This window comes from Streptomyces sp. VRA16 Mangrove soil (genome assembly GCF_017377775.1).
Taxonomy (GTDB): Bacteria; Actinomycetota; Actinomycetes; order Streptomycetales; family Streptomycetaceae; genus Streptomyces.
The window spans coordinates 453,349-508,834 of record NZ_JAFVLN010000006.1 but is presented as its reverse complement, the minus strand read 5'-3'; the positions used below and the strand labels follow the sequence as shown (position 1 = coordinate 508,834).

Below are 55,486 nucleotides of genomic sequence, written 5' to 3'. Positions count from 1 at the left end.
GGGGTGCGGACCGCTTCGACGATGTAGGCCTCGGCCATGACGACTGCTCCTCACATAGCGGTTTACGTGTCGCGTACGGCGATGCCGTCCAGGACCATCGACAGGTACTGGCGGGCGATCTCCTCGGGGCTGTGCTGTCCGCCGGGCCGGTACCAGGACGCGGCCACCCACACGGTGTCGCGCACGAACCGGTAGGTGAGGCGGATGTCGAGATCGGCGCGGAAGACCTTGCCCTTGACCCCGCGCTCCAGGGTCGTCAGCCAGGCCTTCTCGAACTTGGTCTGGGACGCCGCGAGGAACTCGAACCGCTCCTGCACGGCGAGGTGCTTGGCCTCCTTCTGGTAGATCGCGACGGCGGCGCGGTGCCGGTCGATCTCCCGGAAGGACTCGGTGACCAGGGCCTCCAGGGTTTCCCGTGGCCCGAGCCGGGCGTCGAGCACGGAGTCGTAGCCCGACCACAACTCGTCGAGGAAGGTCCGCAGGATCTCCTCGAGCATCGATTCCTTGGAGTCGAAGTGGTAGTAGAGGCTGCCGGCGAGCATGCCCGCGTGGTCGGCGATCTTGCGGACGGTGGTGGCGTTGTAGCCCTGGGCGGCGAAGACCTCGGCGGCGGTGTCGAGGAGTTCGCGGCGTCGCTCGGGCGAAGCGGTCACCTGGGGCTTCTTCTTCGTAGGCACGGCACCATTGTGGTCCTAGGCGTGGGCGGTCACGGATGCTGGTTGCTGACGGAGACGGTTTCGCCCGTCATGTACGAGGAGTAGGGCGAGGCCAGGAACACGATCACGTTGGCCACCTCCCACGGCTCCGCGTAGCGGCCGAACGCCTCCTTCTCCGTGAGTTCCGCGAGGAGTTCGGCCGAGGTGACCTTCACCAGGTGGGGGTGCATGGCGAGGCTCGGCGACACCGCGTTGACCCGGGCCCCGTACGCGGCCGCTTCGAGCGCGGCGCATCTGGTCAGTGCCATGACGCCCGCCTTCGCCGCCGCGTAGTGGGCCTGCCCGGCCTGGGCGCGCCAGCCCACCACCGAGGCGTTGTTGACGACGACGCCGCCCCGGCCGGTGTCGCGGAAGGCACGCAGGGCGGCCCGGGTGCAGCGGAACGTGCCGTTCAGCGTCACGTCCAGGACCTTGCTCCACTGCTCGTCGGTCATGTCGACGAGCGCCGAAGTGCCGCCGAGGCCCGCATTGTTGACGAGTATGTCGAGGCCGTCGTGGAGTTCGTGCGCGCGGGCGAAGAGGGCGGTGACCTGCTCCTCGTCGGTCACGTCGCACGGCAGGGACGCCACACGTCCGGCGCCGAACTCCTCGGCCAGCTCCCGCTCGGACTCCTTGAGGCGTCGGGCGTGCGCATCACTGATCAGGACACGGGCGCCCTCCTCCAGGAACCGGCGGGCGGTGGCGCCCCCTATCCCGGCGCCGGCGGCCGCCGTGATCACGGCGGTGCGCCCGGCCAACAGACCGTGACCCGGGACGTAGTGAGGGCGAGTCTCCCCGTGCGAGTGAATCTCCTCGACGCTGCTCATGCGCCTACGCTAACCTACCAAACACTTGTTAGGGAAGGATGATTCCGATGCCCGCAGCGCAAGAGCCCGTCCGGTACGAGACCCGCGGCCCGGTCGCGTACGTGACGATGAACCGGCCGCGGTATCGCAACGCGCAGAACTCGTCGATGACCTACGCCCTCGACGAGGCCTTCTATCGCGCCGCAGACGACTCCGGTGTCAAGGTCGTCGTGCTCGCGGGCGCGGGCGAGCACTTCTCGGCGGGGCACGACATAGGCACCCCGGAGCGGGACGCACACCTGCCGTTCGAGCGGCGGGCCGGGCTGTGGTGGGACCACTCCGACAAACAGGGCGCGGAGTCGCGGTTCGCGCGCGAGTCAGAGGTGTATCTGGGCATGTGCCGGCGCTGGCGCGAGCTGCCGAAGCCGATGATCGCCTCGGTCCACGGGGCGTGCGTCGCGGGCGGGCTGATGCTGGCGTGGGTGTGCGACCTGATCGTGGCGAGCGAGGACGCGTTCTTCGCGGATCCCGTGGTGCGGATGGGGATACCGGGGGTCGAGTACTTCGCGCACCCGTGGGTGATGCCGCCACGGATCGCGAAGGAGTTCCTGTTCACGGGCGACCGGATGAGCGCGCGGCGGGCGTACGAGGTGGGGATGGTGAACCGGGTGACGGCCGACCGGGACGAACTCGCGGCGGTGACCGAGCAGTTGGCGGGGCGGATCGCGGACATGCCGCGGCTCGGGCTGGCGCTCGCCAAGCGGGCGGTGAACCAGGCGGAGGATCTCCAAGGGCTGCACTCCGGGATGGACGCGGTGTTCGGCCTGCACCATCTGGCCCACGCGCACAACGCGGAGACGGCGGCGGACTCCCTGGGCGGCATGGACGTAGGGGCCATGAAGCAGGCGGCGACGCGGAAAGCGGGTGCGTGATGGATCTGGAGTTCACCGAGGACGAGGAGGCGTTCAGGGCGCAGGCCCGGGAGTGGCTCGCGGCGCATGTGCCGGCCGAGCCGCTGCCGTCCCTGGAGACGGAGGAGGGGTTCGCCGCGCACCGGGCGTGGGAGGCGGAGCTGTTCGCGGACCGCTGGTCGGTGGTGTCGTGGCCCGAGGAGTTCGGGGGCCGGGGCGTCGACATCTTCAAGTGGCTGATCTTCGAGGAGGAGTACTACGCGGCGGGGGCGCCGGGCCGTGTCTCGCAGAACGGGATCAATCTGCTCGCGCCCACGCTCTTCGACCACGCGACGGACGAGCAGCGGGCCCGCGTGCTGCCTTCCATGGCGAGCGGTGAGGTGATCTGGGCGCAGGCCTGGTCGGAGCCGGAGGCCGGGTCCGACCTGGCGTCGCTGCGCTCGCGTGCGGTGCGCACGGACGGCGGGTGGCTGCTGCGCGGGCAGAAGACGTGGTCGTCGCGGGCGGCGTTCGCGGACCGGGCGTTCGGCATCTTCCGTACGGATCCTGATGCGCCCAAGCCGCACCAGGGCCTGACGTACCTGATGTTCGACCTGCGCGCACCGGGTGTCACGGTCCGCCCGATCGGCCGGCTCGACGGGAAGCCGGCCTTCGCCGAGCTGTTCCTGGACGACGTGTTCGTGCCGGACGGGGACGTGATCGGTGAGCCGGGCAGCGGCTGGCGCATCGCGATGTCGACCACGGGGAACGAGCGGGGCCTCACGCTGCGCTCCCCCGGCCGTTTCCTTGCCGCCGCCGACCGGCTGCTGGGGCTGTGGCGGGAGCGCGGTGCGGATCCGGCGGTGCGGGACCGGGTGGCGGACGCGCTGATCGGGGCGCGCGCCTACCAGTTGTTCACGTACGCCAACGCGTCGCGTTTCGCGGCGGGCGAGCAGATCGGCGCGGAGTCCAGCCTGAACAAGGTGTTCTGGTCGGAGTACGACATAGCCCTGCACGAGACGGCGCTCGAACTGCTCGGTGCGGACGGCGAGCTGGCGGGCGGCGAGTGGGCGGAGGGGTACGTCTTCTCGCTGGCGGGCCCGATCTACGCGGGGACGAACGAGATCCAGCGCGACATCATCGCCGAGCGGCTGCTCGGCCTGCCGAAGGGACGCCGCTGATGAGGTTCCTCCTGGACGCCGAGCAGGCCGAGTTCGGCCGCACGCTCGACCGGATGCTGGGCGCCGCGGACACGCCGTCGGTGGTGCGGGCCTGGGCGGACGGCGACCCGGGGCCCGGGCGGGCGCTGTGGTCGCGGATCGCGGAGGCCGGTGTGTTCGCGCTGGCCGTGCCCGAGGCGCACGACGGGGTCGGGCTGCTGCCGGTCGAGCTCGTCCTGGCGTACGTGGAGTTGGGGCGGCATGCGGTGCCGGGTCCCGTCGTGGAGACGGCGGCGGTGGCCACCCTGCTCGCGGGGCTGCCGGATGGCGGCGGGGCGGCGAAGGAGTGGCTGCCCAGGATCGCTTCCGGGGACGCCGTGGTGACGCTCGGCGCGGGCCCGGGTGGCTACGTGGCGGACGCGGATGCGGCGGACGCGGTGTTCGTCGTGGACGGGACGCAGGTACGGCGCGCGGCGGGGCGGGGGCCGCTCCTGGAGTCGGCGGATCCGGCGCGGCGGCTGTTCCGGGTCGAGAGGGGTGAGGTGATCGCGTCGGACGCGGGACCGGCCGTGTCCCGGGCGCGGGATCTGGCGGCGCTGCTCACCGCTGCGCAGTCGCTCGGGGTCGGCCTCGAACTGCTGCGCAGAACCGTCGAGTACGTGGGGCAGCGGAAGCAGTTCGGGGTGGAGATCGGTTCGTTCCAGGCGGTCAAGCACCGGGTCGCGGACGCCCTGCTCGGCCTGGAGTTCGCGCGGCCGCTGCTGTTCGGGGCGGCGCTGTCGATGAGCGCGGCCGATGTGGCGGGGGCCAAGGTCGCGGCGGGCGAGGCGGCCCATCGGGCGGCGCGGACCGCACTGCAGTTGCACGGCGCCGTCGGGTACACGCAGGAGCTGGACCTGTCGCTGTGGCTGCGGAAGGCGCGACCGCTGCGGGACGCGTGGGGGACGCCCGCGCAGTGCAGGGAACGCGTCGTGACCGGAGCCGGGATCGGCGCCAGGCCCGCGGCTGGTGGGCGGGGATGACGCTCTCGCTCGACGGCAAGGTCGCCGTCATCACCGGAGCCGGGCGCGGGCAGGGCGCTGCCGAGGCCCGGCTGTTCGCCGGGGCCGGGGCGCGGGTCGTGGTCACGGACGTACGCGAGGAGGAGGGGCGGGAGGTCGCCAAGTCGCTCGGCGAGCAGGCGCTGTTCGTGTCGCACGACGTGACCTCGGGGGACGGTTGGAGAGCGGTCGTGGCCGCCGCGCTCGACACCTTCGGGCGGCTCGACGTCCTGGTGAACAACGCGGCGCTGTGGCGCACCGCTTCCGTCGAGGACGAGACGTACGCGAACTTCGAGACGCTGCTGCGGGTCAATCTGCTCGGCCCGTTCCTCGGGATCCAGGCCGTCGTGCCCGCGCTGAAGGAGGCGGGCGGCGGTTCGGTCGTGAACATCTCGTCGACCGCCGGGCTCATCGGCATCAAGGGGCACGCGGCGTACGGGTCGTCGAAGTTCGGCCTGCGCGGGCTGACCCGTTCGTCGGCGCTCGACCTCGCGCCGTACGGGATCCGGGTGAACTCCGTGCACCCCGGGGCGATCGACACGCCGATGGTGGCGGCGAGCACGGCAGGCCGCGACTGGTCGCATCTGCCGCTCGGCCGGATGGGCAGACCCGAGGAGGTGGGCGAGCTCGTGCTGTTCCTCGCCTCGGACGCGGCGTCGTACATCACGGGGACGGAGTTCACGGTGGACGGGGGTTCGACGACGGGGTGAGCCCGTTGCGGCCGGGCCCCGGGGTCCGAGGCCCGGCGCCCGGGGTCTCAGCCGCGGGTGGCCGCCAGGATGCCGGTGAGCGACGCCCGTGAACCCTCCAGGTTCTCGATGCGCTCCTCGATCTCGCGCAGTTGGTCGAGGAGCATCGGGGTCAGGCACGGCTCCACCTCGGCCTCGCTGCCGCACACGCAGTCGAGGATCTCGCGGATGGCGCGGGTGGGCAGGCCCGCGTCGAGGAACGCCCGGATGCGGCGTACCGTGCGCGGCGCCTCGGCGTCGTACACGCGCTGTCCGCCGGCCGTGCGGCCCGGGGTGAGCAGGCCCTGCTCCTCGTAGTAGCGCAGCAGCCGCACGCTGACGTCGGTTCGCGCCGACAGTTCGCCGATCTTCATCCCGGCCGCGGCCCCCGCCACGCTCCCCGCCGCAGTACCCGGCGCCGCCGTGCCCGCCGCCGTCACCCCAGCCACCGTCACCCCAGCCACCGTCACCCCAGCCACCGTCACCCCAGCCACCGTACTCAATGTGACTCCCCTCACAGGCACTTGAACCTCACATGGGTGTGAGCTCATAGCGTCGCAGCCATGACGAACACAACCTTCGCACTCGGCACAGATCTTCCCGTCTCCCGGATCGGCTACGGCACGATGCGGCTCACCGGCGCCCCCGACGAGCGGTCGGGTTCCGGCGCCCCGATCTGGCAGGCCCCCACGGACCGCGCGGCCGCCGTCGCGCTGCTGCGGCGCGCCGCAGAGCTCGGTGTCACCTTCTTCGACACGGCCGACTCGTATGCGCTCGGCGCGAGCGAGGAGCTGCTCGCCGAGGCGCTGCACCCGTACGCGGACGAGGTCACGGTCGCCACGAAGGTCGGTGTCGTGCGGCCCTCCCCCACCGAGTGGGTGCCGCTCGGTCACCCGGCCTACCTGCGCCAGCAGGCCGAACTCGCGCTGCGCAGGCTCAAGGTGGAGCGCGTCGATCTGCTGCAGTTGCACCGCATCGACCCGGAGTACCCGCTGGAGGACCAGATCGGCGCGCTGCGGCAGCTCCAGGAGGAGGGCAAGGTCCGGCACATCGGTCTGTCGGAGGTGAGCGTCGAGCAGCTGACCGCGGCCGAGGCCGTCGCGCCGATCGCGAGCGTGCAGAACATGTACAACCTGGCGTCGCGCGAACACGAGGCCGTCGTCGAGCACACGGCGGCGCGGGGCATCGCGTTCATCCCGTTCTTCCCGGTCGCGATGGGTGAGCACGCGGGTCAGGACAGTCCCGTCGCGGGCGTGGCACGGGAGCTGGGCGCGACGCCGTCGCAGGTGGCGCTCGCCTGGCAGCTGCACCGCGCGCCGAACATCGTCCCGATCCCGGGCACGTCCTCCCCCGCCCACCTGGAGGAGAACGTCGGTGCGCTGCGGCTCACCCTGACCGAGGAGCAGTTCAAGCGGATCGATCAGTGACCGCGGTGGGAACGGTGACGACGGCGGTGGCGCCGGTGGCGTGCAGCGGCGTCGCGGCGCCGTCGACGAGGACGGCGTCGTACCGCCCCAGCTCCCGGCCCGCCACCCGCGCGCCCTCCACGCCCAGGGCGACGACGAGCGCACGGCCGGGGGCCAGGGTCAGCCGGCCGTGCACGACGGCGACCGACGGGGGTTCGGCGAGGGCGTCGCGGCGCCACATGACGTTGAAGTTGACGACGTTCCCGGCGCCGAGGAGCCGGCAGTCGGTGGGGGCGTCGCCGGGGAAGTCGCGTGGTGCGTAGCGCGTGTCGACGAGGGTGGGCCGGCCCGCGACGGTCAGTTCCATGCCGTCGCCCTCGGCCATGGTGAGGGTGCGGTCGACGCCGGGGAACGCGGAGAACGGCCCGTCGGCCGCGACCTCCGCGAGACTCACCCGCCAGCCGAAGTCCGCCATGTCCGCGCCCTCGGGGTGGCAGAGGATCTCGCGGGTGACACCGCCCCCGTTCTTCCAGGGGACGGCGGCGCGGTCCGCGGCGGGCAGGTCCCGTACGTCGATGTCGATCACGGACGTCGAGCGTACGGGACGGCGCGGTCCGCCCCTGCTCCCGGGCGCTCGGGGCGCGACCGTCGGCACGCGGGCGGTGCGCGGACCGTCCCCTTCCCGGCGTCGGGCAACAACTCGACGCGCGGCGGCACCAGTTCCCGCAGCTTCCGCCGGTCGGCGTGGAGGGCGCGCGGGTCCAGGCCGGCCTCGGGCCGTTCGGCCGCCGCGGCGGCGGCGACCCGCGCGCCGGGCCGAACGGCTGTGCCCTTACTGTGTGCCGCATGAAACGCGCCGGATGTCTGGTCCTCTCCTTCATCGCCGTGGCCCCGACCGCCACGGCGGCGTTCTACTTCCTGTCGCCCGACAGCTCGAACGACGGCTCCCCCGCCCTGCCCAAGGCGTCGGCCGGCACCTCGGCGCACGCCCGCGAGCAGGACAAGTCGACGGCGGAGCGCAAGGCCGACGACAAGATGATCGCGAGCCTCCCGCCGGGACTCTCCGCCCCGGCGAAGAAGGAACTGGCCCAGGAGATCGTCGCGAGCGCCGAGAACTCCACGCTCGACTGGCGCAGCGCGTACGGGTACATAGAGGACATCGGCGACGGCCAGGGATACACGGCCGGCATCATCGGCTTCTGCTCCGGCACCCACGACATGCGCACGCTGGTCGAGCGCTACACGAAGGCCCACCCGGACAACGGCCTGGCCTCCTACCTCCCCGCGCTGCGCGAGGTCGACGGCACGGACTCCCACAAGGGGCTGGGCGCGGATTTCACGGCCGCCTGGAAGAAGGAGGCGACCGTCAAGGCGTTCCGCGACGCCCAGGACAAGGAGCGCGACCGGGTCTACTTCAACCCGGCGGTCCGCCTCGCCAAGCTCGACGGTCTCGGCACGCTCGGCCAGTTCATCTACTACGACGCGATGGTCTTCCACGGCCCCGGCACCGGCCCGCGCAGCTTCTACGGGCTGCGCGACGCGGCGATCGCGGAGGCCGACACCCCGTCACAGGGCGGCAAGGAGAAGGCGTACCTCGACATCTTCCTGGACCTGCGCCGCAAGGCGATGCAGGCCAAGAAGGCGGGCATCGACACCAGCCGCATCGACACGGCGCAGCGCCGCTTCCTCTACGACGGGAACATGTCGCTCAAGACGCCGCTGACGTGGCAGGTGTACGGGGAGTCGTACCGGGTGCCGTAATTCATGACCACCAAGAGCCACAGCCTGCAGCCCGGCGACCATGTGCGGCTGCGCGGCGGCAAGGGCACGGACTCGGACACGAAGAACGTCGTCCACCGCGACAACTGCACCTTCATGTGGAACAACAGCGGCGACACGATCTACCTTTACAAGCCGTCGGGTTCGCACGCGGACACCCACAAGCACACGAAGTCAGGCAACGACGCGGACGGCAACGGGTACATCGGTCTTCACGGCTGATGAAGCGTCAAGAACGGCTGTAGCAACAGGAGTTGGCCCATGTGGCGTGAAATGGCGACGACGTTCCCGGACGCTGTGTCCCGGCCCCCCGCCGCCGAGGAGGCCCTCGCGGCCATCGAGCGCCACCTGGGTCAGCCCGTGCCGGAGGACCTGCGCGCGCTCCTCCTGGAGACCGACGGCATCGAGGACGACTGCGGCACCGAGACCGTCTGGACGGCCGAGCGGATCCTCGCCGAGAACGCGGACTTCCGCGCCGCCCCGGACTTCCGCGAGCTCTACCAGCCCTTCGACTCCCTCATGTTCTTCGGGGACAACGGGGGCGGCGACCAGTTCGCCTTCGTCCGCACCCCGCGCCGGGACGACGTGTTCGTCTGGGACCACGAGACGGACAGCCGCACCTGGGTGGCGCCGTCCCTGAAGAGCTATCTGCGCAGCGCGCTCGGCAGCGAGGGCGACGACTGGTACCGGAGCGCCCCCGCATGACCTCGGGCCCCGGACCTCACCGACCCCGAACGCACCGCGACGCCCGCCCAAGCGTCCGGTCGGGGACATTACAGGGCGAGCGTCGCGCTCAGTTCCGTACGCCGTTGTACGGGACGTCTTTTGACGGGCGTCAGGCCGTTACACGGCCAGCGCGCGGTCCGTCGGGCGGATCGGGGCCGGGAGGTCCGAGGCGCCGGTCAGGAAGCGGTCCACGCCACGGGCGGCCGAGCGGCCCTCCGCGATGGCCCACACGATGAGGGACTGGCCGCGGCCGGCGTCACCGGCGACGAAGACCCCGGGGACGTTCGTCTGGAAGTCGGCGTCGCGGGCGATGTTGCCGCGCTCGTCGAGGTCCAGGGCGAACTGGGAGACCAGGCCGTTCTCCTGGTCGGTGCCCGTGAAGCCCATGGCCAGCGTCACCAGCTGAGCGGGGATCTTGCGCTCCGTGCCCGGCTTCGGCGTCAGCTTGCCGTCGATGAACTCGACCTCGGTGAGGTGCAGCCACTGGACGTTGCCGTCCTCGTCGCCCTCGAAGTGGGTCGTGGAGACGGAGTAGACCCGCTCGCCGCCCTCCTCGTGCGCCGAGGTGACCTTGTACAGCATCGGGAAGGTCGGCCACGGCTGCGCGACCGGGTTCCGGTCGTCGTTCGGACGCGGCATGATCTCCAGCTGCGTGACCGAGGCCGCGCCCTGGCGGTGGGCGGTGCCCACGCAGTCCGCGCCGGTGTCACCGCCGCCGATGACCACGACGTGCTTGCCCTCGGCGGTGATGGGGGGCGCCACGAAGTCGCCCTCCTGCACCTTGTTGGCGAGCGGCAGGTACTCCATGGCGAAGTGGATGCCGTTCAGCTCACGGCCCGGGACCGGCAGGTCACGGGAGACCGTGGCACCGGCGGCGATGACGACGGCGTCGTAGCGCTTGCGCAGCTTCGCGGCGTCGATGTCGCGGCCGATCTCCACACCGGTGCGGAACTTGGTGCCCTCCGCGCGCATCTGCTCGATGCGGCGGTTGATGTGGCGCTTCTCCATCTTGAACTCGGGGATGCCGTAGCGGAGCAGACCGCCGATGCGGTCGGCGCGCTCGTACACCGCGACCGTGTGGCCGGCCCGCGTCAGCTGCTGGGCGGCGGCCAGGCCGGCCGGGCCCGAGCCGATGACGGCGACGGTCTTGCCCGACAGGCGCTCGGGGATCTGCGGGGCGACGTCGCCCCGGTCCCACGCCTGGTCGATGATCGAGACCTCGACGTTCTTGATGGTGACGGCCGGCTGGTTGATGCCGAGCACGCACGCCGACTCACAGGGAGCCGGGCAGAGGCGGCCCGTGAACTCCGGGAAGTTGTTGGTGGCGTGCAGGCGCTCCTGCGCCGCCGACCAGTCCTCGCGGTACGCGTAGTCGTTCCACTCGGGGATCAGGTTCCCCAGCGGGCAGCCGTTGTGGCAGAACGGGATGCCGCAGTCCATGCAGCGGCTCGCCTGCTTGCTGATGATGGGGAGCAGGGAACCGGGAACGTAGACCTCGTTCCAGTCCTGCACACGCTCGCCGACGGGACGCGTCCTGGCGACCTCGCGGCCGTGGTTGAGAAAGCCCTTGGGATCAGCCATTGGTCGCCGCCTCCATCATCTTCTCGGTGATCTCGGTCTCGGAGAGACCGGCTCGCTCGGCGGCGTCCTTGGCGGCGAGCACTGCCTTGTACGTGCTGGGGATGATCTTGCTGAACCGGGCCACCGAAGCGTCCCAGTCGGCAAGGAGCTTCTCGGCGACGGTGGAGCCGGTCTCCTCGGCGTGGCGGCGCACGACGTCGTGCAGCCACTGCTTGTCGGTGTCGTCCAGGGCCTCGACCGCCGCCTGGGAGGCGACGTTCACGTTGTTGAGGTCGAGGTCGATGACGTACGCGACACCGCCCGACATACCGGCCGCGAAGTTGCGGCCCGTCTCGCCGAGGACCACCGCGTGACCACCGGTCATGTACTCGCAGCCGTGGTCGCCCACGCCCTCCGAGACGACCGTGGCACCGGAGTTGCGGACGCAGAAGCGCTCGCCGGTGCGGCCGCGCAGGAACAGCTCGCCGCCCGTCGCGCCGTACGCGATCGTGTTGCCGGCGATCGTCGAGTACTCGGCGAGGTGGTCGGCGCCGCGGTCCGGGCGGACGATGATCCGGCCGCCGGACAGGCCCTTGCCGACGTAGTCGTTGGCGTCGCCTTCGAGGCGCAGCGTGACACCACGCGGGACGAAGGCGCCGAAGGACTGGCCCGCCGAGCCGGTGAAGGTGATGTCGATGGTGTCGTCGGGCAGGCCCGCGCCACCGAACTTCTTCGTCACCTCGTGGCCGAGCATGGTGCCGACCGTGCGGTTGATGTTGCGGATGGCGACCTGGGCGCGCACCGGCTGGGCGTCCGTCTGGTCGTTCGCGGCGAGGGCGTCGGCGGCGAGCTTGATGAGCTCGTTGTCGAGCGCCTTCTCCAGGCCGTGGTCCTGGCTGATCAGCTGGTGGCGGACGGCGCCCTCGGGCAGGTCCGGCACGTGGAACAGCGGCTCCAGGTCCAGGCCCTGCGCCTTCCAGTGGTTCACGGCGCGCTCGGTGTCGAGGAGCTCGGCGTGGCCGACGGCCTCCTCGATGGAGCGGAAGCCCAGCTCGGCGAGGAGCTCGCGGACCTCCTCGGCGATGAACTCGAAGAAGTTGACGACGTACTCGGCCTTGCCGGAGAAGCGGTCGCGCAGGACCGGGTTCTGGGTGGCGATGCCGACCGGGCAGGTGTCCAGGTGGCAGACGCGCATCATGACGCAGCCGGAGACGACGAGCGGTGCGGTCGCGAAACCGAACTCCTCGGCGCCGAGCAGCGCGGCGATGATGACGTCGCGGCCGGTCTTCAGCTGGCCGTCGGTCTGCACGACGATGCGGTCGCGCAGGCCGTTGAGGAGCAGCGTCTGCTGGGTCTCGGCGAGGCCGAGCTCCCAGGGACCGCCGGCGTGCTTCAGCGAGGTGAGCGGCGAGGCGCCCGTACCGCCGTCGTGGCCGGAGATGAGGACGACGTCCGCGTGCGCCTTCGACACACCGGCCGCGACCGTGCCGACGCCGACCTCGGAGACCAGCTTCACGTGGATGCGGGCCTGCGGGTTGGCGTTCTTGAGGTCGTGGATCAGCTGAGCCAGGTCCTCGATGGAGTAGATGTCGTGGTGCGGCGGCGGGGAGATGAGGCCCACGCCCGGCGTCGAGTGACGCGTCTTCGCGACCCACGGGTAGACCTTGTGGCCGGGCAGCTGACCGCCCTCACCGGGCTTGGCGCCCTGGGCCATCTTGATCTGGATGTCGTCGGCGTTGACCAGGTACTCGGAGGTCACACCGAAGCGGCCGGAGGCGACCTGCTTGATGCTGGAGCGGCGCGCCGGGTCGTAGAGGCGGTCCGCGTCCTCGCCGCCCTCACCGGTGTTGGACTTGCCGCCGAGCTGGTTCATCGCGATGGCGAGGGTCTCGTGGGCCTCGCGCGAGATGGAGCCGTACGACATGGCACCGGTCGAGAAGCGCTTGACGATCTCGGAGACCGGCTCGACCTCGTCGATCGGGATGGCCTCACGGCCCGACTTGAAGTTGAACAGGCCGCGCAGCGTCATCAGGCGCTCCGACTGCTCGTTCACCCGGCCCGTGTACTTCTTGAAGATGTCGTAGCGGCGCGAACGGGTCGCGTGCTGGAGGCGGAAGACCGTCTCCGGGTCGAACAGGTGCGGCTCGCCCTCGCGGCGCCACTGGTACTCGCCGCCGATCTCCAGCGCGCGGTGCGCCGGGGCGATGCCGGAGGCCGGGTACGCCTTGGCGTGGCGGGCGGCGACCTCACCGGCGATGACGTCGAGGCCCGCGCCGCCGATCTTGGTGGCGGTGCCGTTGAAGTACTTCTCCACGAAGGCCTCGTCGAGACCGACGGCCTCGAAGACCTGGGCGCCGCGGTAGGAGGCGACGGTGGAGATGCCCATCTTCGACATGACCTTGAGGACGCCCTTGCCGAGGGCGTAGATCAGGTTGCGGATGGCCTGCTCGGGCTCTATGTCCGAGAGGAACGTGCCGGCGCGGACCAGGTCCTCGACCGACTCCATCGCGAGGTACGGGTTGACGGCCGCGGCACCGAAGCCGATGAGCAGCGCGACGTGGTGCACCTCGCGGACGTCACCGGCCTCGACCAGCAGGCCGACCTCGGTGCGCTGCTTGGTGCGGATGAGGTGGTGGTGCACGGCGGCGGTGAGCAGCAGCGACGGGATCGGCGCGTGCTCGGCGTCGGAGTGCCGGTCCGAGAGGACGATCAGGCGGGCGCCGGCCTCGATGGCCGCGTCGGCCTCGGCGCAGATCTCGTCCAGGCGGGCGGCGAGCGCGTCGCCGCCGCCGGAGACCCGGTACAGGCCGGACAGGGTCGCGGCCTTCATGCCCGGCATGTCGCCGTCGGCGTTGATGTGGATGAGCTTGGCCAGCTCGTCGTTGTCGATCACCGGGAACGGCAGGGTGACCGAACGGCAGGACGCGGCGGTCGGCTCCAGGAGGTTGCTGCCCGGGCCGAGCGACGAGCGCAGCGAGGTGACGAGCTCCTCGCGGATGGCGTCCAGCGGCGGGTTCGTGACCTGCGCGAACAGCTGGGTGAAGTAGTCGAAGAGCAGACGCGGGCGCTGCGACAGGGCCGCGATCGGGGTGTCCGTGCCCATCGAGCCGATCGGCTCGGCACCGGCCTTGGCCATCGGCGCGAGGATGATGCGCAGCTCTTCCTCGGTGTAGCCGAAGGTCTGCTGGCGGCGCGTGACGGAGGCGTGCGTGTGCACGATGTGCTCGCGCTCGGGCAGGTCGGAGAGCTCGATCTCGCCGGTCTCCAGCCAGTCCGCGTACGGCTGCTCGGCGGCGAGGGACGCCTTGATCTCGTCGTCCTCGATGATGCGGTGCTCGGCGGTGTCCACGAGGAACATCCGGCCGGGCTGCAGCCGGCCCTTCTTGACGACCTTCGCCGGGTCGATGTCGAGGACGCCGACCTCGGAGCCGAGGACGACGAGGCCCTCGTCGGTCACCCAGTAGCGGCCGGGGCGCAGACCGTTGCGGTCGAGAACGGCGCCGACCTGGGTGCCGTCGGTGAAGGTGACACAGGCCGGGCCGTCCCAGGGCTCCATCATCGTGGAGTGGTACTGGTAGAAGGCGCGCCGGGCCGGGTCCATGGAGTCGTGGTTCTCCCACGCCTCCGGGATCATCATCAGAACGCTGTGCGGAAGCGAACGGCCGCCGAGGTGCAGCAGCTCCAGGACCTCGTCGAAGGAGGCGGAGTCGGAGGCGTCCGGCGTACAGATCGGGAAGATCCGCGCGAGATCCTGGCCTTCTCCCGAGCCGAAGAGCTCCGAGGCCAGCTGCGACTCACGGGCGCGCATCCAGTTGCGGTTGCCCTTGACGGTGTTGATCTCACCGTTGTGCGCGACGAAGCGGTACGGGTGCGCGAGCGGCCACGACGGGAACGTGTTCGTGGAGAAGCGCGAGTGGACGAGCGCGATCGCGGACGCGAAGCGGCGGTCGGACAGGTCCGGGAAGAAGGGCTCCAGCTGGCCGGTGGTCAGCATGCCCTTGTAGACGATCGTGCGGGCGGAGAGCGACGGGAAGTAGACGCCCGCCTCGCGCTCGGCGCGCTTGCGCAGCACGAAGGCCTTGCGGTCGAGGGCGATGTCCGTGCTGGAGCCGTCCGCGACGAAGATCTGGCGGAACGCCGGCATCGTCGAGCGCGCGGTGGCGCCGAGCAGCTGCGGGGCGACGGGAACCTCGCGCCAGCCGAGGACGGTCAGGCCCTCTTCGGCGGCGATCGTCTCGATCTGCGAGACCGCGGCTTCCGGGGACTCGGTGTCCGTCTCCGGCAGGAAGGCGATACCAACGGCGTACGCACCGGCCTCGGGCAGGTCGAAGTCGACCACCTCGCGCAGGAAGGCGTCCGGAACCTGGGACAGGATGCCCGCGCCGTCACCCGAGTCGGGCTCGGAGCCGGTGGCACCGCGGTGTTCCAGGTTGCGCAGAACGGTGAGCGCCTGCTCGACCAGCGTGTGGCTCGCCTCACCGGTGAGGGTGGCCACGAAGCCGACACCACAGGCGTCGTGCTCGTTGCGCGGGTCGTACATGCCCTGAGCAGCAGGGCGAGCATCCATGTGCGACCAGTTCTGGCCGGCGGAATGCTGGGACGGCTGGCGCGGCGTACGCATCGGCTCTCCCGTCGTCGTCGTGGCATTTGCAAGTGCCGAGGGACGACGTTGGCCCTCTGCGAAGTTCATGCTGCTGCAAAATTTCGTGCAGGTTACATGATGGAGCGATTCCCGAGAAGTGGATACTTCGTTCCAACATGCGGACACCGCGGGTCGCGGCGGGAGAGGCCTCGCCGGGCAGATCGATGACCGGCGGCCGGGGTGGTGCGGGTGTGCGGCGCGGGCCTCATTGCCCACAGCGCTTACGGCTCATGCCCCGTGGTCAAGTAATCGAAACCGTCCAGTAACGACTACTTATGCAAGGCCCTGTATAGCCATCATCCGGCGGCGACCGGCGGCCGTCAACCTACCGCCGTACCGAAAAGAGTGCCCAGGAGATAGGTCACACCCGCCGCCGCTCCGCCCAGGGCCAACTGCCGCAATCCGCTGAACCACCACGAGCGCGCCGTCACCCTGGCCACGAGCGCCCCGCAGGCGAAGAGTCCGACGAGCGCCAGCACCACGGCCGGCCACAGCGCGCTCGCGCCGAGCAGGTACGGCAGCACGGGGATGAGCGCGCCCAGCGCGAAGGCGCCGAAGGACGAGACGGCGGCCACCGTCGGCGAGGGCAGGTCGCCCGGGTCGATGCCGAGCTCCTCGCGGGCGTGGATCTCCAGGGCCTGCTCGGGGTCCTCGGAGAGCTGCCGGGCGACCTCGTGGGCGAGCTTCGGCTCGACGCCGCGGGAGATGTAGAGCTCGGCGAGCTCACGCTGCTCGTCGGCCGGGTGCTTCCTCAACTCGCGCCGCTCGACGTCGAGTTCGGCCTCGACCAGCTCGCGCTGGGAGGCGACGGAGGTGTACTCGCCGGCCGCCATGGAGAAGGCGCCGGCGGCCAGGCCCGACAGTCCGGTGATGATGATCGTCTGCTGCGACACGGCGCCGCCCGCGACACCGGCCATCAGCGCGAAGTTGGAGACGAGACCGTCCATGGCGCCGAACACCGCGGGACGCAGCCAGCCGCCGTTCACGTCGCGGTGGGTGTGGTTGTCCCGGTGCGCGTCGTGAAGTGTCGCCTCGGTCTCGATGATGGCCATGCCCGTGATCCCCGTTCCCCTCGGATGCTTTCTCCGCATCCGAAAGTACGCACGAACGACGGGCCCCGCTAGCAAGGAAGGCCGTACTTACCTGCGGTTTTGCACCCTGCGCAACGGTCGCGGCACCCCCTGAACTGGATCTTCCCCAGATCACCCGTGAGATGGATCACGTGATCGGTGCGTTGACGGTCCGGGAAACATGACCGCAACATCTGTAAACGTTTCCAGCTACGGGAAACGTTTACAGGGGCCGGAAGTTCTCGGACGTATGGGGGTAAAGAGATGGGCACGGGTACCAGCACGGGCCAGCCGACGATCGTCTCCATCGCGGAGCGCGCCGGGGTCTCCATCGCCTCCGTCTCGCGCGTCCTGAACGGCGTGGGGGCCCGCCGCGACACCGTCGTCAAGGTCGAGCGCGCCGCCGCCGAGCTGGGCTACGTGCCCAACGCGGTGGCCCGCTCCCTCAAGGGCGGCCGCACCCGCCAGCTCACCTTCGCGATGCCCGACATCGGCAACCCGGTGTACGTGGCGATGGTCCGCGCCATCCAGTCCGTCGCCAAGGCCGCCGGGTACCGCCTCCTGCTGCACTCCACGGACGCCGTCGTCGACGACGAGCTCGCGGTGCTGCGCAGCCTCGGCGACCGCACCAGCGACGGCCTCATCATCTGCCCCATCCGCATCACGGACGCCCACATCGAGGCGCTGCGCACGGCGGCGGGCCCGGTCGTGGTCATAGGTTCGCTGCCCGACGGGGTGCCGGTGGACAGTGTGCGGGCCGACTCCGTCGCGGGCGCCGCCCTCGCCGTGCGCCATCTGCACGAGACGGGCCGCCGCCGCATCGCCTTCGTCAACGGCCCGGCGGACACGGTCCCCGGTGCCAACCGCGACGAGGGCTACCGCGCCGCCCTGGCCGACTGCGGCCTCGTATACGACCCCGCGCTCGTCGTGCACACGGACTTCGGCATCGAGTCGGGCGCCGATGCCACCGAGGGCCTCCTCGAGCGGGCCCGCCCCGACGCCGTCTTCTGCGCCAACGACCAGCTCGCGCTCGGCGCCGCCCGCGCCCTGCACGCCCGGGGCCTGCGGATACCCGAGGACGTCGCCGTCGCCGGGATGGACGACAGCATGCTCGCGCAGGCCGGCTGGCCCCCGCTGACCAGCGTCGACCTGGGCTCCACCGCCCGCGGCAGGGAAGCCGCCGAACTCCTCCTCAAGCGCCTGTCCGCACCCGTCGGCCCCGCCGGCCCCGCCGACCCCGCGAACGCCGCCGAAGCCGCCGAGAACTCCACCCCCCGCACCACCACCGCCCCGCCCCGCCTCGTCGTCCGTGCCTCCACCGGCCGGGCGGCGCCCGACAGTTGAGAGTCACGAGGTTCGTGCCATGAGTCTCACCGCCTCCCGGGACAGTGCCGTCCCGGGCAGCCGCGGCACACCGCCGCCCCGCACCCCGGCCCAGCGCAAGCGCGCGCTCGGCCTGGACCGGGGCGCGTGGTTCCTGCTGCTTCCCGCGCTGATCCCGATCCTGATACTCAGCGTGGGCCCGCTCCTGTACGGCGTCTCGCTCGCCTTCACGGACTCCCAGGCGGGCCGCACCACCGCCACGCAGTTCGTCGGCCTGGACAACTTCCTGGACCTGCGCCACGACTCGCTGTTCTGGGAGTCGTTCCGCATCGGCCTGGTCTGGGCGGTGTGCGTGACGGCGCTGCAGTTCGTGCTCGGCCTCGGCCTGGCCCTGCTGCTCAACCAGAACCTGCGCTTCCGCTGGCTGGCCCGGACCCTCGCCCTGGTCCCGTGGGCGATGCCCGAGGTGGTCGTCGGCATCATGTGGCGGCTCGTGTACCACTCGGACGCGGGCGTCCTGAACAAGACGCTGACCCAGCTCGGCCTGATCCACGAGAACATCGACTGGCTCTCGGACCTGTCCTACGCGCTCCCGGCCGTCATCGTGGTCGGCGTCTGGGCGGGCATGCCGCAGACGACGGTGGTGCTCCTCGCCGGTCTGCAGAACGTGCCGCACGAGCTGCGCGAGGCCGCGCAGCTGGACGGCGCGGGCCTGTGGCGCCGCTTCACCGCGGTGACCTGGCCCGCGCTGCGGCCGGTGGTCCTGTCCATCACCGCGCTCAACTTCATCTGGAACTTCAATTCCTTCGGCCTGGTGTACGTCCTGACGCAGGGCGGCCCCGGCGGTCAGACCCGCCTGCCGATGCTCTTCGCGTACGAAGAGGCCTTCAAGTACGGCCAGTTCGGCTACGCGGCGGCGATGGGCCTGGTCATGGTCGCGGTGATCGCGGTGCTCCTGACGGTGTTCCTGCGCAAGAAGCTGAAGGAAGACGTGGAGGACACGGCATGAGCACTCCCTTCCCGCGCGCGGCAGGCCGAGCCGGTCAGTACGTGGCCCTGCTCTGCTACATGGTCTTCCTCGCCTTCCCCTTCCTCTGGCTGCTCTCCACGTCCTTCAAGTCCCCGCAGGAGCTGGGCTCGATCGACCCGACGTGGATCCCGCAGCACCCGAGCCTCGACAACTACCGTGCCGCCTTCGACGCGCAGCCGCTGCTCCACTCGGCGCTCAACAGCCTGATCGTCGCGGTCTGCGCCTCGGTGGTCTCGGTCGCGATCGCGGTCCCGGCGGCGTACGTGATGGTCAGGTACCGGACGCGGGTGAGCCAGGCGGGCACGGTCTGGATCCTGGTCAGCCAGATGTTCCCGTTCGTCCTGGTGATCATCCCGCTGTTCCTGGTGCTGAAGAACCTGCACCTGATCGACAGCCTCTTCGGCCTGATCCTCGTGTACGTCGTGTGGAACCTGCCCTTCTCGCTCTGGATGCTCCAGGGGTACGTGAAGTCGGTGCCGACCTCGCTGGAGGAGGCGGCGGCCATGGACGGCGCGAGCCGCGGGCGCACGCTCGTCAGCGTGGTCCTGCCGCTGCTCGCCCCCGGTCTGGTGGCCACGCTGATGTTCAGCTTCGTGACGGCCTGGAACGAGTTCTTCTTCGCCCTCGTGCTCCTCAAGTCCCCGGAGAACCAGACGATGTCGGTCATCCTCACCCGCTTCCTGGGCGCCGAGGGCGTCGCGGACCTCGGCCCGTTGGCCGCCGCGTCGGTCCTGGCCACCATCCCCAGCCTCGTCTTCTTCGCGCTGCTCCAGCGGCGGCTCGTGGGCGGCATGCTCAGCGGGGCGGTGAAGGGCTGATGCGCAGGCGCACCTTCCTCGCCGCCGCCCTCGCGGGCCTGTCGGCCACGGCCGTCGCGGGCTGCGGCGGCCCGGACTCCGACGCCGCGGGCGGCCGGATCACCCTCGAATTCCTCAGTCTGGCCTGGCAGAAGGAGTCGGTCGACGCCAACAAGGCGCTCGTCGCGCAGTGGAACGACACCCACGACGACGTCAAGGTCACGTATGTCCAGGGCAGTTGGGACAACATCCACGACCAGCTCCTCACCTCCTTCGAGGGCGGCGAGGCGCCGGACATCTTCCACGACGACGCCTCGGACCTCACCGACTTCGCGAACGGCGGCTACCTGGCGGACCTGACCCCGTACCTCCCGCGGTCGCTGCGCACGGACATCCCGAAGGCGTCCTGGGAGACGACGACGTACGACGGGAAGATCTACGGCGTCCCGTTCCTCCAGGAGCCGCGCGTCCTCATCGCGAACTCGAAGCTCCTCGACGAGTCCGGCGTGCGGGTCCCGACGGCCCAACACCCCTGGACCTGGGACGAGTTCGAGGAGATCTGCAAGAAGCTGACGCACGGCGGGAACAGGTACGGCGTGGCCTGGTCGATGAAGGAGCCGGTCAGCCAGTCCGTGAACCTGTCGCTCTCCACGGACGGCAAGATCTTCTACAAGGACGCGGACGGCAGGAACGAGATCCGGTACGACGCCGCCGACTCGGCGATCGCCCGGCTGATCAACCGCCAGGTCGACCAGGACCGCACCGCGCCCAAGTCCGGCCTGGGCATGTCGGGTTCGGACACGCTGCCCGGCTTCTTCGCGGGCCGCTACGCGATGCTGCCGCTCAACTTCTCGTACCGCCAGCAGGTCCAGCAGCAGGCCCCGAAGGGCTTCGCGTGGGAGGTCCTGCCGCTGCCGTCCGGGGCCGGGGGCCTGGCCCAGGGCACGGCGCCGCAGACCCTCTCGGTCTCCGAGGACAGCCGGCACAAGAAGGAGGCGACGGAGTTCATCGCCTTCCTCACCCAGGCCCGGCACCAGGTCCGGCTGGCCCGCGGCGACTGGCTGTTGCCCACCAGCACCGAGGCGCTCAAGGACCCGTCGCTCACCACGGCGAAGTACGGCTGGCGGACGGGAGCCGACATAGCCGCGTCGCTGCGCCCCTCCCCCGTCCTCGGGGTGCGCGGCTACGCGGAGTGGAAGGACAAGATCGCCACCCCCGCCTACCAGGAGTACTACAACGGCGGAATCGGCATCGACGAGCTCCGCAAGCGCCTGGCGACCGACGGCAACCGCATCCTCGACCGCTACCAGCGCTGACCCCCGAGGGCCCGCCCGCCCTCTCGCACAACCCCAGAAATGAGCACGAACACCATGAGCGTCAGCGTCGACCCGGAACCATCGGCCCGCAGGCTGCGCACGGTCCCGCAGCCCCCTCCCCCGGCCGCGATCTCGCCGCGCGACCGGGCCCGCGGCGCGCTCCTCGGGCTCGCCGTCGGGGACGCGCTCGGCGCGCCCGCCGAGAACATGAAGCCGTCCCAGATCCGTGAACGCTGGGGCCGTATCGAGGGGTTCGTGTCGGAGAACCCGGCCGGCACGGACGACACCGAGTACGCGATCTTCTCCGGCCTGCTGCTCGCCGAGCACGGCACGGGCCTGACGGTCGGGCACGTCGAGCGGGCCTGGCACACCTGGATCGCGGACCGCGACGAGGGCCCGTTCAAGGGGGCGGGCTTCAGCGAGCGCGGCACCCTGGAGAACCTGCGCCGGGGCCTCGCCGCACCCATCTCCGCCCAGCACCGGCACGCGTGGAGCGACGGCCTCGCCATGCGGGCCGCGCCCTTCGGGGTGTACGCGGCCGGGCGCCCCGCCGAAGCGGCCCGGCTGGTCTCGATCGACGGCACGGTGTCGCACGACGGCGAGGGCATCCACGGCGGCCGGGCGGTGGCGGCGGGCGTGGCCGCGGCGATGGTCAGCCACAACCCCGACGCCGTGGTCCAAGCGGCCCTTTCGGTCGTCCCCGAGGACTCCTGGACGGCGCGCTCCCTGCACCGCGCGGTGACGGCGGCGCGCCGGGCCCGCCGCGATCCCGACGGCACCCAGCTCTCCATGGAGCGCGCGGTCCGCAAGGCGGTCGTCATCGGCGGCTACCCCTGGACGGACCTGGCCCCGGAGGCGGTCGGCCTGGCGTTCGGCGCGTTCGCGGTGGCCCGCGGCGACTTCCGCGAGTCGGTCCTGACGGCGGTCAACATGGGCCGCGACGCGGACACGACGGCGGCCGTGGCCGGCGCCCTGGCAGGCGCCCTGCGCGGTGAGTCCGCGATCCCGGAGCCCTGGGCGACGGCGATCGGCCCGGTACGAGGCAGCTGCCTGCCGTCGATGACGGGCCGTCACATCCTGGACGTGGCGGACCAGTTGACGCCACGAGGGGAGGCGGCGTGAGCGCCCCCGAAGGGGCGCGGGGCAGCGTCGATCAGCGGCTCCGCCGTGGAGCGCGACCAGCCACACCCCACCCGCACCGGACAACGAACCCCGAAGGGGCTCCGGGGGCGAAGCCCCCGGGGACGGGAAGGGGCGGCGGGGGTGACCCCCACCCCGCGCACCCCCAGCCACCCGCAGACGAGAAAGGCCACCCCCCGATGACAACAGCCCGCATCGAGGGCCTGCTCCTCGGCATCGCCGCCGGAGACGCGGCCGGCTGGCCGTCGGGCCGCCACCGCGCGGCCCGCCTCCCCGACTGGACCCGCCGTCTCACCCGCGAACTCGACACGTTCGCCGAGCAGAACGCGACCACCACCCTCCCCGTCCCGATCGCCCTGAACCAGCCCCCGGAACCCCTGCGCCTCGGCCCCTCCGACGACGCCGAGTGGGCCGCGTTCACCGCCCACGCCGTCCTGGCGGCCCACGAGGAAGGGCTCGGCGACCTCCCGCCCGACCACCGCGTACGCTCCGCCCTCGCCCTCGCCTGGAACACCCTGGCGGACGAGATCGCGGCGGCGGCCGCGCGCGCCGACGAGATCGAGTCGGCGCAGATCCCGCTGCGCGCCCGTATCTCGGTGCGCGCGGGCCTCGGCAACCTCGCGGCGGGGCTGCGCCCGCCCGCCACCGGGCACGACAACCCGCACTACTTCGACGACGCGGCCTGCGTCCGTGCCGCGGTCCTGGCCGTGGTCCACCCGGGCGAGCCCGAACGGGCCGCGGATCTCGCCGAGTTCGACGCCCGCTACACCCAGGACGGCGACGGTGTGCACGGCGCCCGCGCGATGGCGGCGGCCGTGGCCGCGGCGCTCGGCGGCGCCCCGGTCGACGCCTGCGTGGACGCGGCGCTCGCCCAGCTCCCCGAGGGCACCGAGATCCATCGCAACGCGCACAGGGCGGTGGAGCTCGGCCGCGCCACGGCCGCCGCCCGCCCGGGCCTGCCCGGCAACGCGTTCGCGCTCGTCCCCGTCCTGGAGCACGAGATCGTCGACCACGTCTACAGCTACGGCATCGCGGCGGCGGAGACGGTCCCGGTCGCCCTGGCCGTGGCGACGGCAGCAGCAGGCGCGGTCACCGAGGCGGTCCCCACTGCCGCCTGTCTCTCCCGCGTCGCGGACTCCGCGCCCGCCCTGGCCGGCGCCCTCACCGGCGCGCTCGGCGGCGCCGACGCCCTCCCCGACACCTGGCGCGACGCCTGCCGCACACTCGCGGGCTGCGCCCTGCCCAGCCTCGCCGGCACCGACCTCATCGCCCTCGCCGGGCGACTCGCCCACGCCTCCCCGCACTCGCCCGCCCCGGAAGGAACCTCAGCATGACCACCGTTTCCCTGGAAGACCGCACCACCGGCGCCCTGGTCGGCGCGGCCGTGGGCGACGCGCTCGGCGGCCCCGTCGAGGGCTGGACCCCGGAGGCCATCGCGGAGCGGCACAACGGCCGGGTGCGCGGCATCGTCGAGCCGTTCTACAAGGACGACTGGAAGACGGCCCGCCCGATCGCCCCGTACCACAAGGGCGACGGACACGTCACCGACGACACCCTGATGACGCACGCGCTGGTCCGCGTGTACGAGAAGGTCCGCGACCACCTCGACGCGTACGCGGTCGCCGACCACCTGGTCCCCGACCTCATCACAACTCCCCGCTGGATCCCGGAACTCGAGGCGGAGGCCCTGCCCCTCCAGCGCATCTTCCTCGCCGAGAAGTGGATCGTCGCGCGCATCCACTACGGGCACGTGGACCCCCGCGAGGCGGGCGTCGGCAACATCGTGAACTGCGGCGCCGCGATGTACATGGCCCCGGTCGGCGCGGTCAACGCCGGCGACCCCCGCTCCGCGTACAACGAGGCCCTCGACGTGGCGGGCGCCCACCAGAGCTCGTACGGCCGCGAGGCGGCGGGCGTGTTCGCGGCAGCCGTAGCGGCCGCGTACAAGCCGGACGCGACGCCCGAGTCGGTCGTCGAGGACGTCCTGAAGCTCGCGAAGGACGGCACGAAGTCGGCGATCGAAGCGGTCTGCGACGTGGCCGCCCGATACGACGACTTCGAGGACGCCCTCAAGCCGCTGCGCGAGGCGGTCGCCCCCTTCGACACGGTCGGCCCCGAGTACCGCAAGCCGTCCCTCGGCGCCCGCCGCCCCTCCCGGCTGCACGCCATCGAGGAACTCCCCGTCGCACTCGGCATGCTGCTCGTCGGCCGCGGCGACTTCCGGCACACCGTGCTCGGCTCGGTCAACTACGGCCGCGACTGCGACTCGATCGCCACGATGAGCGGCGCGATCGTCGGCGCGCTGTACGGGGAGCAGGCCGTGCCCAAGGAGTGGAGCTCGGAGATCGCGCGGGCCAGCAAGCTGGACCTGCACACCCCGGCGGCGTCCCTCGCGCAGGTCACGCGCGAGGTGCACGGCCGCGACCTGGAGCGCCGCCGCGCCCACGAGGCGGCGTTCGCGACGATCGCGGGTCTGTGATGCTGCGTCTGACCTGGGTACAGCCCGAGGACCTGATCGGCCACGAACTGCGGCAGGCCGCACAGGACGGCCGCGACGCCTCCGCGATCCAGGCGCGCTGGGTCGCGGCGGGCGGCCATCTGGCCCCGGACCGCGCGGGCGCGTCCGCCACCCCGGCGACGCCCGACCTCCGGGGGCTGGCCGAGGAGTTGCTGGACGAGCTCGCGGCCCAGCCGTCCCCGCTCTCCGCCGCGGAACCGGCGACGTACCGGGCCGTCGGGACCGCCGCGGCATCCCCGCACGGGGCCCCGGCGTCCGACCTGCCCCGGCTGCACGCGGCCTGGCTCGGCCGGGCGATCGGCTGTCTGCTCGGCAAGCCGGTGGAGAAGCTCCCGCTGACCGGCATCAGGGCCATCGCCCGCTCCACCGGCAACTGGCCCCTGACGACGTGGTTCACGGAGCGGGGCCTGGACCCGGAGATCGCGAGCGCGTACCCGTGGAACCGCCGCTCCCGGCCCACCTCGCTCGCCGAGAACATCGACGGGATGCCGGAGGACGACGACCTCAACTACCCGCTGCTCGGACTGCTGCTGCTCCAGCGGTACGGCCACGACTTCAGCACGCAGGACGTGGCCCGGCTGTGGCTGGACGAACTCCCGGCCGGGCGCACCTTCACCGCCGAGCGCGTCGCCTACCGCAATCTCCTCGCGGGCCTGGAGCCGCCGCTCACGGCGACGTACCGCAATCCGTTCCGTGAGTGGATCGGCGCTCAGATCAGGGCGGACATCTTCGGCTGGACGAACCCCGGCGACCCGGCCCGCGCGGCCGAACTCGCTCACAGGGACGCCGCGTTGACGCACACCGCCAACGGTGTCTACGGCGAGATGTTCGTCGCGGCGGCGATCGCCCACGCGGCGGGCCCCGTCCCCACCACGATCCACGCGACCCTGCGCGCCGCCCTCGCCCACGTCCCGCCGGACTCCCGCTACGCGCGGGCGGTACGGCTCGGCATCGAGACGGCGGCCGCCGAGCCCACCGGGACCCCCGAGGGATTCGAGCAGGTGGTGGACGTGCTGCACCACCACTACCGCGACCACCACTGGGTGCACGTGCTGCCCAACGCCGCACTGCTCGCCGCCGCCCTCACCCACGCCGACGGCGACTTCGCGGGCTCCATCTGCCGTGCGGTGAGCGGCGGCTGGGACACCGACTCCAACGGCGCGACGGCCGGTTCGATCGCGGGCCTGCTGGCCGGGCACCCGGACGCGCTGCCCGCGTCCTGGTCCGCCCCGCTGAAGAACCGCCTCGCCACCACGGTCGGCGGCTTCGACGGCATCGGCTTCGACGAACTGGCCCGGCTCACTCTGGAGGCCCGCGCATGACCACCGACACCCCGTCGCAGGGCCCGCTGAGCGGACTCCGCGTCCTCGACCTCGCGACCCTCTTCGCCGGCCCGATCTGCGCGACGATGCTCGGCGACTTCGGCGCCGAGGTCATCAAGATCGAGCACCCGCGCAAGCCGGACCCGTCCCGCGGCCACGGCCCGTCGAAGGACGGCGTCGGCCTGTGGTGGAAGACACTGGGCCGCAACAAGAAGAACCTCACCCTCGACCTGTCCTCCCCCGGCGGCCGCGAGATCCTCCTCAAGCTCGCCGCCGAGTCGGACGTGATCATCGAGAACTTCCGCCCGGGCACCCTGGAGAAGTGGCACCTCGGCTGGGACGAGCTGAGCGCCGCCAACCCGCGCCTGGTCCTGGCCCGCGTCACCGGCTTCGGCCAGTTCGGCCCGTACGCGCGCCGCCCCGGATTCGGCACGCTCGCCGAGGCGATGAGCGGCTTCGCGGCGATCACCGGCCAGCCGGACGGACCGCCGACCCTGCCCCCGTTCGGCCTCGCCGACTCCATCGCCGCGCTCGCCACCTCGTACGCGGTCATGGCCGCCCTGCGCGGCCGGGACACCACGGGCCACGGCCAGGTCATCGACATGGCGATCATCGAGCCGATGCTGGCGATCCTCGGCCCGCAGGCCACCTGGTACGACCAGCTCGGCTACGTCCAGCCGCGCACCGGCAACCGCTCGACGAACAACGCGCCGCGCAACACCTACCGCACCAGCGACGGCACGTGGGTCGCGGTCTCCACGTCCGCACAGTCGATCGCCGAGCGCGTGATGCACCTCGTGGGGCGCCCGGAGTTCATCGACGAGGAGTGGTTCGCGACCGGTTCGGGGCGCGCCGCGCACGCCGACGAGCTCGACGCGGCGGTCGGCGGCTGGATCGCGGGCCACACCCGCGACGAGGTGGTCACCGCCTTCGAGAAGGCGGAGGCGGCCATCGCCCCGATCTACGACATCCGCGACGTCATGGCCGACGAGCAGTACCGGGCCCTCGGCTCGGTCACCGAACTGCCCGACCCCGACCTCGGCACGGTGAAGATGCAGAACGTGCTCTTCCGGCTCTCCGAGACCCCGGGCGGCATCAGGTGGACGGGCCGTGCGCACGGCGCGGACACCGACGAGATCCTGACCGGCCTCGGCCTCTCGGAGGCGGAGGTCACGTCCCTGCGGGAAGCTGGTGCAGTATGACCGGTGTGTACCTTACGTGGCTGTACGTTCCCGGAGACCGTCCCGACGTGGTCGCCAAGGCGCTGGGCTCCGGCGCCGATGTGGTCCTGGTCGACCTGGAGGACGCGGTCGCTCCCGACCGCAAGGCGTACGCGCTCGACGCCACCGCCGAGCTGCTCGCCGACCGGCACGACGTGCCGGTGCACGTCCGCGTCAACGCGCTGGACGGCCCGCTCGCCGAGCGCGAGGTGCGCCGCCTCGCCCCGCTCCCCGGTCTGGACGCGCTGCGGCTGCCGAAGGTGAACGGCCCGGCGGACCTGGACCGCGTCGCCGACTGGGCGGTCGAAGTCCCGCCCCTGTACGCCCTCCTGGAGTCGGCCATCGGCGTCGAGCATGCCTACGGCATCGCCTCCCACCCGGCGGTGCGGGGCATCGCGCTCGGCGAGGCCGACCTCCGCGCCGACCTCGGTGTCAGTGACGCGGCGGGCCTGGCCTGGGTGCGCGGCCGGGCGGTCGTCGCCGCCCGCGCGGCCCGGCTGCCGCCGCCGCCCCAGTCCGTCTACCCGGACATCCGGGACACGCAGGGCCTGGCCCGCTCCTGCGCCGAGGGCCGCGCGCTCGGCTTCCTGGGCCGCACGGCGATCCATCCGCGCCAGCTCCCGGTCATCGCGGAGGCGTTCCGGCCGACGGACGCGGAGGTGGCGGCGGCCCGCGACATCGTCACGGCGGCGGCCACCGAGGCGGGGGCGCTGGCGCTCGCGGACGGCCGGTTCGTGGACGCCGCGGTGGTGGCCGCGGCCCGGCGGACGCTCGCCCTCGCGGGGGCCGCCCCCGCATAGGGGCCCGGGCCCGACGCCAGAGGGCGCCGAACCGTCAGCGGTTCGGCGCCCTCTTCGGCGTACGGGCGAAGGACGTCAGCCCTTCTTGCCCCCGGCCTTCTCCTTCTCGGAGTCGGCCTCGGACACGGAGTCCTCGGCGGGCTCGCTCTTCTTCAGGTCCACCGAATCCTTGTCGCCGGAGTCCTTGTCGCCGGAGTCCTTGCCGTCGGAGTCCTTGCCGTCGGAGTCCTTGCCGTCGGAGTCCTTGTCCTCGGTCTCCTTGCCTTCGGCGTCCTTCGCCGTGCCGTCCGCACCGTCGGCGGACTCCTCGGCGGCGCCGGGCTCGACGATCTCCTCACGGCCCGGCCGCGCCTTCGCCGACACCACGATGTAGACCACGGCGAGCAGGAAGACGAGGATCGCCGTCCAGTCGTTCAGGCGCAGGCCCAGGATGTGGTGGGCGTCGTCGACGCGCATCCACTCGATCCAGAACCGGCCCACGCAGTACGAGGCGACGTACAGCGCGAACGCCCGCCCGTGGCCCAGCTTGAACCTGCGGTCGGCCCAGATCACGAGCAGCGCGACGCCGATGCACCACAGCGACTCGTACAGGAACGTCGGGTGGTAGGTGCCCGGCACCCGGCCGTCCGTGTCGGAGGTGATCTTCAGTGCCCACGGCACATCGGTCGGCTTTCCGTAGAGCTCCTGGTTGAACCAGTTGCCCCAGCGGCCGCAGGCCTGGGCGAGCGCGATACCGGGTGCGATGGCGTCGGCGTACGCGGGCAGCGGGATGCCGCGGCGACGGCAGCCGATCCAGGCACCGACCGCGCCGAGCGCGATCGCGCCCCAGATACCGAGGCCGCCCTCCCAGATCTTGAAGGCGTCCACCCAGTCACGGCCCTCGCTGAAGTACAGCTCGTAGTCCGTGATGACGTGGTAGAGCCGCCCGCCGACCAGGCCGAACGGCACCGCCCAGACAGCGATGTCGGCGACCGTGCCGGCCCGCCCGCCGCGGGCGATCCAGCGCCTGTTGCCGAGCCAGACGGCCACGAAGACGCCGATGATGATGCAGAACGCGTAGCCGCGCAGCGGGATCGGTCCGAGGTAGACGACCCCGCGCGACGGGCTGGGAATGTAGGCAAGTTCCATGGCAGGACCGACGCTACCGTGCCGGGCCGCACCGCTGTCGGGCAGCCCGGCTACGGCTCCATAACGGCCTTACTTGGCCGCGGCCTCCACCTGCTGCTTCAGCTTGTCCGGCGTCAGCGTGTTCAGATCGAGGGTCGTGCCGTCGAGGATCACCGTCGGCGTGCCGGAGAGCTTGTCGTCCTGGAACTTCTTGTAGCTCTTCTGCACCCAGCTGTCGTGCTTGCCGTCGTTCACACAGGACTTGAAGGTGTCCGTGACCAGGCCGTCGACCGTGCCCGCCAGCTCGATCAGCTTGCTGTTCTTCGCGAACGCGTCGTCGGACTCCTCCGGCTGGTTCTCGTACAGCACGTCGTGGTAATCACGGAACTTCCCGGCGTCCTGGGCGCACGCCGCCGCGTTCCCCGCGCGCAGGGAGCCCGTGCCGCCCATGTTCGAGTCGATCAGCGTGACCAGGTGGTACTGGATCTTCAGCGTGCCGGCGTCGACCAGCTCGTGCAGCGTCGAGCGGTAGTTGGTCTCGAAGGACTGGCACGCCGGGCAGCGGAAGTCCTCCCAGATCGTGAGCGTCGGCTTGGCGGTGTCCTTGCCGACAGGGATGGCGAGCTTGTCGTCGCCGACCGCCCCCTGCGGTGCGACGACCGGGCCCGACGACGTGTCACTGGAGCTGTCGCCGCCCGAATTCGCCGCGACGACTCCGATGACGGCGGCCAGACCCAGCACACAGACCACCGCCGCGCCCACGATCAACGTGCGACGCCGCTTCTCCGCGGCCTTCTGCTTCTCGCGCTCCGCGGCCAGTCGCTCGCGGGCGGCGCGCTTTCCCTCACGGTTCTTCTCACTCACACCGGCGCCAACGAAGCGGGAAGGCACCAGCGTGCCTCCCCGCCCCGAATTACACCCATAAGGGTTAAGTAACTCTGTGTTACCCCTGGCGCTTCACTCCGGCGGCGAGCTCACCGGCGAGGGCGCGTACGCCGTCGAGTCCGGCCGCCTCGTCCTCGGCGTCCAGCATCCGCTTCACGAACGCCGAACCGACGATGACACCGTCGGCGAAGGAGGCGACCTCCTTGGCCTGGACGGCGTTGGAGACGCCGAGGCCCACGCAGACCGGCAGGTCGGTGGTGGCCTTGGTGCGCTCGACGAGCTCCTTGGCCTCGTTGCCGACGGACTCGCGGGTGCCGGTGACGCCCATCAGGGACGCGGCGTAGACGAAGCCCGAACCGGCCGCCGTGATGGTGGCCAGGCGCTCGTCCTTGCTGCTCGGCGCGACGACGAAGATGGTCGCGAGACCGTTCTTCTCGGCGTGCGCCCTCCACTCGGCGGACTCCTGCACGGGCAGGTCGGGCAGGATGCAGCCCGCGCCGCCGGCCTCGGCGAGCTCGGTGGTGAACCGCTCGACGCCGTAGATGTAGATCGGGTTCCAGTACGTCATGACGAGCACCGGCTTGCCGGTGGCCTCGAACGCCTCGCGCACGGTGCGCATGACGTCCTTGATCTTCAGGCCGCCGCGCAGCGCGATGTCGTCGGCGGTCTGGATGACCGGGCCGTCGAGGACCGGGTCGGAGTGCGGCAGGCCGACCTCGACCACGTCGGCGCCGCCGTCGAAGACGGCCTTGATCGCCTCGATGCCGCCGTCGACGGTCGGGAAGCCGGCCGGCAGGTAGGCGATGAGCGCGGCGCGGCCCTCGGCCTTGGCGCCGGCGAGAGTGTCGGACAGCAGTTGCAGATTCCCGCTCACTTGGAGTCCCCCTCGCTGGAAGCGTCGTACAGGCCGAAGTAACGGGCCGCCGTGTCCATGTCCTTGTCGCCACGGCCGGACAGGTTGACGATGATCAGCCCGTCCTTGCCGAGTTCCTTGCCGACGTCGAGGGCGCCCGCGAGGGCGTGCGCCGACTCGATGGCCGGGATGATGCCCTCGGTCTGCGACAGCAGGCGCAGCGCCTGCATGGCCGCGTCGTCGGTGACCGCGCGGTACTCGCCGCGGCCACTGTCCTTCAGGTACGCGTGCTCGGGGCCGATGCCCGGGTAGTCCAGGCCCGCCGAGATCGAGTAGGGCTCGGTGATCTGGCCCTCGTCGTCCTGGAGGACGTAACTGCGCGAACCGTGCAGGATGCCGGGCTCGCCCGCGGACAGGGTCGCCGCGTGCTCGCCGGTCTCGATGCCGTGCCCGGCCGGCTCGCAGCCGATGAGGCGGACGTCGGCGTCCGGGATGAACGCGTGGAACAGGCCGATGGCGTTGGAGCCGCCGCCGACGCAGGCGATCGCGGCGTCGGGCAGCCGGCCCGCGCGCTCCAGGATCTGGCGGCGGGCCTCGACGCCGATGACGCGGTGGAAGTCGCGGACCATCGCGGGGAACGGGTGCGGGCCCGCGACCGTGCCGAAGAGGTAGTGGGTCTCGTCGACGTTGGCGACCCAGTCGCGGAACGCCTCGTTGATGGCGTCCTTGAGGGTGCGGCTGCCGGACTTCACGGCCTCGACCTCGGCGCCCAGCATGCGCATCCGGGCCACGTTCAGGGCCTGGCGCTGGGTGTCGATCTCGCCCATGTAGATCTTGCACTCGAGGCCGAGCAGGGCGCAGGCGGTCGCCGTGGCGACACCGTGCTGACCGGCGCCGGTCTCGGCGATCACCCGGGTCTTGCCCATGCGCTTGGTGAGCAGCGCCTGGCCGAGCACGTTGTTGATCTTGTGCGAGCCGGTGTGGTTCAGGTCCTCACGCTTGAGGAACATCCGGACGCCGCCGGCGTGCTCGGCGAACCGGGGCACCTCGGTGAGGGCGCTCGGGCGGCCCGTGTAGTGGACCAGGAGGTCGTCGAGCTCGCGGGCGAACTCCGGGTCGTTCTTGGCCTTGTCGTACTCGACGGCGACCTCGTCCACGGCGGCGACGAGCGCCTCCGGGATGAACTTGCCGCCGAACGCGCCGAAGTAGCCCTCGGCGCTGGGGATCTGACCCTCCGGGTCAGGAATGAAGTACTCGCTGGGCATGCGGAAACCTCACGGTGAGTTCGGGTGATGAATGATCTCCGTGGGGGCGCAGGTGGCCGGCTGCGCGCCGACCGGTCCGTGGCCGGTGGCACTGGTGCGGCGAAAGCCGCGCGTCGATACCGTCCCGCGCCCCTAGCGGGGCGCTTGCCATCGCATGCCGTTGATCTGACCCGGCTCGCTGCCGATGTGGTAGCGGACCCGGCGCCCGCGCACACGCCGCGCCGGGGCCCGGCAGCCGCGAGGGCGGCAACCGGGGGCGAGGCGGGTGGCGATGGGCATCGGTCAGCTCACCGGCCGTGCCGCAGGGCCGGGTGGGCGCCCGCGGCGACCAGGTCGGCGACAGCGGCCTTCGGGTCGCGGCCGGTGACCAGGGACTCGCCGACGAGGACCGCGTCGGCGCCCGCGTTGGCGTACGCGATCAGGTCGTGCGGGCCGCGGACACCGGACTCGGCGACCTTGACGATGTGGTCCGGGATCTCCGGGGCGACGCGCTCGAAGGTGCCGCGGTCGACCGAAAGATCCTTCAGATTACGGGTGTTGATGCCGATGATCTTGGCCCCGGCGTCCACCGCGCGCTCGACCTCCTCCTCGTCGTGCGCCTCGACGAGCGGCGTGAGGCCGATGGACTCGGCGCGCTCGATGAGGGACTCCAGGGCGGGCTGCTCCAGGGCGGCCACGATCAGCAGGGCGAGGTCGGCGCCGTACGCGCGGGCCTCCCACAGCTGGTACGAGGTGACGATGAAGTCCTTGCGCAGGACCGGGATGTCGACCTTGGCGCGGACCGCCTCCAGGTCGGCGAGCGAGCCGCCGAAGCGGCGCTGCTCGGTGAGGACCGAGATGACGGCGGCGCCACCGGCCTCGTAGTCGGCGGCGAGACCCGCCGGGTCGGCGATCGCGGCCAGCGCGCCCTTGGAGGGGCTGGACCGCTTGACCTCGCAGATGACCTTGACGCCGTCGCCGCGCAGGGCCGCGACCCCGTCCTTGGCGGGGGGAGCCTTCGCCACGCGCTCCTTGAGCTCGTCGAGGCTGACGCGCGCCTGCCGTTCCGCGAGGTCGGCACGGACACCGTCGATGATCTCGTCGAGCACACTCACGCGAGCGGACTCCCTTCTGACAGTTCACTGGGCAATCTGCCGGTCACAGTGATGGTATCCGGAGGATGGCTGAGGCTCCGCATCCGGTTGACGCGGGTCCCAGTACCTGGACAGTTGCGAATGATCAAGGCTGGAGGAAGCCACCGAAAGGCAGGTTCCGGACAACGGTGAAGACGAGCACCACCGCACCGAGCGCCCACAGGTGTGTCCGACCGAGCCGGAGGCCGGGTGGCCTGCCGCGGGCCGAGCGCACCGTCCACACGGTCCAGCCGACCGCGAAGAGGGCGTAGCCGACGACCGCGAGGGCGTTGGCGCCGAGCGCCGTCGCGAGATCCCCGTGCACGAGCGCGTGCGCACCGCGCAGTCCGCCGCAGCCCGGACAGTAGATCCCGGCGACCTGGAGCAGCGGACAGGCCGGGTAGTGGCCCGGCTGGTTCGGGTCGACCGTGCCGACGTACGCGAAGGCCGCGGCGACCCCGCCGAGCAGGCCCAGCGGGACGGCGACGCGACGCAGCAGGGTCGCGGGAACGGTTTCGGTCGTCTGGACGGTCACGCGTGAATTCTGCCCCGGAGGTCTGTACTCCGCCTCCTGGAAACCTCCGGCGCATCCATACCGGACGTTCCCGTGCGAACGGCGCGAGGGGCGGCCGGCGACCGTGTCGCCGAACCGCCCCTCGCCGTACGGCTTCGCGTACGAGGATCAGGCCTCCGAGACGGAGGTGTTCAGCTTCAGCTCCGCGCGGCGGGGCTTGCCGAGACCGGCCAGGTGCATCGCGCCGCCGACGACCGCGGCCAGGGCGAGCAGGGCCATGCCGGCCCAGAAGCCGACGACGCTGCCCATCACCATGAAGGCGCCCGCGACACAGAAACCGATGAAGGCGATGATGACACCGGTCCAGGCGGCCGGGGTGTGTCCGTGGCTCATGTCCGCCATGGCTTGCTCCTCGTTGCGTTTCGCTCGCTGCCGAAACAGCGCGTTGGCATGAAAATAGTTACGGTTCATTGTCCCGCACCGGGGTGAGTGCCCGGCACCGGGGTCAGGCGCCGGTCGGGTCCTCGCCGCGGTCGAGCGCCTTCCACAGGTCCTCGGGACGGTCCGGGTCGACGGCCTTCTGCTTGCGGGGCCGGGGCGCGCCCGAGCGTTCGTAGCGTCCGCCCATCGAGGGCCAGGCCGCGCCGTAGATCACGGCGAGGATCCCGGCGATCAGGATCAGGGCGCCGCCGCCCGCCGCGACGTAGGGCCAGGCGGTGTGGCTGAGGGTGTCGATGGTGGCCGCGGCGTCGCCGGACGCCTGCGCGGCCTTCTCGTCCAGGGCGGAGCTGTCGTCCGCGCCGAGCACGGCGGCGGCCACGGCGCCCGCGCCGGAGAGCGCGAGCAGCGCCGAGACCAGGAGGCGGCCCGCCTTGCGGACGGCGAACACGGCGACGAGCGCGGCGAGCCCGACGACGGCCAGGGCGGCGGGGACGCCCGTGACGTCGCTGCCCCTGGCGGTGAGCGGCAGGTCGCCGCCCGCGACGGAGGCGACGCCGGAGCACCACTCCTGCCGGGAGGCCAGCAGGGCGACAGCGGCGCCCGCGGCCCCCAGGAGCAGCGCGATGCCGAGGCTGCGCCGCCCGCTCTTGGCGGGGCGGCCGGACTCGGCGGCTTCGGTACGGGGGTGCGGTACGGCAGTCACGTACTCCACTATCACCCCTCTGTACAGGTACACGGGCCCCGGGGGCACGAGGCGTGCGTCACGTCACACGGAGTGCGCGCCGAGCCGGTTCGCGGTGTGCACCGCGCGCAGCACCGCCGCCGCCTTGTTCCGGCACTCGGTGTCCTCCGCGACGGGGTCGGAGTCGGCGACGACGCCGGCGCCCGCCTGCACGTACGCCGTGCCGTCGCGCAGCAGCGCGGTGCGGATCGCGATGGCGGTGTCGGAGTCGCCCGCGAAGTCGAGGTAGCCGACGCAGCCGCCGTACAGGCCGCGCCGCGACGGCTCCAGCTCGTCGATGATCTGCATCGCGCGCGGCTTGGGGGCGCCGGAGAGGGTGCCGGCCGGGAAGCAGGCGGTGAGCACGTCGAAGGCGGTGCGGTCCGCGGCGACCGTGCCGGTCACGGTGGAGACGATGTGCATGACGTGCGAGTACCGCTCGATCGACATGAAGTCGACGACCTCGACGGAGCCCGGTTCGCAGACCCGGCCCAGGTCGTTGCGGCCGAGGTCGACGAGCATCAGGTGCTCGGCGCGCTCCTTGGGATCGGCGAGCAGTTCGTCGGCAAGTGCCTGGTCCGCTTGGGGAGTTGCGCCGCGCGGCCGGGTCCCGGCGATGGGGTGGACCATGGCCCGCCCGTCCTCGACCTTGACGAGCGCCTCGGGGGACGAGCCGACGACGTCGAATCCGTCGAAGCGGAACAGGTACATGTACGGGGACGGGTTGGTCGCCCGCAGCACGCGGTAGACGTCCAACGCGCTTGCCGTGCACGGGGTTTCGAAGCGCTGCGAGGGGACGACCTGGAAGGCTTCGCCGGCCCTGATCCGCTCCTTGATGTCCTCGACGGCGTCCTGGTACTGCTCGCCGCCCCACAGCGCGGTGAACTCCGGGAGCTCGGACGGCGGGAGTGCGGCGGGGGCCGAGTCGACCGGCTCGGCGAGGTCGGCCTCCATCGCGTCGAGCCGGGCGACGGCGTCCGCGTACGCCTCGTCGACGCCCGTGTCGAGGTCGTTGTGGTTGATCGCGTTGGCGATCAGCAGGACCGAGCCGTCCCAGTGGTCGAGGACGGCGAGGTCGCTGGTGAGCAGCATCGTCAGCTCGGGCAGCTTCAGATCGTCGCGCTCGCCGGGGCCGATCTTCTCCAGGCGGCGCACGATGTCGTAGCCGAGGTAGCCGACCATGCCGCCGGTGAACGGCGGCAGGCCCTCGTAGCGCGGGGTGTGCAGCGTCTCGACGGTGGCGCGCAGGGCGGCGAGCGGGTCGCCGTCGACGGGGACGCCGACCGGGGCGGTGCCCAGCCAGTGGGCCTGCCCGTCGCGCTCGGTGAGGGTGCCGGTGGACCGCACGCCCACGAACGAATACCGGGACCAGGAGCGGCCGTTCTCCGCGGACTCCAGGAGGAACGTGCCGGGCCGCTCGGCGGCGAGCTTGCGGTACAGGCCCACGGGGGTGTCACCGTCCGCGAGCAGCTTGCGGCTGACGGGGATCACTCGGCGGTCGGTCGCCAGCTTGCGGAAGGTCTCGAGATCCATGGCGGCAGACCTTACTTCGTCACGGGGAGGACGTCAGTGTCGAAGCAGGTGCGGGTGCCGGTGTGGCAGGCGGCGCCGACCTGGTCGACCTGGACGAGCACGGTGTCGGCGTCGCAGTCCAGCGCGACGGACTTCACGTACTGGAAGTGGCCGGAGGTGTCGCCCTTGACCCAGTACTCCTGGCGGCTGCGCGACCAGTACGTGCAGCGTCCGGTGGTGAGGGTGCGGTGCAGTGCCTCGTCGTCCATCCAGCCGAGCATCAGCACCTCGCCGGTGTCGTACTGCTGGGCGATGGCGGGGACGAGTCCGTCGGCGCTGCGCTTGAGGCGGGCGGCGACGGCCGGGTCGAGGTTGCTGGCGGGGGGCTCGCTGGTCATACGTGCCATTGTGCCGCGCCACACCCGTCGCATCGGTACGCGTCCACTGTCCGGACGAGGACGGCCGGTCGTAGGCTGGCGCCATGTCGACCCATGCCAAGCGTGAACGACTCCTTCTGGCGGACCTTCTGGAGGCGGCGGGCCCCGAGGCCCCCACTCTGTGCGAGGGCTGGACCGCCCGCGATCTCGCGGCCCACGTGGTGGTGCGCGAGCGGCGCCCCGACGCGGCGGGCGGGATTCTCATCAAGCAGCTCCAGTCACGGCTCGACCGGGTGCAGGCGGAGTTCGCGGAGAAGCCGTACGAGGAGCTCATCCAGCTGATCCGCACCGGCCCGCCGCGCTTCTCGCCGTTCTCCCTCAAACAGGTCGACGAGGCGTCGAACGCGGTGGAGTTCTTCGTCCACGCCGAGGACGTGCGGCGCGCGCAGCCCGACTGGTCGCCGCGCGAGCTCGACCCGGTCTTCTCCGACGTGCTGTGGTCACGCCTGGAGCGGATGGCCCGGATGATGGGCCGCAAGGCGCCCGTCGGCCTGGTGCTGCGCCGCCCGGACGGGCAGACGGCGGTGGCGCACAAGGGCACTCCGGTGGTCACGGTCACCGGCGAGCCGGCCGAGCTGCTGATGTTCGCGTTCGGCCGGCAGTCCGCGGCGGACGTGGAGCTGGAGGGCGACAAGGCGGCGGTGGAGCGGCTCAGCGAGACGAAGGAGCTGGGGCTGTAGCCCCCTGATTCTCCGTACGCGGTACGGGAGTCGAGGCCGGGGGCGCGGCCGGGGCGCGGCGCGTCCAGAGCAGCGCCCCGGCGACCAGACCCGCGACTCCCGGCAGCCAGGCCACCGCTCCCGCGGGCAGGGCGCCCGCGATCATGCCGAAGACGGCTCCGGCCAGTTGCAGGGCGAGGGACTGGACGGACAGGACCGTGGCGCGGGCGGAGCTGTCGGTGCGGCGGTGCAGGAACTCGTTGACGTTGGGTCCGGTCGCGCCGAGCCCCACGTAGACCAGCAGATAGCCGAGCGCGGCCAGGGCGGCCAGGTCCGTCGCCGCCGTGACGCAGAGCAGCAGTAGGCCGAGGACGGCGGTGCACTCCCCCGTGAGGACGGCCCGCTCGCCGCTGCCCGTGAGACGGGCGGCCAGGGGCGCGAGCCGGTTGCCGAAGGCGGTGCCGCAGAATCCGGCGCAGGACAGCGCCGCGTAGAGCACGGCGCCGCCGTCGGCGGTGCCGCTGAGGTCGGCGGCGCGGCCCGGGGTGAGCAGTTCGACGACGCCGAGCGCGCTGCCGGTGGCCGCGGCGGTCAGCACGACGCGGCGTACGAGGCCGTCGCGGGCGGTGTGCCGGATGCCGCCGGTGACGGTGGCGGGGATACCGCCGATGACCTGGCGCAGGGTGGTGGCCGGGCGCGGCGGCTCGGGCAGGGCGACGCAGACGTAGCCGACGTAGAACACGCTGATGACGGCGCCGACCAGCAGCGGCAGGGCGAGCACGGGGACGCCGACGGCGCTCTCGAAGCGGGCGCCCGGGTCGCTGCCGAGGCCGAGCAGCCAGGGGCCGAGGCCGCCGCACAGGGTGCCGATGGCGAGCGCGGCGGCACCGGCGGCGGCGCCGCGGGCGAGCCCCGTGCGCAGCTCGGCGTCCGGGCCCTCGTGGGCGTGCACGGTGTCGACGTACCAGGCCTCCGCGGGGCCGCTGTTGAGGGCGCGGGCCGTGCCCTTGAGCGCCATGGCCACGACCAGCACCCAGACCGCGGTGCCGGTCGCGATCAGGGCGAGGGCGACGACGGTGAGCACGCCGGAGGCGGCGAGGACGGCGCGGCGGCCGAGGACGTCGGAGAGCCCGCCGGTGGGCAGCTCCAGGGCGGCTGCGGTCAGTGAGTGCACGGCGAACAGGGCGGATATCGCCGCGAGCGACACCCCGCGCTCGGTCAGCAGCAGCACCTGTACGGGGATGGAGAGGCCGGTCGGCAGCCAGAACAGGAACGACACGGCGCTGTACCGACGACCTGCGGTGAGCGGAGCGAGTGTCATCGTGGTCAGCCTCTCATCGGGAACGCGTACAGGTGGACGCCGACGGTCTCGCGGCCCTGGGGGTCCGCGGCCTTGCCGCGCTCGACGTAGCGGGTGACGACGGCGTGCAACTCGGCGGTGAGTTCCTTGAGTTCGCCGGGGGTGAGCCGGGCCAGGAAGTCGGAGCTGTCGTGCGCGTCCTGCCACTCCTCGCTCCAGCCGGCGCGCTGCTCGAGAAAGCGCAGGTAGTGGTCGCGCCGCTCGTCGTACATGACGCGGGAGAGGGCGGTGTGCGCCGCGGCGCTCTCCGGGGTGTCCCGGAAGTCGGAGCTGTTGATGGTCAGCGACTCCTGCGCGGCCGTCCACCAGCGCTCCCGGCCGTCGCCGCCCTCCCGCTCGGCCTCCACGATCAGGCCGCGCTCGGCCAGCTTGCGCAGGTGGTAGCTGATCAGGGAGACGGCCGTGCCGTCGTCGAGGTCGTCCGCGAGCTGCGAGGCGGTGGCGGCGCCGCGCAGCTTCAGGGCTCCGTAGAGCTTCATGCGCAAGGGGTGGGCGAAGGCCTTGAGGGTGGCCAGGTCCTCGATGCGGCGTGACTCGGTCATGCTTCGACCTTAGATATGAAAGAAAAGTTGCGCAATAAGATTTGTGCAACTTTTCTTTCATGACCGCCGGGGCCGGACCGGCGCCGCCCGAGGGCAGGACGTCCTGGGCGTCAGGGGCGCCGCAACCGGTGGGCGCTCAGGGCGAGGCCGAGTTCCACCAGGTCGCCCGGGCGGGTCAGGCTCAGCCCCGTGAGCTGTTCGCAGCGCCGCAGCCGGTTCAGGACGGTGTTGCGGTGGCAGTAGAGGCGGGTGGCGGCGCGCTGGGCCGAGCCGTCGCAGTCCAGCCAGACCGTCAGGGTGTCGAGCAGGACGTCGCGGTCAGCGGGCGGCAGGGCGAGCAGCGGGCCGAGCACCCGGTCGGCGAGGAGGCGGCCGAGCACGGGGGTCGCGGCGACGAGCGCGGCGGGCAGATCCTCGTCGAGCAGGACCGTGCCGCCGGCCGCGGGGCAGATCCGCAGGGCGGTCCCGGCGAGGCGGCGGGCGGCGCCGATCGCGGTGAGCCCCTCGACCGCGGGGCTGATCCCGATCCGCAGCCCCGGCGTGCGGGCCGTCGACTCCCGGCAGGCGGCGGCGAGCGCGGCGCTCGTGCGGCCGGCGAGGAGGACGATGCCGCACTGCCCGTCGGGGCCCGGGTGCCACACCGCCCGCAGCCCGCCGGGCAGCACGCCCCGGCCGCCCGCGACCAGCACCACCGCGTACCTGCCCCGCTCCGGCAGCTCCAACTCGGCGGCCACATCAGGCAGTTCGGCGATCCGGGTGGAGCCGTCGAGGAGGGCGGCGACGCGCAGCCGGCGCCGGTCCTCGCGGCGCCGGGTCAGCTCGTGCTCGGCGCGCCGGTAGGCGTCGGCCACGCAGGTGCAGTGCTCGTCGACGAAGCTCCACACGTCGGCGGCGAGATGGACCAGGAGGTGGGCGTCCTCGGGGTGCCGGGCCGTCACCTCGTCGACCAGGGCCTGCCAGACCAGGGCGCCGCCGAGCCGGAAGGCGTGCAGGACGGCGTCGAGCGGCATGCCGTCGGACGCGCGGTCGGCGCCGATCCGGGCCGAGCAGGCGCGGGCGGCCGCGCGCGAGCCCGCGGGGTCGAGCAGCGAGCCGACGCTGTGCCGCAGCGAGCGCCGCACCTCCCGGCGCACTCCGGCCGGGTCGGTCTCGATCGCGGCGCGGTAGGCGGGCTCCTCGGCCGCCAGTTCGGCCGTCAGCCGGTCGGCGAGCAGGGGCAGCCGGCCGAGGAGCGGAAGCGCCGCGCGGCGCAGCACACCCACCGCGGCGGGGGTGGTGACGGGCCTGGGGCGTACGAGGTGCGCGGGCATCGGTCCTCCACGGTTCGGCTCGCGCCGGGGCGCGGCAGCCCGGCCCCGGAGCCCGCAGAATGACATACCGTCTGGTCGGTCTCCAGCCCCCAGAAGGAAACGATGTGGTGGACGGGGTGCTCAGAGGGTGGCGGCCGGCCGTTCCGCGCGGTGCACGAGCCGGGCCAGCTCGACACGGGAGCGCACACCGAGCCGGGCGAAGACATTGCGCAGATGGTGGTCGACGGTCCGCGGGCTGACCGAAAGCCGGCGGGCCACCTCGCGGTTGGTGTCACCCTCGGCGACCCAGCGGGCGATGCGCAGCTGCTGCGGCGTCAACTCCCCCAGCTCACCGGCGGGTTGGGTACCGGCCGGGGCCTCTCCGGTGGCGCGCAGCTCGGCCGCCGTCTGCGCGGCCCAGACCGCGGCGCCGCACCGCTCGAAGGCGATCAGGGCGTCGCGCAGCAGCGCACGGGCGCGGGCGGGCCTACGGGTGCGGCGCAGCCACTTGCCGTACAGGGCGGCGGTGCGGGCCCGCTCGAAGTCGCCGCCCGCGCGGTCGTGACGGTCCAGGGCCGCGCCGAACAGCTCGTCGGAGGGGTCGAACAGGGCCCTGCAGCGGGCGAGTTGGGCGGGGGCCTGCGGGTCGTACCCGCGCTCGGCCCACACCGTGAACTCGGCGACGGCCGCCCGCGCCCCGCCCGGCTCACCGGCGAGCGCCGCCGCCTCCACGAAACAGGGCACCGCGAGCATCCGTACCGCGAAGTGCCCGCGTCGCGGCCCCGGCGCGACGAGCGGGCCGAGCCTGGCCACCGCCTCGGCGGCCCGGCCGCGTGCCAGATCGGCGCGGGCGAGCGCCCACTGGGCGAGGGTCTCGGTCTGGACGAGGCCGTGCCGGGCGGCGATGTGCTGGGCGGCGTCCGCGTGGTGCGCGACGGTACCGGCGTCGGAGTCGAGGGAGGCGACGAGGGCGAGGACCGCGTGCTGACCCGCGACGAGATTGCGCTGGCCGGTGGCGCGGGCGGTGCGCAGGCCCTCCTCCGCGTGGGCCCTGGCCCGCGCGTGGCGGCCCGCGCGCAGTTCGCCGTACGCGAGCAGTTCCAGGGCGCGCGGCACGTCGGTTCCGGCGTCCCGGGCGCGGGCGGCGGCGAGCGCGCCGGCGCCGATCCGGCAGGCGGCCTCGATGTTCCCGGCGACGAGGGCCGCGGCCCCGGCCCGCAGCAGGGCCGCGGGCTCGTCCTCCGCCCGGCTCGCGGCCCGCTCGACGACCCGGGTCAGGGCGGCGCGTCCGGCCCGGAACCGTTCGCCGAGCGAGGCGGACATGCCGAGGCGGTAGTCGAGCACGGCGCCGGGTCCCGGCGGCGCGCCCCGCACCCCGACGACCTCCCGGTACCCCTGCGCGTCACCGAGCGCCCAGGCCGCCTCCGCGGCCGCGAGGCGGGCATCGAGGGCCGGGCCGGGGGCGCAGAGCGCGGCGGCCAGCAGCAGGGACTCCCGGGCGTCGGCCACCGGGCCGTCGCGCAGGGCGAGCAGTCCGTGCACCAGCGCGGCGTACCCGCGCACCGCCGAGGGCGGCGCCAACTCGCCTACGCCGTCGAGGAGTTCACGGGCCCGCGCGAACCGCCCCGCGCGCCGGAACAGCTCGGCCGCGGTGACCAGCCGCTCGGCGCGCACCGCAGGGTCCGCCGTGAGCCCGGCGGCGAGCGCGGCGGCCGTGGCCCGCTCCCCCGTGGGCGGGCCCGGCTGCCGTGCGGCGGCGGCGAGTTCGGTGCCGAGCCGCTCGTCGGGACACGGCGTCGCGAGCGCCCGGTGCAGCAGGCCCGCCACCCGCTGCCGCTCCCCCGTCGCGGCGTCGGAGAGGCACCGGTGCGCGGCCCTGCGGCGGGCGGGTGGCTCCGCCGTGTACCGGGCGCGCGGATCGGGCAGGCGCAGCCGTCCGTCCGCGGAGCGGGTCAGGCCCGCGCGCCCTGCGTCGTCCAGGGCCCGCGTGTCGAGCCCGGCCGCCGCCGCGGCCCGCAGCACGAGCCCGGCGTCGACGCCGGGGCCCTGCGGGTCGGCCTCGTACGCGGCGGCGGTCAGCAACAGCACGGCTCTCGCGGTCACTCGGGCCACGGTAGGCAGGAACGGCCCGCGGCGCAGCACCGGTTGGGCCAGGACCCAGCCGGTGCCCTACGACACTGTGCTCCCGTACAGCCGGGGGCGCTCAGCGCACGGGGTGCCCGGCGGCCCGCAGCGACGACTTGACCTCGCCGATGCGCAGATCACCGAAGTGGAAGACGGAGGCCGCGAGCACCGCGTCGGCGCCCGCCGCGACGGCGGGCGCGAAGTGTTCGAGCCGCCCGGCCCCGCCGGAGGCGATCACCGGCACCGAGACGTGCCCCCGCACGGCCTCGATCATCTCGATGTCGTAGCCGTCCTTGGTGCCGTCGGCGTCCATCGAGTTGAGCAGGATCTCGCCCGCGCCCAGCTCGGCGGCCTGGTGCGCCCATTCGACGGCGTCGATGCCCGCGGACTTGCGGCCGCCGTGGGTCGTGACCTCGAAGGAACCCGACTCCGTTCGGCGCGCGTCCACGGACAGGACGAGCACCTGACGGCCGAAACGCTCGGCGATCTCGCGGATCAGGTCGGGGCGGGCGATCGCCGCCGTGTTCACGCCGACCTTGTCCGCGCCCGCGCGCAGCAGCTTGTCGACGTCCTCGGCGGTGCGCACGCCGCCGCCGACCGTGAGCGGGATGAAGACCTGCTCGGCGGTGCGGCGCACCACGTCGTACGTGGTCTCGCGGTTGCCGGAGGAGGCGGTGATGTCCAGGAACGTCAGCTCGTCGGCGCCCTCGGCGTCGTACACCTTCGCCATCTCGACGGGGTCGCCCGCGTCGCGCAGGTTCTGGAAGTTGACGCCCTTGACGACGCGGCCGTTGTCGACGTCGAGGCAGGGGATGACGCGTACGGCGAGGCTCATGACGTGCCCTCACCCCTTTCTTGGCGGTACGCCTCGACCTCGACCTCGACGACCAGCGACGGGTCGATGAAGCCGGAGACGATCAGCATGGACGCGGCGGGGCGGACTGCGTCGAACAGCTCCTTGTGGGCACGGCCCACCTCGTCCACGTCCCGCGCGTGAGTGATGTACATGCGGGTGCGGACGACGGCGTCGCGGCCCAGGCCCAGGGTCTCCAGGGCATCGAAGGCGACCTGGAAGGCGTTGACCGTCTGCTCGTACGGGGTGCCGGCGTCGATCGCGCCGTTCACCACGGACGTGCAGCCGGACACCAGGACCAGGCCGTTGGGCAGTTCCACCGCGCGCGAGTACCCGACGGTCTCCTCGAACGGCACGTTCGAGGAGATCCGCCGCACCTCACCGGAGGAGGTCATACGGAGACCGCCTCCAGCGCCTCCTCCAGGGTGAACGCCTTGGCGTACAGCGCCTTGCCGACGATGGAGCCCTCGACGCCCAGCGGCACGAGCTCGGCGATGGCGCGCAGGTCGTCGAGGGAGGAGACGCCGCCCGAGGCGACGACCGGGCGGTCGGTGGCCGCGCAGACGTTCTTCAGGAGCTCCAGGTTCGGGCCCTGCAGCGTGCCGTCCTTGGCGATGTCGGTGACGACGTAGCGGGAGCAGCCCTCGGCGTTGAGACGCTCAAGGGTCTCGTACAGGTCGCCGCCGTCGCGGGTCCAGCCGCGGCCGCGCAGCGTGGTGCCGCGCACGTCGAGGCCGACCGCGATCTTGTCGCCGTGCTCGGCGATGACCTTGGCGACCCACTCGGGGGTCTCCAGGGCGGCGGTGCCGAGGTTGACGCGGGTGCAGCCGGTGGCGAGGGCGGCGGCGAGCGTGTCGTCGTCGCGGATGCCGCCGGACAGCTCGACCTTGATGTCCATGGCCTGGCTGACCTCGCGGATCAGCGCGCGGTTGTCGCCGGTGCCGAACGCGGCGTCGAGGTCGACCAGGTGCAGCCACTCGGCACCGGCGTTCTGCCAGGCGAGGGCGGCCTCCAGGGGGGATCCGTAGGAGGTCTCGGAGCCGGACTCGCCATGGACGAGGCGGACCGCCTGGCCGTCACGGACGTCGACCGCGGGGAGGAGTTCGAGCGCGTGGTTAACAGAAGGGGCCATGGCTTAGAGGCTTCCGATCCAGTTCTTCAACAGCTGGGCTCCGGCGTCGCCGGACTTCTCGGGGTGGAACTGCGTCGCCCACAGCGCGCCGTTCTCGACGGCGGCGACGAACGGCTCGCCGTGGGTGGCCCAGGTGACCTTGGGCGCTCGCAGGTTGGGGTTGTGGACCTCCAGCTCCCAGTGCTGAACGGCGTACGAGTGCACGAAGTAGTAGCGCTCGTCGGCGTCGAGGCCGGCGAACAGCTGGGAGTCGGCGGGCGCTTCGACGGTGTTCCAGCCCATGTGCGGGACGACGTCGGCCTTGAGCGGCTCGACGACGCCGGGCCACTCGTCGAGGCCCTCGGCCTCGACGCCGTGCTCGATGCCGCGCGCGAACAGGATCTGCATGCCGACGCAGATGCCCATCACGGGGCGGCCGCCGGACAGGCGCCGGCCGACGATCCAGTCGCCGCGGGCCTCCTTCAGCCCCTGCATGCAGGCGGCGAAGGCGCCGACGCCGGGGACCAGGAGCCCGTCGGCGTTCATGGCCTTGTCGAAGTCGCGGGTGATCTCGACGTCGGCGCCCGCGCGGGCGAGGGCGCGCTCGGCGGAGCGCACGTTCCCGAAGCCGTAGTCGAAGACGACGACCTTCTTGCTCAACGGAGTAGTCATGGCAGGTACCGGCCTGTCAGTTCCAGTAGTCGAGCCGCAGCACGCCCGCGATCAGGCACATGCCCGCGCCGATCGAGAGGAGCGTGATGAGGCTCTTGCCCATGCCCTGCTTGACGAACGAGATGATGCCGCCGACCAGGAAGAGGCCAATGAGGATGAGGACGGTCGCGAGGCCGTTCATGGCTAGAGCGCACCCTTCGTGGACGGGAGGATGCCGGCCGCGCGCGGGTCACGCTCACTGGCGTACCGCAGGGCGCGGGCGAGGGCCTTGAACTGGCACTCCACGATGTGGTGCGCGTTGCGCCCGTACGGGACGTGGACGTGCAGGGCGATCTGGGCCTGCGCGACGAACGACTCCAGGATGTGCCGGGTCATCGTCGTGTCGTACTCGCCGATCATCGGCGCCATGTTCTCGGGCTCGGTGTGCACGAGGTACGGACGGCCGGAGAGGTCGACGGTCACCTGGGCGAGGGACTCGTCCAGCGGCACCGTGCAGTTGCCGAAGCGGTAGATGCCGACCTTGTCGCCGAGCGCCTGCTTGAAGGCGGCGCCGAGGGCGAGGGCGGTGTCCTCGATCGTGTGGTGCGAGTCGATGTGCAGGTCGCCCTCGGTCTTGACCGTGAGGTCGAAGAGGCCGTGGCGGCCGAGCTGGTCGAGCATGTGGTCGTAGAAGCCGACGCCGGTCGACACGTCGACCTTGCCGCTGCCGTCGAGGTCGATCTCGACGAGAACGGAGGTCTCCTTGGTGGTGCGCTCTACTCGTCCTACGCGGCTCATGCGCCCCGCTCCTGACTGTTCATTTGGGTCTTCTTCACTTCGCGGGCCGCGTCCAGGAACGCGTCGTTCTCCTCGGGGGTGCCGACCGACATCCGCAGGCGTCCCGGCACCCCGTTGTCACGGATGAGGACTCCGCGGTCGAGGATGAACTGCCAGACGGCGTGCGGGTCTTGGAAGACTCCGAACTGGATGAAGTTGGCGTCGGCGACGGTCACGTCGAAGCCGAGGCCCTTCAACTCGGCGACCACGCGGTCGCGTTCGGCCTTCAGCTGCTCCACGTACTGGAGCAGGGTGTCGGTGTACTCCAGGGCGGCGAGCGCCGTCGCCTGGTTGACGGCCGACAAGTGGTAGGGCAGACGCACCAGTTGGACGGCGTCGACCACGGCCGGGTCGGCGGCCAGGTACCCGAGGCGCAGTCCGGCGGCGCCGAACGCCTTGGACATGGTGCGCGAGATGACCAGGTTCGGCCGGCCTTCGAGCAGCGAGAGCAGCGACTCGCCGTGGCTGAACTCGGTGTACGCCTCGTCGACGATGACGATCGCGTCGCGCCCGGCGGCCTCGTACAGGGCGAGGACGTCCGCACGGGCCACCGCGTTGCCCGTCGGGTTGTTGGGGCTGGTGATGAAGACGACGCTCGGCCTGTGCGTGCGGATCGCCTCGATCGCGCCCGGCACGTCGAGCGAGAAGTCGTCCTTGCGCGGGGCGCTGGCCCAGTTCGTGTTGGTGCCGCGGGCGAGCAGCGGGTGCATCGAGTACGAGGGCTCGAAGCCGAGGGCCGTGCGGCCGGGGCCGCCGAAGGCCTGGAGGAGCTGCTGGAGCACCTCGTTCGACCCGTTGGCCGCCCAGACGTGCTCGCGCGTGACCTCGTAGCCGGTCGTACGCGTCAGATAGCGGGCCAGTTCCGTGCGCAGCTCGACCGCGTCCCGGTCCGGGTAGCGGTTGAGGGTGCGGGCGGCCTCGGCGACGCGCTCGGCGATCCGCTGCACGAGGGGCTCGGGCAGCGGGTACGGGTTCTCGTTCGTGTTCAGCCGGACGGCCACGTCCAACTGGGGTGCTCCGTAAGGGGACTTGCCGCGCAGCTCGTCCCGTACGGGAAGGTCGTCGATGCTGGTCACTTGTCTCCCGGCACCTTCCATCCGAAGCGGGCCTTCAGGGCGGAGCCGTGCGCGGGCAGGTCCTCCGCCTCGGCGAGGGTCACCACGTGGCGGGTGATGTCGGCGAGCGCGTCGCGCGTGTAGTCCACGACGTGGATGCCGCGCAGGAAGGACTGCACGGACAGGCCCGAGGAGTGGCAGGCGCAGCCGCCGGTGGGCAGCACGTGGTTCGAGCCCGCCGCGTAGTCGCCGAGGGAGACCGGGGCGTACGGGCCGACGAACACCGCGCCCGCGTTGCACACCCGCTCCGCGACCGCGGCGGCGTCGGCGGTCTGGATCTCCAGGTGCTCGGCCCCGTACGCGTTGACCACCGCCAGGCCGTCGTCGACCGAGTCGACGAGGACGATCGCGGACTGCTTGCCGGTGAGGGCGGGGACGATCCGCTCCTCGCGGTGCTTGGCGACGGCGACCTGCGCCGCCAGCTCCTTGGCCACGCCGTCGGCGAGCTCAGCGGAGTCGGTGACCAGGACGGACGCGGCCAGCGGGTCGTGCTCGGCCTGGCTGATCAGGTCGGCGGCGACGTGCACCGGGTCGGCCGTCGCGTCCGCCAGGACGGCGATCTCGGTCGGGCCCGCCTCGGAGTCGATGCCGATGACGCCGGTGAAGTAGCGCTTGGCGGCGGCCACCCAGATGTTGCCCGGACCGGCGACCATGTTCGCCGGCGGGCAGGACTCGGTGCCGTACGCGAACATCGCGACGGCGGTGGCGCCGCCGGCCGCGTACACCTCGTCGACGCCGAGCAGCGCGCAGGCCGCCAGGATCGTCGGGTGCGGCAGGCCGCCGAACTCCTTCTGGGCCGGGGAGGCCAGCGCGATCGAGGGCACCCCGGCCTCCTGCGCCGGAACGGTGTCCATGATCACGGAGGACGGGTAGACGGCCCGGCCGCCGGGCGCGTACAGACCGACGCGGTCGACCGGCACCCACTTCTCGGTGACGGTGCCGCCTGGGACGACCTGGGTGGTGTGGCTGGTACGGCGCTGCTCGCGGTGGACGATGCGGGCGCGGCGGATGGACTCCTCCAGGGCCGCGCGCACCTCGGGGTCGAGCTCGACGAGGGCCTTCTCCAGGGCCTCGGCGGGGACCCGCACGGACTCCAGCCGCACGCCGTCGAATTTCTCCGCGAAGTCGATCAGTGCCGCGTCGCCACGATGATGCACGTCCTCGCAGATCGGGCGCACCTTCTCCAGGGCGGCCGAGACGTCGAAGTCGGCACGGGGCAGCAGCGAGCGCAGGGCCTGACCCTCGGGGAGGGCGGCGCCACGCAGATCGATTCGAGAGATCACGTATCAATTCTCTCAGACGCGCGAATCGTGCCGGTGGCCCGTATCAGTGACTGATACACGTCCGGTTTCGGCCGATGTTCCGGCACCGGAGGACGACCTTCACGACGGGCGTTCAAGCGGTCACCCAGCGGGCATGAACGGTCGTACGAAACCCGCGGGTAGCAGAGGGCTGCGGGGCGCCAGGGACGTACGGGTCCTGGCGGGATGCGGTACGGGGAGGCAAGGCAGTCGTGGTCCACGGGACGGCGGCCGGCACCGGGAACGACGGCGGAGACGTTCCGGACGGGCTGACCGCGGCAGAGGTCGGGATGTGGCAGGCGTTCCGCAACGGGAGCGTGTACGACCTGCGCACCGGCGACAGGGAGACCGACGATCCGCACGGCGGCCACCCCTGGGGTCCCGAGCGCAGCGTGCGCGCGCGGATCGTGGCGTGGCTGCTGCTCGACGGCCCGCCGGCGCTGGACGGCAGGGTGTCCTCCCTCAAGCTCCAGGGGGTGCAGATCACCGACGTGCTGGATCTCGCGGGCGGCAACGTCGTGCCGTACGTGGAGATCAAGGGCTGCCGCTTCGAGAAGGAGGTCCTGGTCCCGGAGGCGCACTTCACGACGGTGCGGCTGGTGGACTGCTCGGTACCGCGCCTCGAGGGCGCCCGGGTGCACACCGAGGGCGATCTGCATCTGCCCCGCTGCCGCTTCCACAACGGCGTACGTCTCACCGACGCGCACATCGGCACGGATCTGCTGCTCAACCAGGCCGTGGTGTTCCGTGACCGGCGCGGCAAGTCGATCATGGCGGACGGGCTCTCGGTCGGGCAGGACCTGCAGGCCGAGATGCTGGAGACGCACGGCGAGCTGAGCCTGCGCGGGGCCACGATCGGTGTCTCGCTGTCGCTGCGCGGCAGCCGGCTGAGCAACACGCACGGGCGGCGCGCCCTGAACGCCCCGCAGATGACGGTCGAGCGGACCCTCTATCTGACCCCGGCCGGACTCGCCAACCCGCTCCAGTCCGGCGGCACCCCGGCCCGTGGCACCCGTGTGCAGCGCTTCGAGGCGGTGGGCGGCATCCGCCTCGACGACGGCCGCTTCGGCGACGCCATCGACATGGAGTCGGCCCGCTTCACGATGCAGAACGACCAGGAGGTGTCGCTGCGCCGGGTCCAGACGCCGGAGCTGCGCTTCACCGGGGAGCGGCCGCAGCGCGGGGAGGTCGTCCTGAACGGCGCGAAGGTCGTCAACCTGATCGACAAGTCGACGAGCTGGCCCGCCGCCGGGCAGTTCCGGGTCAGCGGATTCACCTACGAGAACCTGATCCCGGTCGGCTCCTTCCCGCTGCACCGCCGGCTCGCCTGGCTCGCCGACGCCACCCCCGAGTACAGCCCCGAGCCGTACGAGCAGCTCGCCTCGATCCTGCGCGACAGCGGGGAGGACGCCGACGCCCGCGAGGTGCTCCTCGCCAAGCAGCGGCATCGCCGCGAGACGCTGCCGGTCGCCGCGAAGGTGTGGGGCTACATCCAGGACTGGACGGTCGCCTACGGGTACCGGCCGGGGCGGGCCGCGGTCTGGATGGCGGTGCTCTGGGCGGTCAGCGCGATCGCTTTCAGCCATGCCGATCATCCGCGGCTGCACCAGGGCGAGGGCCCGAACTGGGATCCGGCCCTCTTCACCCTGGACCTCCTGCTCCCGGTGATCGACCTGGGGCAGGCGGGCAGCTGGCAGCTGCGGGGCGGCTGGCAGTGGCTGGCCACGGTCCTGATCCTGCTCGGCTGGATCCTCGCCACGACAGTCGCCGCAGGCGCCACCCGGCTCCTCCGCCGCAACTAACGCCGCCGGAGCCGCCACCCGGGGCCTTCCCGCCCCGGCCGGCTGCCGCGCCGCCTTGGGCAATCTGCCGCCATGGGCGGCAGGGTGGGCAAGGCGGCACCCCGGCGCGGGGCGAGCGCTCCATCCGGCCTCCAGCTCGGTCCCGGTCGCACCATCGCCGGGTGCAGGCCCGGTGGGGGCTGGTCGCGCAGTTCCCCGCGCCCCTGACGGGGCGCACCTCACCGCCGGTCGCGCCCCCGCGGCGGAGCCGCACATGGACACAGCCCCGCGCCCCTGACGGGGCGCACCTCACCGCCGGTCACGCCCCCGCGGCGAAACCGCAGATCGACACAGCCCCGCGCCCCTGACGGGGCGCACCTCACCGCCGGTCGCGCCCGCGCGGCGGAGCCGCAGATCGAAACAGTCCCGCGCGGCGGACCCCGTCCGAACCGTTATTGGTTCGTGAGCAACCATGACCGCCTGGAACCCGTCATCCCAGCGCAACCATCACACCCGCCGAGAAGGAGGCCGCGCCCATGCCGGTACTCCGCGCCCTCATCCGCACGGCCCGCATGATCCGCCACACCCAGGCCCTGGCCGAGGGCCTCCCTCCGGACGACGAGATCCTCCTCGACGCCCCGGACGAACGCCTCGCCCCCGCCCTGGTCGCCGCCGGCCACACCGAGTACGGCCCCGCCGCCAAGGTCCTGGCCCACACCCGCGAGGCCGCCGAGTGGGAGAACCGCGACCGTTACGTGCAACGCCTCGCCGCGTTCGCCGCCGCCCGCCCCGACTGGCTCGCGGCCTGGCAGGCGGCCGCCCCGCACGACCCCGACCTGCTCCTGGTCAAGGCCGAGGTCGCCGTCGCCCACGCCTTCGCCTCCCCGGCCCGCGCCGAACTCCTGCGCGACATCGCCCCGCTGCTGCTGGCCGCCGCCGACGCCGACCCCCGCGACCCGGTCCCCTGGCGCGTCGCTCTCGACCACGCCCGCGGCGCGAACGCCTCGCACACCGTCTTCGAGGAGCTGTGGGCCGAGGCCGTCCGCCGCTCCCCGCACCACTACGGCTGCCACGTCTCGGCCCTGCAGTACCTGTCCGCCGCCTGGTACGGCTCGCACGTCGAGTGTTTCGACTTCGCCGAGCGCGCCGCCCAGGACGCCCTGCCCGGTTCCCTCCTCAAGGCGCTCCCGGTCCGCGCCGCCTTCGCGTATCTGACGGCCGCCTCCCCGCAGGGCGTCCCGCGCTCCCGCCTGGACACCGCCGCCGACCTCGCCGTCGAGCTCTCGTCGGCGTACGACATCGCCGACCCCTGGCCCGCCGAGGTGCGCAATCTGCTGGCCTGCGTCCTCATCCAGCTCGAACGCTGGCAGGACGCCCTGGGCCAGCTGCGCCGCATCGGCCCGTACGCGACATCGTTCCCCTGGGACCGGCTCTCGGACGACCCGCTCGGCCAGTTCCTGCACCTGCGCGACGGCGTACGACTCGAGGTCGCGGCGGAGATCCCGCTGCTCGGCGGACCGAGGACGTCCGACGACCATTACGCTTGACCGTCGTGACCACCGTCCGGCTTCCGCTCTTCCCGCTCAACTCGGTGCTGTTCCCGGGGCTCGTGCTCCCGTTGAACATCTTCGAGGAGCGCTATCGCGCCATGATGCGCGACCTGCTGAAGGCGTCCCCCGTCGATCCGGGCGACCCCGACGCCGACCCCGCCGTCTCCGACGAGCCGCGCAACTTCGTCGTCGTGGCCATCCGCGACGGCCACGAGGTGGCGCCGAGCGCCCCCGGGATGCCGGACGACGTCACGACGAAGGAGGCCGGCGCGGGCCCCGCCGCCGGGTTCGGCGACGATCCGATCACCTCCTTCCACGGTGTCGGCTGCATCGCCGACGCCGCGACGATCCGCGAGCGCGCCGACGGCAGCTTCGAGGTCCTCGCCACCGGCACCCGGCGCGTGAAGCTGCACTCGGTGGACGCCTCTGGCGCGTACCTCAGCGCGGAGGTCGAAGTGCTGCCCGAGGACGACGGCGAGGAGGCGGGGGCGCTGGCCGAGGGCGTGCTCCGCGCGTTCCGCTCGTACCAGAAGCGGCTCGCGGGCGCCCGCGAGCGGTCCCTGACGACGGGCGCCGAGCTGCCGGACGAGCCGTCGGTGGTGTCGTATCTGGTGGCCGCGGCCGCCGTCCTCGACATCCCCACCAAGCAGCAGCTCCTGGAGGCCGACGACGCGGCGGCGCGGCTGCGCGACGAGCTGACCCTGCTGCGCGCCGAGACGGCGATCATCCGGCATCTGCCGTCCCTCCCCGCGACGGACCTCACCCGACAAGCGACCAGCCTCAACTGATCCCGGAAGCCGGTCCCGGAACCCGGCCCCGGAAGCCGCCCCCGAGAGCTGATCCCGAACTCCCCGAAGGACACGGCACGTTGGCGAAGAAGTCCAAGAAGCAGCAGCAGTCCTCCTCCGGCGGCACCCCCGCCACCGTGGCCCTCACCGCCGCCGGCACGGCCTTCACGGTCCACTCCTACGAGCACGACCCCGCCCACCCCTCGTACGGCGAGGAGGCCGCCGAGGCGATGGGCGTCTCCCCCGACCGCGTCTTCAAGACGCTCGTCGCGGACGTCGACGGACAGCTGACCGTCGCCGTCGTGCCGGTGGCGGGCCAGCTCGACCTGAAGGCGCTCGCCGCGGCGGTCGGCGGCAAGCGCGCGGCGATGGCCGACCCGGCCCTCGCCGAGCGCACCACCGGGTACGTGCGGGGCGGCATCTCCCCGCTCGGGCAGCGCAAGAAGCTGCGTACGGTCGTCGACGCGTCGGCCCGGCAGCACGCCACGATCTGCGTCTCGGCGGGCCGCCGCGGCCTGGAGGTGGAGCTGGCCGCCGGGGATCTGGCGGCGCTCACCGACGCCGTGCTCGCGCCCATCGGGCGTGCGTGACCTCTCGACGCACCCCGCCTCTTCGGCTAAGCACCAAGGACATGTCGAAGAAGACACGCAAGCGCAAGTGGCGGATCAAGAAGGGCAAGTCCAATCACGGGCGCAGGCCCGCCTGACGCCAAGGGCCCGCCCCTCGGGACGGGCCCTTGACCTCCCCTCACCGGTGGCCCAGTGTCGCCCTGGTACGCCGGACATCCCACGTCCTATGTGCGCTCGCACCCACGGGTCCACACGTACCGGGAGACCACCGCCATGCCTCCTCTGCGCACCCCGCTCCCCGCTCCGCTGCGCGGCGTCGTCCCGCCGCTGATCACTCCGCTGACACCGGAGGGCGAGGTGGACACGGCCTCGGTGCGCCGCCTCACCACACATCTGATCGGGGCGGGCGTGCACGCCCTGTTCCTGCTCGGCTCCAGCGGCGAGGCCGCGTATCTGACGGACGCCCAGCGGCGTACGGCCCTGGAGGCGGCGGTGGACGCGGCGGCCGGCCGGGTCCCGGTGCTCGCCGGGATCATCGAGACGACGACGCCGCGGGCCCTGGAGCGGGCCGAGGACGCGGTGAAGGCGGGCGCGGACGCGCTCGTGGCGACGGCCCCGTTCTACACGCGCACGCACCCGGCGGAGATCGCCAGGCACTTCCGGCGGCTGCGCGCGGGCGCGGACCTGCCCCTGTTCGCGTACGACATCCCGGCCTCCGTCCACACCAAACTGGACCGCGCCACGCTCCTGGCGCTGGCCGCCGACGGCACGCTCGCCGGGCTCAAGGACTCCAGCGGCGACGAGGGCTCGCTGCGCCGGCTGCTGGCCCCGCTGCGCGCGGCGGCCCCGGCCTTCACGGTCCTCACCGGCTCCGAGCTCACCGTGGACGGCGCGCTCCTCGCGGGCGTCGACGGCGTCGTGCCGGGCCTCGGCAATGTCGACGCCCACGGGTACGTACGTCTCTACGAGGCCGCGCGCGCCGGTGACTGGGCCGCGGCGCGGGCCGAACAGGACCGGCTCGCGGCCCTGTTCGCGCTCGTGGACGCGGGCGACCCGGCGCGGATGGGCGGCTCGTCGTCGGCCCTGGGGGCGTTCAAGGCGGCGGCCCATCTGCGGGGCCTCATCGCGTGCCCGGCGACGGCGGCGCCGCAGGTCCCGCTGGCGGAGCGGGAGATCGCGTACGTACGGGACCTGCTGGTGGCGGCGGGGCTGCTGTAGAGGCTCCGGGCTCAGGCGCCGGGCCCCCGCGGAGCGCTCGGCGCGGCGGGTCCGGACGGCGCCGCGGGGAGGCCCTGCGGGTAGTACTGCGCGTAGGGGTCGGGGTCCCGGGGCCCGAAGAGCCCGGTGAGTCCGAGGTGCACCACCATCGCGGCCAGTGGCCACGCCAGCAGCGCGCCCTTGGCCTTCAGCTCCAGCGGCGCGTCGAACACGACGCCCTTGCCGACCTCCTTGGCGTGCGCGGCGACGTCCTGCGCCGGGCCGAGCCAGATGCCGAACCGCCAGGCGACGACCCCGCCGAGCAGTGCGCCGAGGGCGAGCGCGACCACGATGCCGATGCCGCCGCGGCGCCGCCACAGGAAGACGAGCAGCGCGGTCACGGCGCCGAACGCGAGCCCGAGCAGCGCGAACGTGCCGTCGATCCCGATGGCCTGCTCCCCCTCGGTGTCCTTGAGGTAGACGGCCGTGCTGTCCGAGACGAGCGGGACCCGCGGCGCGAGCCACAGCCACAGCCCGCCGAGGGCGAGTCCGAGCACCGCGACGCCGATGAACACGAGGAGGGCCTCACGGATCTCGGCCCGCAGTCCCGGCCCCTCCTCACGCGCGGGGGCATAGCCGGGCCCGGGCGGCGGCACGTGCCCGGCCATCGGGTCGGGGGCCTGCCACGGGCTGCCCGGCCCGTTGCCGTTCGGGGGTTGGTGCGGCGGCGGTGTCAGCGGTGCGGTCACCCTGCCATCGTGCCAGGCGTCCCTTTCGGGCGCGTCACCGGACGGCTGCCCGGCGGTACGCCCAGGTGGCCACGGCCAGCGAGGCGACACCGACCGCGGCACAGACACCCAGGTCGAGCAGGACGACGGGCCAGTCCGGATGGTCCCCGAAGGTCCGCGCGAACGCCTCGACGCCGTACGTCGAGGGCAGCAGAT

General features: G+C 72.4%; 55 protein-coding genes and 2 pseudogenes (2 of these 57 running past the window's edge). 24 read left to right on the top strand and 33 right to left on the bottom strand.

From position 1 onward, the window contains the following. The 3 genes in view from J3486_RS19880 to J3486_RS19870 are tightly spaced (at most 29 nt apart) and all read right to left on the bottom strand, a layout consistent with a single transcriptional unit that may run on beyond the window. Nucleotides 1-38, bottom strand: partial view of an acetyl-CoA C-acetyltransferase gene (locus tag J3486_RS19880; RefSeq protein ID WP_207821903.1) — the start only. 1,120 nt of this gene lie to the left of the window's left edge; 38 of the gene's 1,158 nt are visible here — the first part of the coding sequence; its start codon is at nt 36-38; its stop codon lies off the left edge, out of view. Between the two features lie 24 nt (nt 39-62). Then, nucleotides 63-677 (bottom strand): TetR/AcrR family transcriptional regulator, encoded by a 615-nt coding sequence (locus J3486_RS19875; protein ID WP_207821901.1) that lies wholly within the window; start codon nt 675-677, stop codon nt 63-65. A 29-nt stretch (nt 678-706) separates the two neighbouring features. Continuing rightward, nucleotides 707-1,522: an SDR family oxidoreductase gene (locus J3486_RS19870; protein ID WP_207821899.1), complete on the bottom strand. Its 816-nt coding sequence runs from the start codon at nt 1,520-1,522 to the stop codon at nt 707-709. A 47-nt stretch (nt 1,523-1,569) separates the two neighbouring features. Between J3486_RS19870 and J3486_RS19865 the strand changes: the two genes are divergently transcribed. From J3486_RS19865 to J3486_RS19850, 4 genes are read left to right on the top strand one after another with little or no spacing between them, the layout of a single operon-like run. Further along, the gene (locus tag J3486_RS19865) at nt 1,570-2,433 is read left to right on the top strand and encodes an enoyl-CoA hydratase (RefSeq protein WP_207821897.1); all 864 of its coding nucleotides are present in this window, start codon (nt 1,570-1,572) and stop codon (nt 2,431-2,433) included. Next, complete coding sequence (locus tag J3486_RS19860) at nt 2,433-3,572, top strand: acyl-CoA dehydrogenase family protein (protein ID WP_207821895.1); 1,140 nt, start codon at nt 2,433-2,435, stop codon at nt 3,570-3,572. The genes J3486_RS19865 and J3486_RS19860 overlap by 1 nt, the downstream gene beginning before the upstream one ends. After that, on the top strand, nt 3,572-4,573 hold the full coding sequence (locus tag J3486_RS19855) for an acyl-CoA dehydrogenase family protein (protein ID WP_207821893.1): 1,002 nt from the start codon (nt 3,572-3,574) through the stop codon (nt 4,571-4,573). The genes J3486_RS19860 and J3486_RS19855 overlap by 1 nt, the downstream gene beginning before the upstream one ends. Then, nucleotides 4,570-5,301 carry an SDR family NAD(P)-dependent oxidoreductase gene (locus J3486_RS19850; RefSeq protein ID WP_207821891.1) on the top strand — a complete coding sequence of 244 codons (732 nt, stop codon included), beginning with the start codon at nt 4,570-4,572 and terminating at the stop codon, nt 5,299-5,301. Before J3486_RS19855 ends, J3486_RS19850 begins: the two co-directional genes overlap by 4 nt. 47 nt (nt 5,302-5,348) lie before the next feature. On the opposite strand, the gene J3486_RS19845 is transcribed toward J3486_RS19850, so the two are convergent. Further along, nucleotides 5,349-5,693, bottom strand: a complete 345-nt coding sequence (locus tag J3486_RS19845; RefSeq protein WP_207822014.1) for a MerR family transcriptional regulator — start codon at nt 5,691-5,693, stop codon at nt 5,349-5,351. Nucleotides 5,694-5,882: 189 nt separating this feature from the next. Between J3486_RS19845 and J3486_RS19840 the strand changes: the two genes are divergently transcribed. Further along, entirely contained in the window at nt 5,883-6,746 is an 864-nt protein-coding gene (locus J3486_RS19840; RefSeq protein WP_207821890.1) for an aldo/keto reductase, read from the top strand. On the opposite strand, the gene J3486_RS19835 is transcribed toward J3486_RS19840, so the two are convergent. After that, nucleotides 6,727-7,311, bottom strand: coding sequence for a HutD family protein (locus tag J3486_RS19835; protein ID WP_207821888.1), 585 nt, complete (start codon nt 7,309-7,311; stop codon nt 6,727-6,729). The two genes, J3486_RS19840 and J3486_RS19835, sit on opposite strands and share 20 nt — an antisense overlap. 260 nt (nt 7,312-7,571) lie before the next feature. On the opposite strand from J3486_RS19835, the gene J3486_RS19830 reads away from it, so the two are divergent. From J3486_RS19830 to J3486_RS19820, 3 genes and pseudogenes are all read left to right on the top strand, one after another. Beyond that, nucleotides 7,572-8,486: a chitosanase gene (locus tag J3486_RS19830; RefSeq protein ID WP_229378224.1), complete on the top strand. Its 915-nt coding sequence runs from the start codon at nt 7,572-7,574 to the stop codon at nt 8,484-8,486. Beyond that, nucleotides 8,487-8,726 (top strand): annotated as a pseudogene (locus tag J3486_RS19825) (lamin tail domain-containing protein); the annotation flags it as partial. A 39-nt stretch (nt 8,727-8,765) separates the two neighbouring features. After that, nucleotides 8,766-9,209, top strand: coding sequence for an SMI1/KNR4 family protein (locus J3486_RS19820; RefSeq protein ID WP_207821886.1), 444 nt, complete (start codon nt 8,766-8,768; stop codon nt 9,207-9,209). Between the two features lie 138 nt (nt 9,210-9,347). On the opposite strand, the gene J3486_RS19815 is transcribed toward J3486_RS19820, so the two are convergent. From J3486_RS19815 to J3486_RS19805, 3 genes are all read right to left on the bottom strand, one after another. Beyond that, on the bottom strand, nt 9,348-10,811 hold the full coding sequence (locus tag J3486_RS19815; protein ID WP_207821884.1) for a glutamate synthase subunit beta: 1,464 nt from the start codon (nt 10,809-10,811) through the stop codon (nt 9,348-9,350). Further along, a complete protein-coding gene (gene gltB / locus J3486_RS19810) occupies nt 10,804-15,411 on the bottom strand; it encodes a glutamate synthase large subunit (RefSeq protein ID WP_207821882.1) in 4,608 nt (1,535 codons plus the stop codon). Before gltB ends, J3486_RS19815 begins: the two co-directional genes overlap by 8 nt. A 341-nt stretch (nt 15,412-15,752) precedes the next feature. Then, on the bottom strand, nt 15,753-16,484 hold the full coding sequence (locus J3486_RS19805) for a VIT1/CCC1 transporter family protein (RefSeq protein WP_207821880.1): 732 nt from the start codon (nt 16,482-16,484) through the stop codon (nt 15,753-15,755). A 282-nt stretch (nt 16,485-16,766) separates the two neighbouring features. Between J3486_RS19805 and J3486_RS19800 the strand changes: the two genes are divergently transcribed. The 10 genes from J3486_RS19800 (at nt 16,767) to J3486_RS19755 (ending at nt 27,968) form a co-directional block, all read left to right on the top strand. Further along, complete coding sequence (locus J3486_RS19800; RefSeq protein ID WP_207821878.1) at nt 16,767-17,846, top strand: LacI family DNA-binding transcriptional regulator; 1,080 nt, start codon at nt 16,767-16,769, stop codon at nt 17,844-17,846. Between the two features lie 19 nt (nt 17,847-17,865). Next, on the top strand, nt 17,866-18,834 hold the full coding sequence (locus tag J3486_RS19795; protein WP_207821876.1) for a carbohydrate ABC transporter permease: 969 nt from the start codon (nt 17,866-17,868) through the stop codon (nt 18,832-18,834). Then, nucleotides 18,831-19,673, top strand: coding sequence for a carbohydrate ABC transporter permease (locus J3486_RS19790; RefSeq protein ID WP_207821873.1), 843 nt, complete (start codon nt 18,831-18,833; stop codon nt 19,671-19,673). The genes J3486_RS19795 and J3486_RS19790 overlap by 4 nt, the downstream gene beginning before the upstream one ends. Further along, nucleotides 19,673-20,968, top strand: a complete 1,296-nt coding sequence (locus tag J3486_RS19785; protein ID WP_207821871.1) for an ABC transporter substrate-binding protein — start codon at nt 19,673-19,675, stop codon at nt 20,966-20,968. Before J3486_RS19790 ends, J3486_RS19785 begins: the two co-directional genes overlap by 1 nt. Before the next feature lie 39 nt (nt 20,969-21,007). Continuing rightward, nucleotides 21,008-22,090: an ADP-ribosylglycohydrolase family protein gene (locus tag J3486_RS19780; RefSeq protein ID WP_229378223.1), complete on the top strand. Its 1,083-nt coding sequence runs from the start codon at nt 21,008-21,010 to the stop codon at nt 22,088-22,090. A gap of 197 nt (nt 22,091-22,287) precedes the next feature. Then, the gene (locus J3486_RS19775) at nt 22,288-23,442 is read left to right on the top strand and encodes an ADP-ribosylglycohydrolase family protein (RefSeq protein ID WP_207821870.1); all 1,155 of its coding nucleotides are present in this window, start codon (nt 22,288-22,290) and stop codon (nt 23,440-23,442) included. Next, the gene (locus tag J3486_RS19770; RefSeq protein ID WP_207821868.1) at nt 23,439-24,587 is read left to right on the top strand and encodes an ADP-ribosylglycohydrolase family protein; all 1,149 of its coding nucleotides are present in this window, start codon (nt 23,439-23,441) and stop codon (nt 24,585-24,587) included. Before J3486_RS19775 ends, J3486_RS19770 begins: the two co-directional genes overlap by 4 nt. Then, the gene (locus tag J3486_RS19765; RefSeq protein WP_207821866.1) at nt 24,587-25,948 is read left to right on the top strand and encodes an ADP-ribosylglycohydrolase family protein; all 1,362 of its coding nucleotides are present in this window, start codon (nt 24,587-24,589) and stop codon (nt 25,946-25,948) included. Before J3486_RS19770 ends, J3486_RS19765 begins: the two co-directional genes overlap by 1 nt. Then, a complete protein-coding gene (locus J3486_RS19760; RefSeq protein WP_207821864.1) occupies nt 25,945-27,150 on the top strand; it encodes a CaiB/BaiF CoA-transferase family protein in 1,206 nt (401 codons plus the stop codon). Before J3486_RS19765 ends, J3486_RS19760 begins: the two co-directional genes overlap by 4 nt. Further along, nucleotides 27,147-27,968, top strand: coding sequence for a CoA ester lyase (locus tag J3486_RS19755; RefSeq protein ID WP_207821862.1), 822 nt, complete (start codon nt 27,147-27,149; stop codon nt 27,966-27,968). The genes J3486_RS19760 and J3486_RS19755 overlap by 4 nt, the downstream gene beginning before the upstream one ends. Nucleotides 27,969-28,276: 308 nt before the next feature. Here J3486_RS19755 and lgt read toward each other — a convergent pair. From lgt to hisI, 11 genes and pseudogenes are all read right to left on the bottom strand, one after another. Next, nucleotides 28,277-29,096 (bottom strand): annotated as a pseudogene (lgt, locus tag J3486_RS19750) (prolipoprotein diacylglyceryl transferase); the annotation flags it as partial. A 69-nt stretch (nt 29,097-29,165) separates the two neighbouring features. Next, on the bottom strand, nt 29,166-29,939 hold the full coding sequence (locus J3486_RS19745; protein WP_207821857.1) for a thioredoxin domain-containing protein: 774 nt from the start codon (nt 29,937-29,939) through the stop codon (nt 29,166-29,168). A 79-nt stretch (nt 29,940-30,018) separates the two neighbouring features. Beyond that, entirely contained in the window at nt 30,019-30,834 is an 816-nt protein-coding gene (gene trpA / locus J3486_RS19740; RefSeq protein WP_207821855.1) for a tryptophan synthase subunit alpha, read from the bottom strand. Beyond that, complete coding sequence (gene trpB / locus J3486_RS19735; protein ID WP_207821853.1) at nt 30,831-32,078, bottom strand: tryptophan synthase subunit beta; 1,248 nt, start codon at nt 32,076-32,078, stop codon at nt 30,831-30,833. Before trpB ends, trpA begins: the two co-directional genes overlap by 4 nt. A gap of 132 nt (nt 32,079-32,210) precedes the next feature. After that, nucleotides 32,211-32,357, bottom strand: a complete 147-nt coding sequence (gene trpM / locus J3486_RS45230) for a tryptophan biosynthesis modulator TrpM (RefSeq protein ID WP_374194748.1) — start codon at nt 32,355-32,357, stop codon at nt 32,211-32,213. Nucleotides 32,358-32,365: 8 nt separating this feature from the next. After that, the gene (gene trpC / locus J3486_RS19730) at nt 32,366-33,172 is read right to left on the bottom strand and encodes an indole-3-glycerol phosphate synthase TrpC (RefSeq protein WP_207821851.1); all 807 of its coding nucleotides are present in this window, start codon (nt 33,170-33,172) and stop codon (nt 32,366-32,368) included. Between the two features lie 124 nt (nt 33,173-33,296). After that, nucleotides 33,297-33,725 (bottom strand): DUF2752 domain-containing protein, encoded by a 429-nt coding sequence (locus J3486_RS19725; RefSeq protein ID WP_207821850.1) that lies wholly within the window; start codon nt 33,723-33,725, stop codon nt 33,297-33,299. Nucleotides 33,726-33,872: 147 nt separating this feature from the next. Beyond that, on the bottom strand, nt 33,873-34,106 hold the full coding sequence (locus J3486_RS19720) for an HGxxPAAW family protein (RefSeq protein WP_207821848.1): 234 nt from the start codon (nt 34,104-34,106) through the stop codon (nt 33,873-33,875). Nucleotides 34,107-34,209: 103 nt separating this feature from the next. Further along, nucleotides 34,210-34,857, bottom strand: a complete 648-nt coding sequence (locus J3486_RS19715; RefSeq protein ID WP_207821846.1) for a TIGR02234 family membrane protein — start codon at nt 34,855-34,857, stop codon at nt 34,210-34,212. A gap of 54 nt (nt 34,858-34,911) precedes the next feature. Continuing rightward, complete coding sequence (locus J3486_RS19710; protein ID WP_207821844.1) at nt 34,912-36,399, bottom strand: anthranilate synthase component I; 1,488 nt, start codon at nt 36,397-36,399, stop codon at nt 34,912-34,914. 11 nt (nt 36,400-36,410) lie between these two features. Then, entirely contained in the window at nt 36,411-36,776 is a 366-nt protein-coding gene (hisI, locus tag J3486_RS19705) for a phosphoribosyl-AMP cyclohydrolase (protein ID WP_207821842.1), read from the bottom strand. A gap of 83 nt (nt 36,777-36,859) precedes the next feature. Here hisI and J3486_RS19700 point away from each other — a divergent pair, with 83 nt between their 5' ends. Then, nucleotides 36,860-37,495: a TIGR03085 family metal-binding protein gene (locus J3486_RS19700; RefSeq protein ID WP_207821840.1), complete on the top strand. Its 636-nt coding sequence runs from the start codon at nt 36,860-36,862 to the stop codon at nt 37,493-37,495. Here the strand turns inward: J3486_RS19700 and J3486_RS19695 are convergent. The 12 genes from J3486_RS19695 to hisD all read right to left on the bottom strand — a co-directional run bounded on the left by J3486_RS19695 (nt 37,467) and on the right by hisD (nt 48,639). Next, nucleotides 37,467-38,795 (bottom strand): MFS transporter, encoded by a 1,329-nt coding sequence (locus J3486_RS19695; RefSeq protein WP_207821838.1) that lies wholly within the window; start codon nt 38,793-38,795, stop codon nt 37,467-37,469. The genes J3486_RS19700 and J3486_RS19695 overlap by 29 nt on opposite strands. A gap of 5 nt (nt 38,796-38,800) precedes the next feature. Next, complete coding sequence (locus tag J3486_RS19690) at nt 38,801-39,376, bottom strand: transcriptional regulator (RefSeq protein WP_207821836.1); 576 nt, start codon at nt 39,374-39,376, stop codon at nt 38,801-38,803. A 110-nt stretch (nt 39,377-39,486) separates the two neighbouring features. Further along, a complete protein-coding gene (locus tag J3486_RS19685; protein ID WP_207821834.1) occupies nt 39,487-40,686 on the bottom strand; it encodes a CdaR family transcriptional regulator in 1,200 nt (399 codons plus the stop codon). Between the two features lie 120 nt (nt 40,687-40,806). Beyond that, nucleotides 40,807-42,768, bottom strand: a complete 1,962-nt coding sequence (locus J3486_RS44980; RefSeq protein ID WP_207821832.1) for a helix-turn-helix transcriptional regulator — start codon at nt 42,766-42,768, stop codon at nt 40,807-40,809. A gap of 100 nt (nt 42,769-42,868) precedes the next feature. After that, the gene (gene hisF, locus J3486_RS19675; RefSeq protein ID WP_207821830.1) at nt 42,869-43,624 is read right to left on the bottom strand and encodes an imidazole glycerol phosphate synthase subunit HisF; all 756 of its coding nucleotides are present in this window, start codon (nt 43,622-43,624) and stop codon (nt 42,869-42,871) included. After that, entirely contained in the window at nt 43,621-44,037 is a 417-nt protein-coding gene (locus tag J3486_RS19670) for a RidA family protein (RefSeq protein ID WP_207821828.1), read from the bottom strand. Before J3486_RS19670 ends, hisF begins: the two co-directional genes overlap by 4 nt. Further along, nucleotides 44,034-44,774: a bifunctional 1-(5-phosphoribosyl)-5-((5-phosphoribosylamino)methylideneamino)imidazole-4-carboxamide isomerase/phosphoribosylanthranilate isomerase PriA gene (gene priA / locus J3486_RS19665; protein WP_207821826.1), complete on the bottom strand. Its 741-nt coding sequence runs from the start codon at nt 44,772-44,774 to the stop codon at nt 44,034-44,036. The genes J3486_RS19670 and priA overlap by 4 nt, the downstream gene beginning before the upstream one ends. Before the next feature lie 3 nt (nt 44,775-44,777). Continuing rightward, a complete protein-coding gene (hisH, locus tag J3486_RS19660; protein WP_207821824.1) occupies nt 44,778-45,425 on the bottom strand; it encodes an imidazole glycerol phosphate synthase subunit HisH in 648 nt (215 codons plus the stop codon). A gap of 16 nt (nt 45,426-45,441) precedes the next feature. Then, entirely contained in the window at nt 45,442-45,606 is a 165-nt protein-coding gene (locus J3486_RS19655; RefSeq protein WP_207821823.1) for a hypothetical protein, read from the bottom strand. Nucleotides 45,607-45,608: 2 nt separating this feature from the next. Further along, a complete protein-coding gene (gene hisB, locus J3486_RS19650; RefSeq protein WP_010987556.1) occupies nt 45,609-46,202 on the bottom strand; it encodes an imidazoleglycerol-phosphate dehydratase HisB in 594 nt (197 codons plus the stop codon). Continuing rightward, nucleotides 46,199-47,317, bottom strand: coding sequence for a histidinol-phosphate transaminase (locus J3486_RS19645; RefSeq protein ID WP_307804867.1), 1,119 nt, complete (start codon nt 47,315-47,317; stop codon nt 46,199-46,201). The genes hisB and J3486_RS19645 overlap by 4 nt, the downstream gene beginning before the upstream one ends. Continuing rightward, a complete protein-coding gene (hisD, locus tag J3486_RS19640) occupies nt 47,314-48,639 on the bottom strand; it encodes a histidinol dehydrogenase (RefSeq protein WP_207821819.1) in 1,326 nt (441 codons plus the stop codon). The genes J3486_RS19645 and hisD overlap by 4 nt, the downstream gene beginning before the upstream one ends. Before the next feature lie 308 nt (nt 48,640-48,947). Here hisD and J3486_RS19635 point away from each other — a divergent pair, with 308 nt between their 5' ends. The 5 genes from J3486_RS19635 to J3486_RS19615 all read left to right on the top strand — a co-directional run bounded on the left by J3486_RS19635 (nt 48,948) and on the right by J3486_RS19615 (nt 54,563). Then, nucleotides 48,948-50,459: an oxidoreductase gene (locus tag J3486_RS19635; RefSeq protein ID WP_229378306.1), complete on the top strand. Its 1,512-nt coding sequence runs from the start codon at nt 48,948-48,950 to the stop codon at nt 50,457-50,459. 515 nt (nt 50,460-50,974) lie between these two features. After that, nucleotides 50,975-51,985 carry a hypothetical protein gene (locus J3486_RS19630; protein ID WP_207821815.1) on the top strand — a complete coding sequence of 337 codons (1,011 nt, stop codon included), beginning with the start codon at nt 50,975-50,977 and terminating at the stop codon, nt 51,983-51,985. Between the two features lie 5 nt (nt 51,986-51,990). Next, nucleotides 51,991-52,776 (top strand): LON peptidase substrate-binding domain-containing protein, encoded by a 786-nt coding sequence (locus tag J3486_RS19625; protein ID WP_207821813.1) that lies wholly within the window; start codon nt 51,991-51,993, stop codon nt 52,774-52,776. A gap of 80 nt (nt 52,777-52,856) precedes the next feature. Next, nucleotides 52,857-53,366, top strand: coding sequence for a Cys-tRNA(Pro) deacylase (gene ybaK / locus J3486_RS19620; protein ID WP_207821811.1), 510 nt, complete (start codon nt 52,857-52,859; stop codon nt 53,364-53,366). Between the two features lie 252 nt (nt 53,367-53,618). Further along, a complete protein-coding gene (locus J3486_RS19615; RefSeq protein ID WP_207821809.1) occupies nt 53,619-54,563 on the top strand; it encodes a dihydrodipicolinate synthase family protein in 945 nt (314 codons plus the stop codon). Between the two features lie 11 nt (nt 54,564-54,574). Here J3486_RS19615 and J3486_RS19610 read toward each other — a convergent pair whose 3' ends face one another. Both J3486_RS19610 and J3486_RS19605 read right to left on the bottom strand, forming a co-directional pair. Continuing rightward, a complete protein-coding gene (locus J3486_RS19610; RefSeq protein WP_207821807.1) occupies nt 54,575-55,291 on the bottom strand; it encodes a DUF2567 domain-containing protein in 717 nt (238 codons plus the stop codon). Between the two features lie 34 nt (nt 55,292-55,325). Further along, on the bottom strand, nt 55,326-55,486 hold the end of the coding sequence (locus J3486_RS19605; protein ID WP_207821805.1) for an ABC transporter permease. Its footprint extends 664 nt past the window's final position; 161 of the gene's 825 nt are visible here — the last part of the coding sequence; the start codon falls outside the window, past its right edge — the gene reads right to left on this strand; the stop codon is at nt 55,326-55,328.

Excerpts from the sequence above, each read along its gene's own strand:
- J3486_RS19755 (WP_207821862.1), top strand. The coding sequence starts at position 27,147 with ATGACCGGTGTGTACCTTACGTGGCTGTACGTTCCCGGAGACCGTCCC.
- J3486_RS19830 (WP_229378224.1), top strand. The coding sequence starts at position 7,572 with ATGAAACGCGCCGGATGTCTGGTCCTCTCCTTCATCGCCGTGGCCCCG.
- J3486_RS19700 (WP_207821840.1), top strand. The coding sequence starts at position 36,860 with ATGTCGACCCATGCCAAGCGTGAACGACTCCTTCTGGCGGACCTTCTG.
- J3486_RS19695 (WP_207821838.1), bottom strand. The coding sequence starts at position 38,795 with ATGACACTCGCTCCGCTCACCGCAGGTCGTCGGTACAGCGCCGTGTCG.
- gltB (WP_207821882.1), bottom strand. The coding sequence starts at position 15,411 with ATGCGTACGCCGCGCCAGCCGTCCCAGCATTCCGCCGGCCAGAACTGG.
- priA (WP_207821826.1), bottom strand. The coding sequence starts at position 44,774 with ATGGCCCCTTCTGTTAACCACGCGCTCGAACTCCTCCCCGCGGTCGAC.
- J3486_RS19855 (WP_207821893.1), top strand. The coding sequence starts at position 3,572 with ATGAGGTTCCTCCTGGACGCCGAGCAGGCCGAGTTCGGCCGCACGCTC.
- J3486_RS19770 (WP_207821868.1), top strand. The coding sequence starts at position 23,439 with ATGACCACCGTTTCCCTGGAAGACCGCACCACCGGCGCCCTGGTCGGC.
- J3486_RS19845 (WP_207822014.1), bottom strand. The coding sequence starts at position 5,693 with ATGAAGATCGGCGAACTGTCGGCGCGAACCGACGTCAGCGTGCGGCTG.
- J3486_RS19850 (WP_207821891.1), top strand. The coding sequence starts at position 4,570 with ATGACGCTCTCGCTCGACGGCAAGGTCGCCGTCATCACCGGAGCCGGG.
- J3486_RS19655 (WP_207821823.1), bottom strand. The coding sequence starts at position 45,606 with ATGAACGGCCTCGCGACCGTCCTCATCCTCATTGGCCTCTTCCTGGTC.
- J3486_RS19765 (WP_207821866.1), top strand. The coding sequence starts at position 24,587 with ATGCTGCGTCTGACCTGGGTACAGCCCGAGGACCTGATCGGCCACGAA.
- J3486_RS19795 (WP_207821876.1), top strand. The coding sequence starts at position 17,866 with ATGAGTCTCACCGCCTCCCGGGACAGTGCCGTCCCGGGCAGCCGCGGC.
- J3486_RS19865 (WP_207821897.1), top strand. The coding sequence starts at position 1,570 with ATGCCCGCAGCGCAAGAGCCCGTCCGGTACGAGACCCGCGGCCCGGTC.
- J3486_RS19670 (WP_207821828.1), bottom strand. The coding sequence starts at position 44,037 with ATGACCTCCTCCGGTGAGGTGCGGCGGATCTCCTCGAACGTGCCGTTC.
- J3486_RS19710 (WP_207821844.1), bottom strand. The coding sequence starts at position 36,399 with ATGGATCTCGAGACCTTCCGCAAGCTGGCGACCGACCGCCGAGTGATC.
- hisH (WP_207821824.1), bottom strand. The coding sequence starts at position 45,425 with ATGACTACTCCGTTGAGCAAGAAGGTCGTCGTCTTCGACTACGGCTTC.
- J3486_RS19785 (WP_207821871.1), top strand. The coding sequence starts at position 19,673 with ATGCGCAGGCGCACCTTCCTCGCCGCCGCCCTCGCGGGCCTGTCGGCC.
- hisF (WP_207821830.1), bottom strand. The coding sequence starts at position 43,624 with ATGAGCCTCGCCGTACGCGTCATCCCCTGCCTCGACGTCGACAACGGC.
- J3486_RS19775 (WP_207821870.1), top strand. The coding sequence starts at position 22,288 with ATGACAACAGCCCGCATCGAGGGCCTGCTCCTCGGCATCGCCGCCGGA.
- J3486_RS19690 (WP_207821836.1), bottom strand. The coding sequence starts at position 39,376 with ATGACCGAGTCACGCCGCATCGAGGACCTGGCCACCCTCAAGGCCTTC.
- J3486_RS19820 (WP_207821886.1), top strand. The coding sequence starts at position 8,766 with ATGTGGCGTGAAATGGCGACGACGTTCCCGGACGCTGTGTCCCGGCCC.
- J3486_RS19815 (WP_207821884.1), bottom strand. The coding sequence starts at position 10,811 with ATGGCTGATCCCAAGGGCTTTCTCAACCACGGCCGCGAGGTCGCCAGG.
- J3486_RS19780 (WP_229378223.1), top strand. The coding sequence starts at position 21,008 with ATGAGCACGAACACCATGAGCGTCAGCGTCGACCCGGAACCATCGGCC.
- J3486_RS19760 (WP_207821864.1), top strand. The coding sequence starts at position 25,945 with ATGACCACCGACACCCCGTCGCAGGGCCCGCTGAGCGGACTCCGCGTC.
- J3486_RS19870 (WP_207821899.1), bottom strand. The coding sequence starts at position 1,522 with ATGAGCAGCGTCGAGGAGATTCACTCGCACGGGGAGACTCGCCCTCAC.
- J3486_RS19615 (WP_207821809.1), top strand. The coding sequence starts at position 53,619 with ATGCCTCCTCTGCGCACCCCGCTCCCCGCTCCGCTGCGCGGCGTCGTC.
- J3486_RS19840 (WP_207821890.1), top strand. The coding sequence starts at position 5,883 with ATGACGAACACAACCTTCGCACTCGGCACAGATCTTCCCGTCTCCCGG.
- J3486_RS19805 (WP_207821880.1), bottom strand. The coding sequence starts at position 16,484 with ATGGCCATCATCGAGACCGAGGCGACACTTCACGACGCGCACCGGGAC.
- J3486_RS19635 (WP_229378306.1), top strand. The coding sequence starts at position 48,948 with ATGTGGCAGGCGTTCCGCAACGGGAGCGTGTACGACCTGCGCACCGGC.
- J3486_RS19630 (WP_207821815.1), top strand. The coding sequence starts at position 50,975 with ATGCCGGTACTCCGCGCCCTCATCCGCACGGCCCGCATGATCCGCCAC.
- J3486_RS19685 (WP_207821834.1), bottom strand. The coding sequence starts at position 40,686 with ATGCCCGCGCACCTCGTACGCCCCAGGCCCGTCACCACCCCCGCCGCG.
- trpM (WP_374194748.1), bottom strand. The coding sequence starts at position 32,357 with ATGCCCATCGCCACCCGCCTCGCCCCCGGTTGCCGCCCTCGCGGCTGC.
- trpB (WP_207821853.1), bottom strand. The coding sequence starts at position 32,078 with ATGCCCAGCGAGTACTTCATTCCTGACCCGGAGGGTCAGATCCCCAGC.
- J3486_RS19800 (WP_207821878.1), top strand. The coding sequence starts at position 16,767 with ATGGGCACGGGTACCAGCACGGGCCAGCCGACGATCGTCTCCATCGCG.
- hisB (WP_010987556.1), bottom strand. The coding sequence starts at position 46,202 with ATGAGCCGCGTAGGACGAGTAGAGCGCACCACCAAGGAGACCTCCGTT.
- J3486_RS19860 (WP_207821895.1), top strand. The coding sequence starts at position 2,433 with ATGGATCTGGAGTTCACCGAGGACGAGGAGGCGTTCAGGGCGCAGGCC.
- hisI (WP_207821842.1), bottom strand. The coding sequence starts at position 36,776 with ATGACCAGCGAGCCCCCCGCCAGCAACCTCGACCCGGCCGTCGCCGCC.
- J3486_RS19790 (WP_207821873.1), top strand. The coding sequence starts at position 18,831 with ATGAGCACTCCCTTCCCGCGCGCGGCAGGCCGAGCCGGTCAGTACGTG.
- J3486_RS19720 (WP_207821848.1), bottom strand. The coding sequence starts at position 34,106 with ATGGCGGACATGAGCCACGGACACACCCCGGCCGCCTGGACCGGTGTC.